Annotated in this window: 37 protein-coding genes and 1 pseudogene (1 of these 38 running past the window's edge); 30 read left to right on the top strand and 8 right to left on the bottom strand. The window is 38.8% G+C overall.

The window, feature by feature from the left end:
- Nucleotides 1-362, bottom strand: the 5' portion of a protein-coding gene (locus AAW12_RS02795; protein WP_046672093.1) for a sigma-70 family RNA polymerase sigma factor. It extends 169 nt beyond the left edge of the window; 362 of the gene's 531 nt are visible here — the first part of the coding sequence; its start codon is at nt 360-362; its stop codon lies beyond the left edge, outside the window.
- A 301-nt stretch (nt 363-663) separates the two neighbouring features.
- Between AAW12_RS02795 and AAW12_RS02790 the strand changes: the two genes are divergently transcribed.
- Nucleotides 664-1,059, top strand: a complete 396-nt coding sequence (locus tag AAW12_RS02790; protein ID WP_046672092.1) for a hypothetical protein — start codon at nt 664-666, stop codon at nt 1,057-1,059.
- Nucleotides 1,060-1,187: 128 nt separating this feature from the next.
- Nucleotides 1,188-1,373: a CsbD family protein gene (locus AAW12_RS02785; protein ID WP_046672091.1), complete on the top strand. Its 186-nt coding sequence runs from the start codon at nt 1,188-1,190 to the stop codon at nt 1,371-1,373.
- Nucleotides 1,374-1,512: 139 nt separating this feature from the next.
- On the opposite strand, the gene AAW12_RS02780 is transcribed toward AAW12_RS02785, so the two are convergent.
- Genes AAW12_RS02780 through AAW12_RS02765 form a run of 4 tightly spaced genes read right to left on the bottom strand, consistent with a single transcriptional unit; the run spans nt 1,513 to nt 4,308 of the window.
- A complete protein-coding gene (locus AAW12_RS02780) occupies nt 1,513-2,442 on the bottom strand; it encodes a DUF5777 family beta-barrel protein (RefSeq protein WP_046672090.1) in 930 nt (309 codons plus the stop codon).
- Between the two features lie 16 nt (nt 2,443-2,458).
- The gene (locus AAW12_RS02775; protein WP_046672089.1) at nt 2,459-3,010 is read right to left on the bottom strand and encodes a YceI family protein; all 552 of its coding nucleotides are present in this window, start codon (nt 3,008-3,010) and stop codon (nt 2,459-2,461) included.
- Nucleotides 3,011-3,020: 10 nt separating this feature from the next.
- Entirely contained in the window at nt 3,021-3,428 is a 408-nt protein-coding gene (locus tag AAW12_RS02770; RefSeq protein WP_046672088.1) for a c-type cytochrome, read from the bottom strand.
- A 22-nt stretch (nt 3,429-3,450) separates the two neighbouring features.
- Nucleotides 3,451-4,308 carry a hypothetical protein gene (locus tag AAW12_RS02765; RefSeq protein WP_046672087.1) on the bottom strand — a complete coding sequence of 286 codons (858 nt, stop codon included), beginning with the start codon at nt 4,306-4,308 and terminating at the stop codon, nt 3,451-3,453.
- A 162-nt stretch (nt 4,309-4,470) separates the two neighbouring features.
- Between AAW12_RS02765 and AAW12_RS02760 the strand changes: the two genes are divergently transcribed.
- The 8 genes and pseudogenes from AAW12_RS02760 (at nt 4,471) to AAW12_RS26585 (ending at nt 18,024) form a co-directional block, all read left to right on the top strand.
- Nucleotides 4,471-5,049, top strand: a complete 579-nt coding sequence (locus tag AAW12_RS02760; protein ID WP_053003506.1) for an RNA polymerase sigma factor — start codon at nt 4,471-4,473, stop codon at nt 5,047-5,049.
- Nucleotides 5,046-6,260, top strand: a complete 1,215-nt coding sequence (locus tag AAW12_RS02755; protein ID WP_046672086.1) for an outer membrane beta-barrel protein — start codon at nt 5,046-5,048, stop codon at nt 6,258-6,260. Before AAW12_RS02760 ends, AAW12_RS02755 begins: the two co-directional genes overlap by 4 nt.
- A gap of 500 nt (nt 6,261-6,760) precedes the next feature.
- A complete protein-coding gene (locus AAW12_RS02750) occupies nt 6,761-7,207 on the top strand; it encodes a nuclear transport factor 2 family protein (RefSeq protein ID WP_084823056.1) in 447 nt (148 codons plus the stop codon).
- Between the two features lie 427 nt (nt 7,208-7,634).
- Entirely contained in the window at nt 7,635-10,835 is a 3,201-nt protein-coding gene (locus tag AAW12_RS02745; protein WP_046672084.1) for a SusC/RagA family TonB-linked outer membrane protein, read from the top strand.
- 11 nt (nt 10,836-10,846) lie between these two features.
- Nucleotides 10,847-12,844: a RagB/SusD family nutrient uptake outer membrane protein gene (locus AAW12_RS02740; protein WP_046672083.1), complete on the top strand. Its 1,998-nt coding sequence runs from the start codon at nt 10,847-10,849 to the stop codon at nt 12,842-12,844.
- 156 nt (nt 12,845-13,000) lie between these two features.
- Nucleotides 13,001-14,755: a family 43 glycosylhydrolase gene (locus AAW12_RS02735; protein ID WP_046672082.1), complete on the top strand. Its 1,755-nt coding sequence runs from the start codon at nt 13,001-13,003 to the stop codon at nt 14,753-14,755.
- Between the two features lie 86 nt (nt 14,756-14,841).
- Nucleotides 14,842-16,809, top strand: a pseudogene (locus AAW12_RS26590) (glycoside hydrolase family 2 TIM barrel-domain containing protein); the annotation flags it as partial.
- Complete coding sequence (locus AAW12_RS26585; RefSeq protein ID WP_316933103.1) at nt 16,795-18,024, top strand: beta-galactosidase small subunit family protein; 1,230 nt, start codon at nt 16,795-16,797, stop codon at nt 18,022-18,024. The pseudogene AAW12_RS26590 and the gene AAW12_RS26585, both read left to right, overlap by 15 nt.
- A 72-nt stretch (nt 18,025-18,096) precedes the next feature.
- Here AAW12_RS26585 and AAW12_RS02725 read toward each other — a convergent pair whose 3' ends face one another.
- Nucleotides 18,097-22,149: a hybrid sensor histidine kinase/response regulator transcription factor gene (locus AAW12_RS02725; RefSeq protein ID WP_197083960.1), complete on the bottom strand. Its 4,053-nt coding sequence runs from the start codon at nt 22,147-22,149 to the stop codon at nt 18,097-18,099.
- A 994-nt stretch (nt 22,150-23,143) separates the two neighbouring features.
- Between AAW12_RS02725 and AAW12_RS02720 the strand changes: the two genes are divergently transcribed.
- Both AAW12_RS02720 and AAW12_RS02715 read left to right on the top strand, forming a co-directional pair.
- Nucleotides 23,144-25,672 (top strand): tetratricopeptide repeat protein, encoded by a 2,529-nt coding sequence (locus AAW12_RS02720; RefSeq protein WP_231585189.1) that lies wholly within the window; start codon nt 23,144-23,146, stop codon nt 25,670-25,672.
- A 533-nt stretch (nt 25,673-26,205) separates the two neighbouring features.
- Nucleotides 26,206-26,652, top strand: a complete 447-nt coding sequence (locus tag AAW12_RS02715; RefSeq protein WP_084823055.1) for a nuclear transport factor 2 family protein — start codon at nt 26,206-26,208, stop codon at nt 26,650-26,652.
- 223 nt (nt 26,653-26,875) lie between these two features.
- Here AAW12_RS02715 and AAW12_RS02710 read toward each other — a convergent pair whose 3' ends face one another.
- Nucleotides 26,876-27,193, bottom strand: a complete 318-nt coding sequence (locus AAW12_RS02710) for a hypothetical protein (protein WP_156167519.1) — start codon at nt 27,191-27,193, stop codon at nt 26,876-26,878.
- A 687-nt stretch (nt 27,194-27,880) separates the two neighbouring features.
- Between AAW12_RS02710 and AAW12_RS02705 the strand changes: the two genes are divergently transcribed.
- Complete coding sequence (locus AAW12_RS02705) at nt 27,881-29,479, top strand: hypothetical protein (protein ID WP_046672078.1); 1,599 nt, start codon at nt 27,881-27,883, stop codon at nt 29,477-29,479.
- A gap of 383 nt (nt 29,480-29,862) precedes the next feature.
- On the opposite strand, the gene AAW12_RS02700 is transcribed toward AAW12_RS02705, so the two are convergent.
- On the bottom strand, nt 29,863-30,621 hold the full coding sequence (locus AAW12_RS02700) for a type 1 glutamine amidotransferase domain-containing protein (protein ID WP_084823054.1): 759 nt from the start codon (nt 30,619-30,621) through the stop codon (nt 29,863-29,865).
- Nucleotides 30,622-30,839: 218 nt separating this feature from the next.
- Here AAW12_RS02700 and AAW12_RS02695 point away from each other — a divergent pair, with 218 nt between their 5' ends.
- The 17 genes from AAW12_RS02695 (at nt 30,840) to AAW12_RS02610 (ending at nt 57,328) form a co-directional block, all read left to right on the top strand.
- Nucleotides 30,840-31,286, top strand: coding sequence for a nuclear transport factor 2 family protein (locus AAW12_RS02695; RefSeq protein WP_046672077.1), 447 nt, complete (start codon nt 30,840-30,842; stop codon nt 31,284-31,286).
- A gap of 2,425 nt (nt 31,287-33,711) precedes the next feature.
- Nucleotides 33,712-35,349, top strand: a complete 1,638-nt coding sequence (locus AAW12_RS02685) for a vitamin K epoxide reductase family protein (protein ID WP_046672075.1) — start codon at nt 33,712-33,714, stop codon at nt 35,347-35,349.
- 121 nt (nt 35,350-35,470) lie between these two features.
- Entirely contained in the window at nt 35,471-35,728 is a 258-nt protein-coding gene (locus tag AAW12_RS02680) for a hypothetical protein (protein ID WP_046672074.1), read from the top strand.
- Between the two features lie 57 nt (nt 35,729-35,785).
- On the top strand, nt 35,786-36,601 hold the full coding sequence (locus tag AAW12_RS02675; RefSeq protein ID WP_046672073.1) for a GLPGLI family protein: 816 nt from the start codon (nt 35,786-35,788) through the stop codon (nt 36,599-36,601).
- Nucleotides 36,602-36,622: 21 nt separating this feature from the next.
- Nucleotides 36,623-39,271, top strand: a complete 2,649-nt coding sequence (locus AAW12_RS02670; protein ID WP_046672072.1) for a hypothetical protein — start codon at nt 36,623-36,625, stop codon at nt 39,269-39,271.
- Nucleotides 39,272-39,276: 5 nt separating this feature from the next.
- Entirely contained in the window at nt 39,277-40,767 is a 1,491-nt protein-coding gene (locus tag AAW12_RS02665) for a hypothetical protein (protein WP_046672071.1), read from the top strand.
- A gap of 13 nt (nt 40,768-40,780) precedes the next feature.
- A complete protein-coding gene (locus AAW12_RS02660; protein ID WP_046672070.1) occupies nt 40,781-41,644 on the top strand; it encodes a hypothetical protein in 864 nt (287 codons plus the stop codon).
- A complete protein-coding gene (locus tag AAW12_RS02655) occupies nt 41,641-42,849 on the top strand; it encodes a glycosyltransferase (protein WP_046672069.1) in 1,209 nt (402 codons plus the stop codon). Before AAW12_RS02660 ends, AAW12_RS02655 begins: the two co-directional genes overlap by 4 nt.
- A gap of 33 nt (nt 42,850-42,882) precedes the next feature.
- Nucleotides 42,883-45,069, top strand: a complete 2,187-nt coding sequence (locus AAW12_RS02650; protein ID WP_084823053.1) for a peptidase domain-containing ABC transporter — start codon at nt 42,883-42,885, stop codon at nt 45,067-45,069.
- 23 nt (nt 45,070-45,092) lie between these two features.
- Complete coding sequence (locus tag AAW12_RS02645; protein WP_197083959.1) at nt 45,093-46,352, top strand: HlyD family secretion protein; 1,260 nt, start codon at nt 45,093-45,095, stop codon at nt 46,350-46,352.
- 45 nt (nt 46,353-46,397) lie between these two features.
- Nucleotides 46,398-47,258 (top strand): alpha-1,2-fucosyltransferase, encoded by an 861-nt coding sequence (locus AAW12_RS25295; RefSeq protein ID WP_053003503.1) that lies wholly within the window; start codon nt 46,398-46,400, stop codon nt 47,256-47,258.
- A 278-nt stretch (nt 47,259-47,536) separates the two neighbouring features.
- Nucleotides 47,537-49,429: an RHS repeat domain-containing protein gene (locus AAW12_RS02635; RefSeq protein ID WP_046672066.1), complete on the top strand. Its 1,893-nt coding sequence runs from the start codon at nt 47,537-47,539 to the stop codon at nt 49,427-49,429.
- A 229-nt stretch (nt 49,430-49,658) separates the two neighbouring features.
- Nucleotides 49,659-51,848 (top strand): right-handed parallel beta-helix repeat-containing protein, encoded by a 2,190-nt coding sequence (locus AAW12_RS02630; protein ID WP_046672065.1) that lies wholly within the window; start codon nt 49,659-49,661, stop codon nt 51,846-51,848.
- Nucleotides 51,849-52,033: 185 nt separating this feature from the next.
- Nucleotides 52,034-52,480, top strand: a complete 447-nt coding sequence (locus AAW12_RS02625) for a nuclear transport factor 2 family protein (protein ID WP_156167517.1) — start codon at nt 52,034-52,036, stop codon at nt 52,478-52,480.
- A gap of 185 nt (nt 52,481-52,665) precedes the next feature.
- Entirely contained in the window at nt 52,666-54,666 is a 2,001-nt protein-coding gene (locus AAW12_RS02620; protein ID WP_046672063.1) for a hypothetical protein, read from the top strand.
- Between the two features lie 184 nt (nt 54,667-54,850).
- Nucleotides 54,851-55,297: a nuclear transport factor 2 family protein gene (locus AAW12_RS02615; protein ID WP_046672062.1), complete on the top strand. Its 447-nt coding sequence runs from the start codon at nt 54,851-54,853 to the stop codon at nt 55,295-55,297.
- Nucleotides 55,298-55,483: 186 nt separating this feature from the next.
- Nucleotides 55,484-57,328, top strand: coding sequence for a hypothetical protein (locus AAW12_RS02610; protein WP_046672061.1), 1,845 nt, complete (start codon nt 55,484-55,486; stop codon nt 57,326-57,328).
- Nucleotides 57,329-57,671 lie beyond the last annotated feature (343 nt).

Here is a 57,671-nt window from a genome sequence, read left to right as displayed (position 1 = left end):
TTTGGTAATTTATCGACAATTTCATGAAGTGTGGATGAAAGTTGTTTGGCATAAAAATCATCATGAGGACTATGCCGCAAGACAACTGTCTGATCGTGATCCAAAAGTTTCTTTCGATTATACTCTGCTTTGACCAAATCAATCACTACTGTTCGGGTGATACAGAAAATCTGGGATTCTATGCTGGAATCAATATTTTTGTCACGCATATTTTTCCAGAGTTTGATAAATACACGCTGCACAGTTTCTTCGGCTAGATAAGAAGATTTGGTTTTGTTGAGCGCATATTGGTATACTTTGGAACTCCATAGGTCAAAGTATTCCTCAAATCTTCGGACAATAAACGCATAATTGATTTCCATAGTGTAGGCTTGGAATAAATGAATTTAGCGATAATGCGCTTTCGCTCCAAGTTTTTTAAAAAATATTTTGCCTCCGTTCTTGATGAGTGAGATTTGTTCTCTGAATGATGCTCGATGTACGGTTATAGACTCTCAATTGGGCATTGCGTTTTGGTCGGATGTATTAATACCCTTAGACTGTATTTATACCTCTTCTTGGGCGTTTTGATACGTATGTTTCGAATCTTGTATTTGGACTGGCACAAAGTTTGAATTTTACCCTGCTGTAATACATAAATTATTCACATTAACACATCGACGTATGAAAAAATTAATTCAAACACTGGGACTAGGTATGCTTATTTTAACAGTATTAGTAGGCTTTACATCATGTAGCAAAGATGATGATCCAGCTGATAACGATCTTTTTGTTGGAAAATATGAAGGCACTATTGGCTTTGACGACATGAACAACAACGATAACGATGTTGCCTCGGCAGAAGGAACGGTTACTGTAACAAAAGTTGGCGATACCTATAATTTTGCTTTTGGAAATGGCATTCCTAATCTCAATGGAGTAGATTTTGAAAAAAAGGATAACGTCTTAGTTAATATCGGCTCAGCAGGGACGGGATTTATCCGTATTGATGCCGGTAAATTGACAATTGGTTATACAAAAGACGGCAAGGCATGGACGGCCAATTGTAACCGGAAATAGTCCTGCGAAAAATAGAAATCGCCTGTTTTCCAGGTGAATGTTGTGAATTTAACATTTTATAACATTATTTTCTAAACGATTTGCGGAGCGATACTGTTCTATTAACAAACAATAAAACGAAAATAATTATGAGCGAATTAACATGGAAAGGCCGTTGGAACGAAATCAAAGGTAAGGTAAAACAACAATATGCAGACCTTACCGACGATGATCTATTGTATGCTGAGGGCAAAGAAGACGAATTGGTAGGTAAACTTCAAAAGAAGACCGGTAAAACACAAGATGAGGTAAATAAGTGGTTGAACGATTTGTAGGTTTAGCATTGTGTGATAAAAAGCGGATAACAGTATTGTTATCCGCTTTTTTAATTTAATTTGTCCAATGATACCTGTTGAATCCCTATTGCCTTGGACGGATTATTTTCGTTACAAATCCCCAACAGCGCAATACCTTTTATTTTTTGTTAAAATTGAATCGTCGCGCGATGCTAAATCCCCAGCGAAATTGCCCTTTGCCCCATGAGCTATTTGTTTCGCTGATAAACTGAGATTCTTGTATTGCGGTCGCATTGGTAAAATTGAGATGGAAGATATGGCCTCCGGTATCCATTTCTAGACCGACACCCAAAGCATTATAGTAACGTTGACCACTCACTTCTTCACGGTACTTCTTGTTCGATGCTTTTCGGAAAGGCAATGTATAGTCTGCGACTAGCGCAATTCGATTACTAACCTTAGCCCGCCCACCGATACCGATAGCGAATACATCATTCTGATCATTAAAAGCCGTGTAATTTCGGTGAAGATAAGAAGGAACTACAACGAGCGAAAGATCTGAACTGAATTTTCGGGCGATGATGAGCTGCGTTACATAACCCAATCGGTCATTGAAGTTCTCAAAGCTTGCTGCTGAAGACTTATCCGTACTAGCTTCCATCGCGGATAGGGTAGTGCTTCCAAAAAAAGCTACGGAAACAGGTATGCTATTGTCGACGGTTTGTTCGATAAATCGGTATTTCACATTACCCTCAAATAGCTGCCGAACAGCCGTTGCGCCCTTCGCGCGGGCGATTCCAATGTTCAGGTTATCGAATAAACCATAATCAAAACCTATTCGGATGTCGGTCGAATTATCGAGGCCAAAGAAATTTTTACCTCCACCCGCGCTGCCCGCGATATTGCCAAAGCGGTGATCTACTCTAAAGTCCATTTCATTACGATGAATTGTTTCTGTGGTCTTGAGATTGATCAAATTGCCGGATTTAAAGGTCGCCGTGACTTTTTCATTTTTGGGTGCATCGATATGGATTAATTTATCGAGATCTTCCTGCGCAAATGACTTTGCGAAAGGAAAGCACAGGAGTATAAGTAGTATTTTTCTCATTTGTAATGAATTCGTATTATGGTTTGTAGGTCGCATCAACGGTGATTTTGACTACTTCAGCGATTTTTTTTCCAACGATGGAAGGAATAGAAATTTTATGATCCGCAAGTCTGACCTGAAAATTTGCTGCCGCCTTTATCGTGCCATCTGTAACAGTAAATGTTGCCTTTGTACTGTAAGGTTTAGCAACCCCATGGATCAGAAGTGTGCCTCTTACGTTCAGCGTATAGCTGCCATCTTTTGTTAATTTGTCCGCGTTGTCGACTTTGCCTTTAAATTCTGATAGGGGGTATTGATCACTTTCCATGTAATTTTCATTGAAATGCTCCTGCATGAGCTTTTTGTCAAATTGAAAAGATGTATTTTTTACCCGAAAGATGATATCTCCGGTTTGAAGGTTCATCGCTGAAGCGCCTAAGGTACTTTTGGCTTCGATGTCTTCCAATGGCGCATTACTAAAAAAGGTGATGCTGGTCTCTTTTGAAACAAAAGAAGCCTTTTGCTGCGCAAAGGTTGTCATAGCGATGAGCATCATGAAGAGCGCTATGTACATGTTGATTTTTTTCATATGCCTAACATTAGTTTTCAGGTGAATTCCTTTTGATCCATGCATCCAGCAGTTCTATTTCTTTTGCGGAGAGTGAGCTGCCTAGTGGCATGGATTTGGTCACCAGTACCGCATTATTAATCTTTGCAATATTGTCTTTGACGGAGATATAACCACTGAACGTCCATCGTCCACTTGCCGAACGTCCTGTCGCGTGGCACGAACTACATTTCGTTTCAAAGAGTGCTTTAGAAAAATTTGTGTAGGACACATTTTGGACCGTCACAGTTTCAGTGCCGTTATCCGGATTGTTCGTAAGTTCTTGCGCCTGCTTTTTGGTACAGGCGGAGAAGGAGAGAACCGTTAAGGTAAAGAATAAAATGACTAAGTAACGATCTGCTCTGAGGCAAGGATTTACCGTTTTTAGATTTTGTGCCATAAGTTTGAATAGTTAGTTTGGTTTAGTTAGCAGGGGCCACGGCAGAGTTGTCGTTTACGATTGGCCAAACGCCAACGCGTGGGAAACTTATCCCTTTATTATCTCCACGCTGTATATCCTGGCCGAAGTAATATAAGGGCCATCCTTTGAACGTTAATTGTTTCTTTCCATAGACGGTAATGACAGCGATGTCAGCCGTACGAACAAGCGAAGGCAGAGCTCCAGTCTCTTTTTGAAAGATAGGCCAGATCGCATCATTACTGAAATCTGCAGCAGTATAATTGTTTTTGTTGAATTTGTCGGGTTTAAAGGCATACAACGTTCTGCCCTTATCATCGGTTAGGTAAATTGTTTTTCCGGTTCCTTCGGTATAGTCGCCCAAATAGTTTTTAGTATCGTGTCCGATAAGTTGCGCATTGGCAACCATGAGTAAATAATCGGGTTTGGCCACGTACCATATTTTATTGACAGCATCTCCTTTCACCTGACCAGATTGACTATCGCCTGCATAGTAGTAAAGTGGCCAGCCTTTAAATGTACTTTGTTTGGAGCCATCTTCGCGTGTTATTTCACCGAGCAGGCTTTTGTCAATTTTCAGGTCTGTGCTTGTTTCGCTGCTATAATAAACTGGCCAGGTTGCTAAACAGTTGCCGCTGCAGGTCGAAGTTCCTTTTGTATCATTCGAAAAGAAATAGAGTGTTTTGCCGTCAGCATCGGTCAGAATGGTGCCGAATTGGGCATGGGCAGACAATTGCAAACCCTTGTTTTTATGTTCGACATTGCCAGGCTCACTATCGCTCTTTGAACATCCAGAAAACATCGCTAAGGTCAATAGGCCACCTATAAAAGTTAATTTGACTTGTTTTTGGTTTGATTTCATAATGGTATGTTTTAAAATAATGTATTGATATTACGGTCAGGCAGGAGAAAAGGTTGCTTTAAAATTGGCTTGAAAAAATATATTTTTTGGAGGCAACCTTTCGGATTATCCATTCGTATTAGACTTAATACTATATTTATCAAAAGAAAGAAGCAATATCGAGTGGCGATAACAGAAGTTGACGAAAAATCTATCCATATTATTAAAGGATGTATTGATGAGGACCGCAGGGCCCAGAAAGATCTTTACACCATCTACTACGCTATGTCTTTAGGGATATGTCTGCGCTACGCTAATAACAGGGAAGATGCTATCAGTATTTTAAATGAGGGCTTTTTCAAGGTTTTTAAAAATATCAACAAATATGATTTTCAGAAGCCTTTTTCCATATGGATCAAAAAAATCATGACAAATACTGCAATTGATTTTTATCGGGCAAAGATTAAACAGGGCGTCTTAGTAGATGTATCCATGTATGAGCATACCATTGTTGAAGATGATAGCATCAGTCAAAAGTTAAACTATGAAGATTTATTGGCGATGGTACAGCAGCTTCCACCTGCCTACAGGACAGTGTTCAATCTCTATGCCATCGATGGTTATGGACACGAAGAAATTAGTGGCATGCTGGGAATTGCCATTGGAACATCAAAATCTAATCTGCATAAAGCACGTGGTAGACTGGCTGAGATGGTGGAAGTACAAGGGGTAAAATTTGGTAAAACGGAAGAGAAAAGATGATGGAAAAGGATAAGAACAAGATTGATGAGCTATTTAAGGAAGGCTTAAGTAGTGCTAACTTTGACATTGATGAATCACATTGGCAAGATATAGAATCGCGATTGGACAATGAAAGGCGTGTAAAGAGACGAAAGATCGTCGTCTTAACGAGCTTGGCAGCTACACTTGCAGCAGTTTTAACGATCTTTTTTGTTTGGAATAGCGCGTTATTTAAAACCAATAATTTACCAGGTGAAATAAATACAGCCGGTATTTCGCCGGAAAAGGAGATTCCGGAGAACAAAACTGTTCAACCTAAGGACTATTCACCAGACGAAACCAAACGGGATCAAAGGTGGATTCCATTTCAACCAATCAAACGCACCAATAGTGTGCTACAGCTACCAAATGAAGCTATTATACTGCAGGATATGCTTTTGAGTAAGATAGCGGATAAAAATACAATAGGGATACAAGACGGAAGGCTGAATACCGCATTTACGATTCCACACATGGAATATAACACGCGGAGATTGCCTCGTTTCAACTTAAAAGAAGAACCCGTCGAAGGGCTAGGGGAACGTCTGGCTACAATCTATCAGCCTAAAGAAAGTCCAGCATCCATGGCACAGGAAAGAGAGCGGTCGGTTGTTAGTTTCTTGGCAGGGCCAGATCTAACAAGCGTGCGAGGGGCTGGCGAATCCTCCCTTAGTGAGAACATCGGTTTGGCCTATTCCTATCCTTTGACAAAAGGATTGCGTGTGTCTGTGGGAGCGACCTATGCTAAAAAGAATTATAAAGCAGCTTATAAATTTTATACGCCATCAAATCCGCCAGAGATGACCCAATTGCCGAGCAATGTGAGCGCTGTATGTGATGTTCTTGATGTACCACTCACAGCGAGTTATACGGTATTGAAAAGTAAAAAAGTGAAGTTTAATGTCAGTGCGGGACTTTCAAGCTATTTTATGCTAAAGGAAAAATACACGTTTGATTATGAGAGCGGAGGTAGCTACGGTGGATCTCAGAAAAGTGCCGTCTATGAAGTGAATGGAGAGAACCAGCATATCTTTGGTGTTGCCGATTTTTCGATCTCCATTGAGAAGAAAATCAACGATAAAATTAACATCGGTGTAAAACCTTTTGTAAAAATGCCATTGACAGGGATAGGCTACGGAAATGTGGATCTGGAATCTAAAGGCGTCGCGTTTACCTTGGGAATGAGTTTGTAGTTCGGATATATTCCATCAAAGATGACAAGTTAAACCTATGTTTAGCGAGCTTGTACGTTTTACTAGCCTGTTTGTCCCCCCCCCGAAAAAAATTGGTACCTGATCTTTCTGATCAGGCAAATAAGTATGTTTCTTTTTTACTGTATATCGTCATTCACTTCAAAATGCATCTAAAATTAAACTTCTATTACATCTTAAGGTGCTGTACGTATGTGAACAATTCGGTTAATAACTGTTCGCATACGTACATTTCATTTTTTGAAGCAGATCTTAAATCGGCCATATTGGGGCCGCAGGAGGCATAAATGAATTTTTGGCCCAACTGGTATACTATTTGGCACGGAGCTAATAAAATTGATCTTATGTTCTTATGCATTTTGAAGTTCAATTTTCATTTCAGTCATTCACGGATTGTTGATTTAAAGTCCGTGAGCAGCTGGAGCGGTATTTTTAAGTCAATAGATAAGTAAGAGAAAAAATAACACGATAAAAAAGATAGTATGAAAACTCTCGTAAAAACATTCACAGTAGCAGCTCTACTAGCAGTGTCAACATTTGCTATGGCAGCTGAAGGACCGGGTTCAAAATCGAGCCCAGTCAGCATTAACCTATCGACCGCAGACTTTGCTCTGGAGCACTATGTCGCCGTAATCACTGCAGGTGAATCAGCTGGAGTAGAACAGTTGTTTGCTGAAGACTTTAATCTAAAGGTCCAAACAGGTACTTTGAAGTCATATAGCCGCTATGAAGTGGTTAAATCCTTGAAAAAACAAAAGAATATCCAGCTGAATTGTACGGTTAGCACACATGTACTTGAACAGGCTACAGATTATATGGTGGCCAGGGTAACGATGAAATTTGAAAATTTTACCAAGACCGATCTTGTTACCCTGGTGCGTGAAGGTAAAGATTGGAAAGTCTCCAAATCCATCAATTCCTATAAATAGAAATCATTGTAACTAAATATATAGGTTGTTTAGCCGCGTCGGGAGATGCGGCTTTTTTTTGGCCAAAAAGCATGATTTGACGAATTTGCCCCTTAAAATAAGAAGATTTTACCCCCCTTCCGTTGTAACGTTTTTGATAATATTGCAAGTGTCAATACGACATTTTATAGTGTTGACAATGTTAAATAACCAAGAGTGTTTGCCTGATTAGATGAATACCCGCTCCAAATCATATAAAAAATAGGTGTAGGGAAAGTCAGCTGGCTAAAACTCAAAAACAGCTAAATAACCAAGTTTAATTATGATGAATTTATCAATCAAAAGTGGATTGTTTGATCCTTGACTTCCCAATGAAACGCAATAATGCTACTTCATATTGCCATACTACGCTTCCTCAAAATATTTTAATTACTAAACAGTTTTACTTATGAAAAGAAAAATAGTATTCACACCGTGCTGGCTTTGTTGTATCTGCTTTTTACTTTTAAGCTTACAGCAGACTTATGCGCAGTCAATAACTGTACGGGGCCAGGTTACCGAAAATAATAGGCCACTGGCTGGAGTGACCGTTAAAAATATCGGTTCCAAAATACAGGCCCAGACAGATACACAGGGGAAATATACGCTAAGTGCACCCTCAGTTACAGCAGTAGAATTTACCTTCCTAGGCTATGCGAAGCAGCGCTTTGAATTTAGCCAGCTCAAACAGATCGGCCAAGGAAACTACGAGCTTAACGTGCAACTTGATGCTTCCGAAGGAGATGTTTTGGATGAAGTTGTGGTGGTTGGTTTCGGTTCGCAGAAAAAAACAAACTTGACCGGTTCGGTTGCAGTGGTGGATGCCAAGCAACTAGAAAATAGGCCGGTAAGAAATGCTATCCAGGCACTGCAAGGACTGGCACCAGGCCTAAATATTTCCCAAAACTCGGGAACGATGGAAACCAATCCATCCATTAATATCCGGGGGACGGGCACCATCGGAACCTCTTCTTCGGCACCACTGATTTTAATCGATGGTTCTGAAGGATCTTTGGCGGCATTAAATCCACAGGATATCGAAAGTGTTTCCGTCTTGAAAGATGCTGGTGCTGCTTCGATCTATGGCTCTCGAGCGGCTTTTGGGGTTATCTTGGTCACCACAAAAGCTGGAAAAGCCGGAAGAACTTCGGTAAATTATAATAATAGCTTTCGTATGAATGCTCCAACATTAATGCCCAAGATGATGGATTCTTATACGTTTGCACAATACTTTAATCAGGCCGAAGTCAACGCAGGTGGTTCACCACATTTCTCCGCAGAGCATCTGCAGCGTATTTTGGATTATCAAAACGGAAGCCTGAAAAATTCGACTATAGTCGATCCAAACAATAAATTGTACTGGGCTGAAGGATATGCCTATGGTAACGACAACAACGATTGGTTCGATGTCATGTATCGGGATCAGGCTTTTGCTCACGAGCACAACCTAAGCCTCAATGGTGGAACCGAAAAAACAACTTATTACCTTTCAGGCAATATCATGAAACAACAAGGGTTGATGGCCTTCAATACGGACCATTACGACCGTTACGCTGTCGCTGCTAAAATCAATTCTAAAGTATCTGACATCTTTCAGGTAAATTACAATGCACGATTGGTGCGTGAAGACTACGACCGTCCTGCTGCATTGACCAATAGTTTTTATGACGATTTAGGCAGACAGGGTTGGCCAACGCTACCTCTGTATGATCCAAATGGCTACCTGTTCAGTTCGCCCTCACCTGCACTTGCCATGAAAGAAGGCGGACAGGATAAATCAAGTAAGGACTACATTTACCAACAGTTACAACTCATCCTCGAACCCATTAAAGGGTGGCGTACAACTGGTAATTTTAACTATAGGACCACAACTCAATTTCGTCATTGGGACTCGCAGCGCCTTTACAACCATGACGTGAATGGTGATCCGTATTTGTATAAAAACTCATCCAATGTCTACGAATTTGGTTTAAAGGAAAACTACTATAACATTAACATCTTTTCCGATTACGATAAGAGCTGGGGTGATCATCATGTTAAAGTTATGGTTGGTGGTCAGATTGAACATACGGCCTATCGCAATCTTGGTGTGCAACGCGACGGAATCATTATCCCGGATCAACCGGTATTAAATCTGACCTCCGGCACCGACATCAATGGAAAAGCAGTAGTGCCTTCTGTATCTGGTGAATATCAAAAATGGGCAACAGCGGGTTTCTTCGGCCGATTGAATTACAATTATGCAGAAAAATATCTATTGGAAGCTAATTTGCGTTATGACGGTTCATCACGCTTCCGCAGCGACAGCCGCTGGGGCTGGTTTCCTTCAGTTTCTGCAGGATGGAACATCGCCAAAGAAAACTTCCTTAAAGATTCGGCACCATTTATTAATATGCTGAAATTAAGAGCTTCCTACGGAGAGCTGGGCAATCAAAATACCGATGTCTGGTATCCGACTTATGTCACGCAACCAACGGGTACAGCCAATGGCGCTTGGCTAATTAATAATGCTCGACCAAATTCTGCTTCGGCTCCAGGCTTAGTAAGTGCCTTATTGACCTGGGAATCCATCAATACCAAAAACTTAGGCGTCGATTTTGCCTTTTTAAATAGCCGACTTTCTGGTTCTTTTGAGGTCTTCGAACGAAAGACATTTAATATGGTGGGGCCAGCGCCACAGTTGCCTAATACATTAGGGACGACAGTTCCTCAAACAAATAATACCGACTTAAAAACAAGAGGGTTTGAAGCTACACTGGGCTGGAATGACCGTACAGCCAATGGTTTTGCATATGGAGCAAAGTTTCTCCTGTCGGATTATACCACAACAGTAACACGCTATCCAAACGCAATAGGGTCATTATCAAACTATCGGGAAGGCCAAAAGTTGGGTGAAATATGGGGATATCAAACCCTTGGTATCGCAAAGACAGAGGAACAGATGAGTCAACATCTGGCGAGCTTGCCCAATGGTGGACAAAATGCATTGGGAACACAATGGGGGGCAGGCGATATCATGTATGCGGATTTGAATGGCGACGGAAAAATAGATGGAGGAAGCAATACGCAGGCCGATCCTGGTGATCGTCGTGTGATTGGAAACAGTACGCCGCGTTACTCCTTTGGATTGAATCTGAATGCGGATTACAAAAATTTTGACTTTAGTATTTTCATGCAAGGTGTCATGAAACGCGACTATTGGCAAGGTGGCTATTATTTTTGGGGAGCGACTTCAAAATGGTGGTCAACGGGCTTGGTCGATCATCTTGATTATTTCCGTACCGCAGACAATTCATTGGGCGAAAATCTGGAAGCATATTACGCACGTCCTGTTTTTGGTACTGCTAAAAATCAACAGACGCAGACGCGCTTTTTGCAAAATGCAGCCTATATCCGCATAAAAAATATTCAGCTAGGCTATACCTTACCGAAAGAAACAACCAAACGTTTTGGTGTGGAGCGTCTACGCGTATACGTTTCCGGAGAAAATATCTGGACCGGCTCAAGTGTAGCGGGAATGTTTGATCCCGAAACTATTGATGGCGGAAGCAATGGAACGGTTTATCCATTGACTAAAGTCTGGTCTGCAGGTTTAAGTGTTACATTTTAAGTCGATTCATTATGAAATTCAATACTACTATTTTTAGATTGATGCAATTGGGCCTTGTCGCTTTGGTAGGCCTAGCTTCCTGCAATAAATATTTGGATATTGCACCCCCTTCGTCCATCATACCTGAAGCTTATTTGGATGAGGAGTCACAACTTGCTGCTTATACCGTAAATCAATATGCGGGACTATTTCCTTCGCATGGCAATTGGTCCTTTGGCACGTTCGGCATCGACGGAAACACAGACAATATGGCTATTCCAACACTCGATAACAAGTTTATTCCAGGCCAATGGCGCGTTGGATCGAACGGCGGTGACTGGGATTTTTCAAGTATTTATCAGATGAATTATTTTATCAATACGGTGGTTCCCAAATGGAAGGAAAATCGTGTTCTCGGAAATACCAATAACATAGCACATTATATCGGTGAAGCCTATTTTTTACGGGCTTATGTTTACTTCGGGAAATTGCAGGCCTTGGGCGATTTTCCTATTATTCGCAATGTGATGTCGGATAAAGACAAGAATATTTTAGTGGAAGCGAGCAAGCGTTCACCAAGAAATGAAGTTGCTCGTTTTATACTTTCAGACTTGGATTCGGCCATTACCTTGCTGAACCAAAGTTCTCCCGACGGCAAGAAGCAGCGGATCTCAAAAAATGTCGCCCAGCTGTTCAAGTCCCGCGTGGCCTTGTACGAAGGCACCTGGCTCAAATACTTCAGTGGAACAGCATTCGTCCCTAAAGGACCAGGATGGCCTGGGGCGGCAAAATCATACAATAGCAATTATGCATTTCCGACGGGAAGTATTGCCGGAGAGATCGACTACTTTTTAACGCAGGCCATGGAATCGGCAGCTGCGGTTGCTGACAATGTGCCGCTGGTGAGCAATACCGGAATAATTGAATCTGCCAACAATGAGAATCCTTACTTTAGTATGTTTGGTGCCGTGGATATGTCCAGCTATGGCGAAGTGCTTTTGTGGCGACAATACAACCAGAGCTTGGTGACACACAATGTGCCGGTATATGCACAGCGTGGCAATTATGCTGTTGGATTGACGCGCAGTCTTGTGGAAAGTTTCCTGATGTCCAATGGACTGCCTATTTACGCTGCGGGCAGCGGTTATGCTGGTGATGATTACATCGCAGATGTCCGGAAAAATCGCGATGGTCGTTTACAATTGTTTTTAAAAGAACCCGGCCAAAAGAATGTATTGGTCAATATCGGACAAGGTACACACTATACCCTTATTGAGCCCACACCGACTGTTTACGATACCGATTGGGAAAGACGTTATACAACGGGGTATACCATACGTAAAGGTATTTCATACGACGGTTTACAAACGCTAAACGGACAGGGATTTACGGGCAGTATTACCTTCCGAGCTACCGAAGCTTACCTCAATTATATGGAAGCCTGTTACGAAAAGAATCAAAATTTAGATACGAAGGCACAGGCCTATTGGCGTGCATTGCGTGCGCGTGCTAAGGTCGATCAAGATTTCAATGCAACCATCGCTGCAACACAAATGGATAAAGAGAAGAAAGATTGGGGCGCGTATTCTGCAGGACAGTTTGTATCACCTACACTGTACAATATACGTCGCGAACGCAGAAGCGAACTCATGGCGGAAGGCCTGCGTTGGATGGATCTCAAGCGCTGGCGTGCAATGGACCAGCTGACTACAACAGCAGACCATTTTGAAGGTTTTAAACTCTGGGGGCCGATGAAAGATTGGTACAAACCCGAACAGCTGATTTATGGCGCTACCAATGATAAATCTGTCGTTTCAGATCCTGCACGGAGTGAATACCTCAGACCATTGGAGGTCCGAAGCAATGCCCTGTCTTATACTGGGGTGAAATTTGCCATGGCGCATTATCTTGCACCTATTGCCATCGAGCATTTCCAGTTGGCTTCGGATGATGGTACAGCAGAAAATTCTGTTATTTATCAGAATCCAGGATGGTCACTGATCAGTGGAACTGCCCCAACCGGTTTGTAGAAATATAAAAAGGGATATGTGTCATCTCATTATTACACAAATACGAATATATCCCTCTTTTTGACTCAATATCCCCCTTGACTACGTAGGAAAAGGGGGATATTTTTGTTTACTGATCATCACGAGCTGTTAGCTCAGAGAAACTTAAACTAAATCATGAAAAAACTTTTATCTGTCTGTCTTAGTTTGCTGTCAAGTTGTTTTATCGCCTATAGTCAACCGCCCATCCCACCGCAGTATAAATTGGTCTGGTCGGATGAATTTGATTATAATGGTGCGCCCGACACCACTAAATGGCGTTTCGAAGAAGGTTTCAAGCGTAACCGGGAGGAACAATGGTATCAAAAGGAAAATGCTTCCTGTCGTGACGGCATGTTGGTTATTGAAGCAAAAAAAGAACAACGTAATCATCCCGGTTTTATTCAGGGCAGCTCTGATTGGATTGCCAGCCGTAAAAAGATAACCTATACTTCTGCTTCGATAAATACTTTAGGAAAGCAGCACTGGAAATACGGGATTTTTGAAATCCGCGCGCGGATCCCTGTTGGAGAGGGCCTTTGGCCCGCATTCTGGACTTTAGGCACGAGCAAGGAATGGCCATCCAATGGTGAAATAGATATCATGGAATATTATCGCGGCAATATATTAGCCAATATCGCAACTGGCACTGACCAACGGTGGAAAGCACATTGGTTCGGTAAGACAAAAGCAGTCAAAGATCTTGGCGGAAAGGCTTGGGCAGATCAATTCCATATTTGGCGCATGGTTTGGGATGAAGATGCCATTACGCTTTATGTGGATGATATCGAAATGCTCCACGTCCCTATAGATCAATTGGTCAATCGGGACGGTACAGGATTCAATCCATTTACCCAACCACATTATCTCCTGTTAAATTTGGCCCTCGGTGGAACAAACGGTGGCACGATAGCTGATAAATTACTTCCCGCTAAATATGAAATTGATTATGTCCGGGTCTATCAAAAAATAGAACGTGCTGAAATGAATAGTTTTACGCCAGGGGAAATATGGAAAGACCAATCCGGTCATCTGGTCAATGCCCATGGCGGCGGCGTACTTCATCAAAATGGGAAATATTATTGGTACGGTGAGAAACGTGGCGGAACGGCATCACAGGGCGTCAATGTGTACTCATCCAATGATTTGTATAACTGGAAGTTTGAAGGGTTGGCCCTCACACCTAGCGCAGATTCTACAAGCGATATTGCCTGGGGCTGTATTATGGAACGGCCAAAGGTTATCTATCATGAGCAGCTGAAGAAATATGTCATGTGGTTCCACCTCGAGTTGAAGGGACAGGGTTATGCAGCAGCTAGGGCCGCCGTTGCTACCAGTGACTCTCCATTTGGGCCTTTTCAGTTTGTCCACAGCTTCCGGCCAAATAACAATATGTCACGCGATATGGGTTTATTTGTAGACACCGATGGCAAGGCTTACCAAATCTATTCATCGGACGAAAACTATGCCTTACGCCTGGTTCAATTAACCGATGATTACCTGCATGTAACAGCGAAAGATTCCTTACTCTTCCGGAATCATCGGGAAGCCCCAGCTTTATTCAAGCATAAAGATCAGTATTATCTGATCACTAGCGGATGCACCGGCTGGGCTCCAAATCGTGCAGAGCTCCATGTCGCTAAGAGTCTTTTTGGCCCCTGGAAATCCCTTGGTGATCCAATGCAAGGGCCAAATTCGGCTTTGACTTATGGCGGTCAATCCACATTTATTCTCCCTGTCGCAGGAAAAACAGATGCCTTTATCTTTATGGCCGACCGCTGGAACCCCAAAGATCTTATGGATAGCAGATATATCTGGCTACCGGTAGATCTCCAAAATGAAAAAGTACAGATAAATTGGAAGGATCAGTGGGATTTAAGTGTATTTTACTAGGGCGGCCGTATGGCCGTATTTAACCTAGATCTATGAAACAAATCACTCTTTTTTGAATTGATTTATTAATCGCTAAATAATAAAACATGCAGTTTGTGAATAAATTAGTGCTTATTCTACTCTATAGTTTGATATTCACTTTTGGACATGCGCAGTCCAGTGTTACCTTGACACATGGACCGCGTAAAATGCAACAGCTAGATACTCTTGTCCGAAAAGGAATCCCTTGGTTGGATGAAACGATAACCGAAGAAAACCGGCTGCCCATGCATACCGATTTTGTGACCTTTCCGAATACGTCTCAGATCGTCAATAGCGATTGGCGTGAATCTTCCGCTTATTTAAGTTTGAATGGTCCCTGGAGATTTAAATGGGCAGATAGTCCGTCAAAATTACCGGCCAATTTTGAATCGTTGACTTATGATGATCATCTTTGGGCTAATTTTCAGGTGCCTGCAAACTGGGAACTCCATGGATATGGTTTTCCGATGTATACGACCTCAGGATTTGAATTCACTTATTTGATCGGAAAACCGAATCCACCGATTGTACCGATGGAGTTCAACCCCACGGCGGTGTACCGCCGAGAGGTAGTCATTCCTGAGGATTGGCAGGGCAAACCTATTATCCTCCATATTGGGGCTGCCAAATCAAATCTATCTGTTTGGGTAAATGGTCAATATGTGGGGTATGGGGAGGATAGCAAATTACCTTCCGAGTTTGATGTAACAACATATTTGAGAAAAGGAAAAAATTTAATCGCAATGCGCGTCATGCGTTGGGGAGTCGCAAATTATTTGGAGGATCAGGACATGTGGCGCCTCAGTGGAATCACACGAGACTGTTATCTGCTGGTACGGCAACCGATATATCTACGTGATATTCAGTTGTCGCCCACCCTCAACGATTCTTTTGATGAAGGACAGTTAAATACTAAGCTGATTTTTAACCAGAGCAGCCAAGAGGAGTTAGAAGCAGAGGTTTCATTACATAGAAATGGTCGGCTTGTGTCAGTTAAAACTGTTAAAGTCTCGGGACAAGAGATGGATATTGCACAGACCATAGAGCGTCCTGCACTATGGTCGGCCGAAATGCCAAATTTATACCGGGTGACTGTTAAGCTAATAGACCGCGAGGGCAAACTCAGCGAGATCGTTCCCCAGCAAGTGGGCTTCCGTCGGGTTGAGATCAAAGAAGGTCAGTTGAACGTGAATGGACAGCCTATACTTATCAAGGGAATAAACAGGCACGAAACAGATCCTGTAACAGGGCATGTGATCTCCAAAGAAAATATGTTGCGTGATGTATAGCTCATGAAAAAATTCAATATCAATGCTGTCCGTACCAGCCACTATCCCAATGCCGAATATTGGTTGCAACTCTGTGATCAATATGGATTGTATGTGATTGATGAGGCTAATATCGAATCTCATGGCATGGGCTATGATCTGTCTTATACGATGGCCAATAGGCCGACCTGGGAAAAGGCACATGTTGCCCGTGTTGAACGTCTTATTCAGCGCGACCGAAATCATCCCAGTGTAATTATTTGGAGCATGGGCAACGAAGCCGGAAATGGCTACAATTTCTATCGGGCCTACCTCCGGATGAAAGAGCTCGATAAAAGTCGCCCTGTACAATACGAAAGGGCTGTGAATAATTATGGCGAATTACGATTTGACTGGAATACTGATCTCATTGTTCCCATGTATGCAAGTCCATCTGCGATGAAAAATTATGCAGCGCGCAACCCTAAGCCCGAAAGGCCCTTTATTCAATGTGAGTATGCCCATGCCATGGGAAATTCATTGGGAAACTTTAAGGATTATTGGGACATCATTCGGGCAAATAAAGGAATATTCCAAGGTGGATATATCTGGGATTTTGTGGACCAATGTTTTATTAAAATCAACGCTAAAGGCGATACGGTTTATACCTATGGTGGAGACTATGAGCCTAAGGAAGCCATAACGGACTGGAATTATGCTTCCAAAGGCATTTTTTATGCTAATAGGACACCCTATCCGCATGCCTGGGAAATGAAGAAAGTATATCAAGATATCCATAGCAGCCTAATGAACGAGAAAAAGATACAGGTTTACAATGAACGTTTTTTTACTGGACTTGACAATGTTGAACTTCAATGGGAGCTTATTGTTAACGGAAAGAAAGCCCAATCTGGTTTAATCAGTCACTTGAATGTGTTGCCGCAACAATCTGGTGTGCTGTCTATCCCTTATCAAACAGATGCACGTGGGGAGAAATTTCTGAATCTGACTTATCGATTAAAAAAAGCCGAACCCCTACTTCCTATGGGTCATATTATTGCAACCGAACAGTTGTCTTTAGGCGGTGTTTTTCAACCTAAGACAACCATTGTGGCGCAGGGGAAAATCAAGACTGAGCGAAAAGATGGAAATCTGATTATCTCGGCAAAGCAGCTGCAGATGGAGTTTGACCTTAAATCAGGATGGCTGACCAGATATCATTACAAAGGACGGGATTTAATGGATGAGCATGCTTTATTTAAGACTAATTATTGGCGTGCGCCGAATGATAACGATTTCGGTGCAAATACGCCTGAAAAACTGAAATCTTGGAAACAGGTTACGGATTCTATTGAATTACTTGAAATTAGATCCGAATTAATCGATAGCCTGGTCTATGTCTATGCGGCCTACAAAATGCCTCAGGTATATGGACAGTTAGCAATGGAATACTGCATTAATCAACGGGGTGAAATGCGCATTTCTCAATCATTCACGGCTGACACCACAAAAAAGGTTGCTGTTCTGCCACGTTTCGGCATGCAATGGATCATGCCTGCTGGCTTTGAGGCCATTAATTACTACGGTAGGGGACCACAGGAGAACTACATCGACCGTAATTTTGCATCGCATGTCGGAATTTATAAACAGACCGTCGATAAACAGTATTTTCCTTATGTAATGCCACAGGAGACAGGTAATAAGACCGATGTCAGGTGGATGGAAGTAAGAAATAAGCAAGGTCAGGGATTGTTTTTTACGGCAGATTCCACTTTCAGTATAAGTGCTTTGCATTATTTTGACAAGGATTTGGACGATGGTCCCAAGCGACAACAACGCCATGCAGCTGACCTTGTCAAAAGGAAACAAACGCAAGTTAATATTGACCTCAGACAAATGGGCGTAGGGGGAATCAATAGCTGGGGAGCATGGCCGCTTCACGAATATACATTGCCGTACAGAGATTATTCATTCTCTTTTGTCATAAAACCAGTCGAATAATTATAGCGTCCTGTACAGCGAAAGCGTTTGTAGTTGTTGTACAGGGCTTATTTTATTTGTTGGCAATGCAGCCTAGTGCCGATCGACATGGAATTCATTCTGAAATGCTTTTCGGTACTTTTTGACATAGTCGGATGGTGTATGGCCAAACAATTTGCTGAACTGCTGTCTAAAGTAGCGCTGATCGTAAAAACCTGTTAAGTTAGCTACTTCATTAATTTTCGAATCTGTCAATATAAGCATTTCTGCAGCCTTTTTGAGTCGTACCGACCTGATAAATTCATTGATCGATTTGCCTGAAATCGTTTTAATTTTTTTATAGAGTGAAGAATGACTCATTCCCGTTTTTTCGGCAAGGCTTATAACGGTCAATTCTTCCAGTAGGTTCTCTTCAATAATTTCAATGCACCGTTCTATGAATAGCTTGTCTGTGATTGGTATTTTTAGCTCATTGGACTGTAATGTAATCGCGTTAAGGAAAAAGTCCTGAAGGTTCTTTTTGTTTTGAAGTAATGTTTTGACCCGAAGCGACAATATCTCCGAATCAAATGGCTTGTGGATATAATCATCGGCACCATATTGAATTCCGGCTAACTTCGTACTGTCAGAGGTACTTGAGGTAAGCAGGATGATTTGAATATGGTTGAGCGTAGCATTAGATTTTACGGCTTTGCAGAGTGACAATCCATCCATCTCTTCCATAATAATATCACTTATGACCAGATCAGGTTGTTTTCCCTTAATCATAGCTAATGCCTGAACGCCATTATGGGCACTATAGATTGTATATTCTGCCTTAAAAATGTCGGCAAGATAGCTGCGGATCGCATCGTCGTCGTCAACCAATAAAATACTAAATTTTTTGCTTGATATAGCCGTTGGAAATGTGGGAGCGGTTTCCGTCACCACTTGTGCATCGTATAGCATTTGAATTCCCGACTCGTTGCGGGGCGCTACATCTGCCAATGGTTCTTCGGCCGGCATTCGTTGTGCCACGATAGGCAAAACGAGGTTGAATGTTGTTCCCGCTGTTGCTGAACTGGTATAACTTATTTTTCCGGTGTGCATTTCAACAAAAGTTTTGACCAGGTACATGCCGATCCCGAATCCCGTTTGTTTTTTGGGGCCATTCAATGGATCCGAAAAATATTTGTCGAATATTCTATCGCCAAGATGTTCGGGGATACCCTTTCCCGAGTCCTTGATCTGAATGGTTAATTCCTGACCCTGTTGCGATAGAGCAATATGAATAGCGCCATCGGAAGGCGTAAATTTAAAAGCATTTGATATGAGATTGCATAAGATGATCTCAATTTTTTCTTTGTCCGCATTGACAAAGACCGGACCGGAATCTTCCTGGAACTGATAATCTATCTTTTGTAATTTTGCCTGGGCCGCGAAATATAGAAATATTTCTTTCATAAAGCTTTGGCAGTCGAAAATGCTGGTTTTGAGCTGTTCGGCACCATCCTCTGTTTTTCTAAATACAAGCAGCTGGTCCACCAAGCTCAGCAGCCTTTTGGCGTTCCTGTGTACAACCTGAAGGGAAGCCCTGTCTTCAGACTCTTTATTGGTCTTCAGCAGATCTTTAATCGGATTTATAATTAAAGTCAACGGTGTTCTAAATTCATGCGATATATTGGTAAAAAATGCGTGCCTCTTTTCATTGAGTTCTCTTTCCTTTTGGATGGTGAATTTTGAAAGCTGTATTTCATAATTTAAAGCGATTTGCCTCCTTCGGTAGCGCAGATACCATAGCCCCATATAGATAATAGCCAGCGTGTAAAGCAAGTAGGCCCACCAGCTTCTATACCAAGGCGGGAGAATTTGAATATCGAGCTTAATCTGCTTATTCGTCCATTTGCCTTCCGAGTCGGTCGATTGAATAAGCAGGGTATAATTTCCTTCATGTAGACCATTGTAATTTATCGATCGGGTAGAACCGGCATCGTTCCATTGCTTGTCTAAACCTTCCAAGCGGTATCTATATTTTATCTTTTGTGGCGAATCAAACTCCAAAGCGGCAAACTCCAGCGAAAACGTGGATTGATTGTAGGGGAGGGTCAGTTTGTGTATCGCATTATCTTTTCCAATATCGACCCGGTCGTTCTGTTCTGCCATCTTTTTATTGTTAATTTTAAGGCTGGTGATTGCTAATGCAGGGTCATAAATTTTCAGTTTGATACTATCTGCATCAAAGATGTTAAAACCGTTGTTTCCTCCGAAAAGAAGATGGCCATCTTTGAGCTTAAGCGCTGCCCCATAGGAAAACTCGTTACTTTGAAGCCCATCCGTTTCCTCGTATCGTACAATTTTTCTAGTGGAAGGATCGAACTTCGAAAGGCCATTAAAGGTGCTTAACCATAGTTTTCCGGTTTTATCTTCCAAAATATTAAGTACGGCATTGTTACTCAAACCTTCATTTGTGGAATAATTTTCGACAATCTTTTTTGATTTGCTATCAAATGCCAAGAGCCCTTTACCTTCTGTTCCTAACCAAAGTCTGTTATTTTTTCCGAGCTGAATGGCACGAACAGGTTTTCCGATTAAATATCTGGCGCTTTTTCGTGTCTTCTTGTTTAGCTGTATGATCTCATTGTAATTCCCCATCCAGATATTACCTTGTTTATCATCAATCATGCAATTGATATCATAGATGTCTTCGCTGAAGACTTCAAATTGGTCGCTTGTCGGATTATATGTATATACTCTTCCTTCAGAAAATGTCGCTGCCCAGATTTTCTCATCCTGATCCTTATAAAGCAGCTGTACACTGTTATTTACGACCCCATTTGGCGTCCTGCAAATATAATATTTAAAACCCGAGCCTTTTGCGTAACGCGCTATGCCTCTTTCGGTTGCGATCCATAGGTCTCCGTTAGTTCCGGTCAAAAGATGGTTTACCGTATTGTCTGGCAATTGCTGTGGTTCTTTTTGAAAAGACTGAACCTGATTGGTCTTGTTATCCCATACATAAAGGCCATCACCTTCGGTACCAATCCAGATCTTGTTATCATACTCAACGAAAGAACGTACAAATTTGTGCGCTAAGTTAAATCCTGCATAATGTTTCTGCTGTAAATAGTTAAATTTATAGCTATTGTTATCAATGGTCTCAATGCCGCCCTTTCCGGTGCCGATCCATATTTTACGTTGGGAGTCTATGTAAATCGTATAAATGGTTTTGATATTCAGTGAAAATTGTACGGGCTGTAGATCATTTTTGTTTGCTGCTTTTCCATGAGATAGGTTAAGTATAAAAATCCCATTGTTTTGGGTGGCTAACCAAAGTTTGTTTTGCCCCTCCAGCGTCAGCATGTTGATCTGGCTCGATTTAAGCTCCTGCGGATACAAAGCCGAAAACATATGGTCTTTGATTTTCCAAACAAATAGCCCCTCGTAATTACCAATAAAGAGTTCACCGCTGTTTGTGCTAGCCATACAGGTTGCACTCGTAATAGCCTTCGATACAAGATTCAACTGCTGAGTTTTTTTGTCGAACACATATAAGCCATTTCCCTCTATAAAGACCCATATTCGGCCGGTCGCGTCAATATGTGTGGCCGATACATGGTAGTATAAGGTGGATAGGTTTGATTTATAATCTTTAAAAGCAATTTGAATGGCATGTGCTTCTTGATGACTTTTGTAAAATAGCCCCCAGCCGTTTGTGCCGATATAAATATTATTGTCACTGTCGATTTGAATGGATTTCGTGTCGGCATTGAGATGGTATGACCGTTTTGTTTTTTGGTCTATATAATTTAAACGGGTGAAGGTATCAAAATTTCGGTCGTATATTCCAATTCCTTGACCAGTTCCTATCCATAATTTTTTATTATGGTCTTCTGCTATGCAATAGATATAATTATGTGGAATGCTGTTTTCGTTATTTAGCTGATTTCTATAGGTTTTTATATCATAGCCGTCGAACCTGTTTAGTCCGTCGTAGGTGCCAAACCACATAAAGCCCTGACTATCCTGAAATATAGATTTTACTGAACTATTCGATAAACCTTTATTCATTTCCTTGGGGAATTGCGCGTCGGTCAACGTGCTTGTGTGAACAAGGATGAGAATGAATATCAGGATCAAGGCCTGACGAGAAGATAGGAGTCTGTTCAAACTAGGCATGTTAGCAGCTATGTTAGTATGGTATTTCCGATATCAGATAACTTATCGATTTTTCTTTAGCATAGGTAATTATCTTGCAAAGGACTTTTACGATCGGAAAAAGTCAATTTGAAGATAATAAAGTTAAAGATACGATTGTTTTTTAAATAAGTGTGTATTTTACGTTTATTTAAAAAGAGCTGTTTTACGACCAATTTTTGCTTTCACAAAGCAAAAAGAGAGCGGCACCAAAGTAAGTGTCTCTATTGAAATAGTGTACAACCAATTTAAAATATGGTGATGCCGGTGGCGAGCAAAATGTACAAATTGATAGTAAATTCACCGTATCAGGATAAGATGTATACTCATTTGTAGTATACGTTTCCTCAAAGCGCAGGAGCCAGCATTTAATATAGTGTACGCATGTGAACGCTATTGTTATAAATTGTTAGCATCCGTACATCTACGCAAAGGCGTCGTTTTTTTGAAGCTTATGCCAATAATAATGTCGGAGATCTTAGTGAGGTGTTTCATCGTGATGTAAAATGGATATCCCAGGTGCAAACCCTTGAAGTTTCTTTTCTTCGTGCATCTACCTCATCAATGTTCTCAATTTTTTTCCTGCCTCAGATCTTTATTCCGATCGAAGAACCAGCTTTTAAAAGTAGAAAAAATGTATATCTAGGCCCAGTGTGGGCGGTATTGGCCGTTGAGGGCCCATGCGATTATCTCTTGGATTTATAGAAAGTGGCTTCATTATTGTAATCAACTCGGTTGTCGAGAAAGCATTGGAATAGCTTATGTTATTCTAAATCGTAAAAATCAAACAGAGGTATGGGTAAAATTACATATTACATCTGTTTTCAGGCTGATGATTTACCGAATGTGGCTGGAATTCTTTAGTTTTGGCTATTTGTTTAGGTTAAGATTACACCACGGCCTCCTTGGCATAAGAACGTTTGGAAAAACGCAGAAATACGGACGAAAAATGATATTGAAAAAAAGAATGAGCTACAACTATCTTAAATACCTTTTTACAGGAACACTTTCGGCTTTGCTGGTTACAGGCTATGCGCAGGAAGTGGGTAAACAGCAGAAAGATAAGAAAGAGAAACCACAGCAGCAAAGTGTGCAAAGTGGCGCTGGTGAAGTTCAAACCATGGATTCCATTGATGTCGTACGTGATTACCGGCCCATGCTGGCTGATGCCGTTAAGGTACGCCGCAGCCCGGATATGACGCTTATCAACCGTGATGCTATTGAGACCGAACTGCGCCAGATTGCCACTGCCACCTATTTAGCACAGCAAAAATATAAACAGGCCTATTACCACGAATTGATGCAACGGCATTCGGACGCGTCACAAAGCAATATCGATAATTATCGCATCAGCTACCTAGCTTACGGGGCCGGCGAATACAAAAGAGCGAGCGGTATGTTGGAGGCCATAAAACCTTCGGATGCCTTTTATCAGGGGGCCATCATGACCTTAGGTCATATCGCACTGGAGACGGGCGACAAGCAAGCTGCACGTAATGCTTTTGTCAAAGCAACAAAGCTGGATTTGGACCGGCAAGTGAAGGCCGATGCGCTGTTTAACTATGCTAAAATCTTGTTTGCAATGGACTCCACCCAAGCTGCGCAAAAAGTCCTCGAGAAATATATCGCCCAGGAAGTGAAACCTATCGATCCGGGTTCAAAAAGAAAGGAAAGTGCGGAAACATTATCCGCTGAAATTCTTCGGGGGACGACCAATTTCCACGCTGGTGTCAGTATGCTGGAATCGTTAAAAGAGCGCGGTCGGGAAGTCAATGCGATCTATCAAAAGGTAACCTACTACCGAGGATTGGAGTTTTATAATGAGCGTGCTTTCGAAAATAGCATATCCATGTTTATGCGATCTGAAAAGTTTCCGGTCAATGCTGAAATGGCAGCTCTTGCGACCTATTGGAAAGCAGAAGCCATGTATGAAGTGCGCAAATTTGGTGAAGCCGTAGAAAACTTCTCCGAGTTTCTAAGCCTGCCCGTCGCTCCGAATACTGATGTCTATAATTATGCCAACTATGGGCTCGCGTATGCGGCATACCGAAACAACCGTTTTGAGTTGGCAGCCAAATATTTTGAACGCTTTCTGGCTGCTGGAGGAAATACGGTGGATCAAAATATACGCTATGATGTTATTGCACGTCTAGGTGATTCGTATTTGTGTCTGCGCGACTACGGTCGGGCAAACAAGTACTACGACCAGCTGATTAATAGCAAAGCGCCAAACCAGGATTATGCCTTCTTCCAGCGTGGTATTTTATTTGGTCTACAAGGCGACAATGAAACCAAGCTCAGTACGCTGCGGTCAGTGCTGAAACAATTTCCATCTTCGAACTATGCAGATGATGCGGCCTTTGAAATTCCCTACACTTATTTCACGATGGGTGATTATGGCCGCGCTATCGAAGGGCTGCAAGCAATGGTCGAAAAGTACCCCCGTAGCAGTTATATTCCCCGCGCCTTAATGACCATAGGGCTCGTGCAGTACAATAACGATGAGCCCGAAGCGGCGAAAGCGACTTTCGAGAAGGTGGTGGAGAAATATACCCGAACTGCTGAGGCAGAGCAGGCCATGCGTTTCATTGAAAACATCTACCTCGATCAGGGGGATGCTTCAAGCTATATCCGTTATGCCGTGGGTACCAATGTCAGCAATCTGAGTCCTGCGGAATTGGATAATATGGCTTTTCAGGCCGCACAGTCTCTATTCGCCAGGGGAGAATACGGAGCCGCTGTAGAAGCCATCAATGCGTATTTCGATAAATTTCCAAAACCCAAACAAGAAAAATTCGCCCGTTACATCCGTGGGGTGAGTTCGTACCGTACTGGGCATCCACAGGAAGCACTGCATGATCTGAATATCATCCTGAACGACTGGACGAGCAAGTATTCAGAAAATACCTTGCTGACGGTGGCTGCGCTGTACCTGGACCTCAAGGAATACAACGAGGCCATTGTGCACCTCAAAAAATTGGAGCTCAACGAAGAATATAAAAAGAACTATGGCTACGCAGTAACGAACCTGATGGTGTGTTACTTCGAACTCGGCGATATGGAGCAAATGGCCAAGTACGTAAGTCTGATTAAGAATTACAACGGCGCAACCGAGGAGGAAATTGCGAAAGCGCATCTGTACAGTGGGAAAGCCTTGCTAAAAGATAAGAATGTAGCGGCTGCCATGAAAGAATTTAACCTGGCCGCGCTGAAGAGCCAGTCGGCAGTCGGCGCAGAGGCGCGCTATCGCGTGGCACTAATGCAGTATGATAACAAAGAATATGATAAAGCGCTGGAAACAGCCTTTGATGTGATCAACAATCGGGAAGCACAGGAATACTGGGTGGCCAAGAGCTTCCTATTGCTTGCTGATGCCTATGCGCGTAAGGGCAATACCTTCCAAGCGAAGAGTACCTTGAAAAGTGTGATTGACAATTATGATAAAAACGATGATATCGTGCCCGCGGCGAAAGAGCGCTTACAGAAACTGAAGTAAAACGTTGTAGAATTTGTCCGTAAGACAGATTTGAGGATGTTTGTCCATTTATACCGAATAACAATGGCATTGTAGTACATGCCGTTTGGAAAAGCCCGATTGTTATCGGGCTTTTTTATTTTCGCTATCCTTTTCGTCTCATTTTTTTTGCTTCTGTAAATACCGTGTGCGCATAATTGATACGGTCTCTATTTAACGCTTTATCCATTGTACGGATGCGGACAATACGTTTCTAAACTGTTCGCAAGCACACATTTACTTTTTAAAAGAAGATTAATAAAAGGCCATTTTAAGGCCCAGAAAGCACAAATATACGCCTTGGGCCGACTGGTATAGTGTTTGGCATGTGGTTGTCGAAATGTGTCCGAAATTTCTTCGGCATGCTTCCGCATCGAAATCTCTTGTAGGTAAATGACAATTCACCGAGTTTCTTCGATCACTGGTCTAAAGACCATGGGGTAAATGCATATTAAACAAAAGTTTTGGACCCACAAGTAGAAACACGATAACTAACACAATAAAATTAAGATATCATGAAATCATTCGTAAGAAATTGCACTGCAGTAGCTTTAATCGCCTTGTCCACATTCACCATGGCAGCTGAAAGAGGGGGAGACAAATCAGAAAAGACAAACATTAATCTTTCCACGGCAGCCTTAGCATTGGATCACTATCTTGCAGTCACCACCAAGGGGGAATCGGCTGGAGTGGAGCAGTTGTTTACGGATGATTTCAATCAAAAGATACAGGCTAACAGCAAATTGACGTATAGTCGCAGTGCTGTGATTAAATCGTTGAAAAATCAAAACGGAGAAAAGCTGAATTGCAAGGTGAATATCAAGATCGTAGAAAAATCAGGAGATTATATGATTGCAAAAATTGCACTGAAATTTGACAGCTTTAGCATGACAGACCTCGTGACATTGGTTTACGAGAATGGCAATTGGAAGGTGTCCAGGTCAATTCATTCCTACCAATAAGAGTCATTGCTTATGAATACATATGTTGTGAAGCCAGGTCGAGCGATGTGGCTTTTTCGGATTTATGTCCTTTTGTTTCGCTATTTGAAATTTCGATAAGGTTCCAATTTGTATAGTAGGAATAGCAACCTATGTGAATAGTTTTATTGGACTACAAACATAAGCGAGGCTAAGCCTCGCTTATGTTTGCATATTTAAATCTAAGAAAACGGTGATCCCCAAATTACAGATCGCCATTGGCAAGCATATGCCTATACATAATTTTGCAGCTTCCGAAGAATCCTGAGCAGGAGTTTTGTACATAGGTTTCCGACGTGTGGGTAGCTACCACTTCGCCGCTACTGTTGTAAACATTCAATACGTAAACACATCTAATCAATTTCGCATTTGTTGCCTTTGTCTCTCCGGTAGCCTTAGCCTCGGCGATAGTTTTGGTCGGGATGTTGGCGGTTGTTTTTACATCTACATTTTCTTTGGCGGCTTTTGCTCCAGTGCCGGCGAAGGCCACGCTTGATAGCGCAGCTAGGGCTACCAAACTCATCAATAACTTTTTCATTGTTTTTAAGTTTTATTTGTTAAATAATGTATGCCTTTTTGGGCATATTTTAATTATCTAATACTAAAAGTAATCACAAGAAATTTGACTGGGCTGATCAATTCGTATCCGTTAGAGTTGATCTAATATTCGCTCTTATTTAGTTGATATTTAGTTTACTCAGTAAACTGAAAGCTGCTCAAAAATTAGACTTAGTATTCCTACATATTTTCGACTCCCAATTCCGGCCATTCACCGAGTTTTCCTGAGCGTTGGTCTAAAGTTTGTAGGCTGTAGGTGTAAGAGCCATCCTTTACAAATATATAAGTTGTGAAGAGACGTCTAGCGATGTGGCTTTTTGAGTTGTTTTGAAGCGATCGGAACTTCACTTTTCGGTAGTTGTATTCTACCGCTTAACTTGTGTACTTTTCACGCAGATAATACCGGAGGGAAGTCTAAGTTTGTTTGTATAAGAATTTAAAACAACAATATAATGACAAAACGATTTCTAATCAAAAAGACACTGCTAGATCTGTGTAGGGAAATTTATTGGTTTAATTTCCTGGGTATGACTTACTTATTTATTAATGTATCAAAATGATTACAAATTAATTTGATTATTTAATGGTTTAAAAATATTAGTATTATTATATTTATTTTTAATTAAAACACCAAATTTACAAAAGTATTATTATGAAAAGCAAAAGCTCTCTAGCTCTTTTAATTTCCTTACTGTGTCTTTCCAGTTGCAAAAAGGACACTATTCTAGTTCCATCGGAAAATACTAAATTATCAAAAAAAGCAACTCAAACTGGTGTGAACAATGTAGTTACTCCATATTTTGACTGGGAGACGAATACAAATATCGCTTTGCCTGGCGGAGGTACCAGAATTTTGCCTTGGTATAGTAGTGCAATTACCGCGATTCCTAGCTATATTTTGAACGACTATAAAAAGGCTGACGGTTGGGAGCTAGTCTATAACCTATGCCAAACACCTGGACAAGTGGGACAAAATTATTTTATCTTGTACAACAAATTCACTGGTATTTTGCGTACGTTCTATTTTTTGAATGATAATGTTACTTCAGGATCAAATGGTATGTGGGGAATATCTTTGACAGGAAATAATGCACTGTTGAACAATGCTGGATATTTTGCTTCAGCTATGGATGAAAAAAACTCGAACCCCACCTTCATTTCTTCCAATATTACAAACGAGAGCATTGCCAAAACTATAAATCGGGGATGGAATGCTTTCGACACAGAGTTTACTTATGATAGTGGTGTCACTCAACCTGTTTATTTCTTCATATCCACGTATAATAAAAATATTCAGGATGTAGCATTGACTGGAGACTTGGATCTAAATTCAAATGGAACTATAGTTACATCTTCATCCAAAAATTCATGGGCTGATGCACGTAGTTCCGCAGCTAAATCAGCTGGATCAGCCGCTAAAAAGTATGTTAACGATAAACTTTCAACATCAGCATCTTCGATTATTAAACTTGCGGCCTCCGCGATAAGTGGCGTTGTTTCCGGAGGAGTAAGCGAATTGGTAGGAGCTGGTATTAACTTACTATTTGGATCTTTTATAGGCAAAAAGTCAGCTGATACTTCGACGACCCAAAAGCTTGAATTTAAGACTCAAGGAACAGTAAGTTTAAATGGTACAATTACTGGAAGCGAGGCAACTAACGTTTCCCCGGTAGCAAATCTGTTATTACCAGGGACCGATTTTACAAGCGTTAATAATACCTTGTATCCGTATTTTAACAAGCGATTCGGAGTTTGGAATTTAAAGAAAACACCTAAGGTATTAATGCCTAAGACAGCTCAGTTTTTAGAAGGTACCAATGACCAATATATTAGATCAGTAGACATCGATCCATCATCAATCCAAGTCGAAATAAATCCAGATCTTTTATCTGAAATAAGTAATTATACTATTTCTAGTGATTTGTTTTACTATGAAAAATTCAATAATAGTCTTCAATGGAATGGACCTTCTGGTCCAGGTATAATTTATAATTTTAATCAGAATTTAGCCTATGATGATGGTAAGAATGTAATTCTTAAAAACGCTTATGCTCAAGTTTTTTCAGGACCAACTCCACCGGCACAGACAGATCCAACTCAGGATTACGAAACTCCTTTAATGAATACAAACTTCACCTCGAATAAGTTTGTCGTGAAGGTTACGGTAACCCTTTATCCAAAGAGTGGCTACAATCAAGATCCTATCGTTATTACTAGATCATATTTGCCGACATACGAGCTTTACGATTAATAATAGTTACTTCTCACTTATAAACCACATCCTCGGATGTGGTTTTTTTATAGTATAGGTAGTATCCATTTTCGCTATAGCAGCTGAAGGGCCAGGCTCAAAATTAGCGAAAACTAACGTTAACCTTTCCACAGCATACTTGGCTCTGAGTCGATATGTTGCCGTAACCGCTGAAGAAGAATCGGCAGTGGTAGTGTAAATGCGGGAGCCGACAAACCACTAGTGAATCATATATTCATTAAAGCCACATCGGGAAATGTGGCTTTTACGTCAAAAGGGCCTGATTCTCATCAGCCCCTTTCACTTAGTATTTTCTTGTTTAGCAATTATTAAACAGACCCATGGTTTTCAAAAAGCCAATGTTGTTATCTTGGGAGAATACCTTACTTACCTAATGCCTTGACGATAGCCATGCCTACAGCCTTGGCTGATTGTGGATTTTGGCCAGTGATCAATCCGCCGTCAACGGTAACATGGGACTGCCAAGGTTCGGATTTTTCATAAATCCCACCTATTGCCTTTAGCCTATCCTCTAGTAAAAAGGGGACTACATTGCTAAGCTTGACAAGCTCTTCCTCTTCGTTGCTAAAGCCATTGACTTTTTTCCCTTTTATCAAATATTCGCCGGTGCTCAGTTTGATGTTGGTTAAGCCTGCAGGTCCATGACATACAGCTGCAACAAGACCATTTGCCTCGTATATCTTGCTGGCAATCCTTGCGATTGATGAATTGAAAGGAAGATCCCACATCGCACCATGTCCTCCGGCATAAAAGATAGCTTTATATTCTTCAGGTTTTACCTGAGAAGGTTTGAGTGAATGGGTGATTTTACTATGGTAGTATTTATTCTCCCAGAATTTTTTGTTAACGGGATCATTTAGGTCAAATCCATCCACAGGTGGATTTCCGCCCTGTGGGCTAACGAAATCAATCTCATATCCAGCAGCTGTTAAAACCTCCCATGGATGCGAAACTTCGCCGAGATAATAACCTGTTTTTTCGCCTGTATTGCCTTTTGTATCGTGACTAGTGACTACGAATAGAATTTTTGGTTTTCGGTTTGTTGCATAGCAATGCGTTACTATTAGGATTAATAAAGCCGAAAATATTCCTATTTGCCTAAAGAGTTGTTTTGCTTTCATATCGATTTGATTTTCTTCTTGTTGGAACAAATTTCTTGATTTTGTATGGTAATTTACCGTGACCTACATCACAAAATTAAAATTCACCTCCCCATTCCGGCCATTCACCGAGTTTTCCCGATCGTTGGTCTAAAGCCCGTAGGCTAGGGACCTATTGTGTTGTAGTTTTGAGTCAACAAATAAGAACAACAGAACTAACACAATAAAATAAAGAAATTATGAAAACGCTAGTAAAAACATTCGCAGCAGCAGCCCTAATCGCCGTATCAACTTTCGCAATGGCAGCTGAAGGACCGGGAACGAAATCGGCAAAAGCAAACGTTAACCTTTCCACAGCAGACTTGGCACTCGATCACTACGTTGCGGTAACTACAGAGGGAGAATCAGCAGGGGTAGAGCAGTTATTCGCCGACGATTTCAGCCAAAAGATCCAAGCTACCAATGCACAGTCTAACAGCCGTAGTGCCGTAGTTAAACTATTGAAAAAGCAAAAAGGCGAAAAGCTGAACTGTACAGTAAGCACTGATATCATCGAGGAATCGGCAGACTATATGGTTGCTAAAGTAACCTTGAAATTTGAAAACTTCACCAAGACTGACCTGGTTACTTTGGAGCGTGTGGGCAATGACTGGAAAGTTTCCAAATCAATTAACTCGTATAAGTAGAAGCCATCTCAAATAAATATATATATGTTGTAGAGCCATATCGGAAGATGTGGCTTTTTTATTTTGGCCTGTAAAAACTAGGAATGATAAAAAGATAGGTCTTCTTTTTTGCCTTTTATCAAATTTTTGAACCTAGAAGAAGGGTAGCTTTGGGATAATAAATAATCAATTATGAAAAAGCACAGTTTCTTAATGGAAAAACTAGTAAAATATAGAGCGTTTATTAATATCATAACAATACTGCTTTTGCTGCTTTTACCTCTAACTGGTGAAAAGCTTACGCTCCTTTTTTTTATGGTGCTATTTCTTGCTCTATTTCAATTTTTTACTTGCCTGAATTATGTTGATTTCATCAACATGTGGGACTTAGTTGTTCAAGCTCTACTGGCGGTTATTTATATTCTAATCTGTACAACAGTTTTACTGCGTTCGTTATATATCATAAAAAGAAGACTGGGAACTACATTAGATAGGATATTTTCGATAGTTATAGGGATGGCAGGTCTTTATAGCCTACATGCTGTCCTACAATACCCGGATATGTTTTCTTTTGCTTGGCTTGCATTATTTTTCATTTTCAATATAATGAGGTGGATGCTTATAACAAAGGCTGATTATTAGCGGATGATAGGTTTATTGTTGCAAATAAAGGATCCCGAAAACTAGGGGCAGTACGTTTCAGTTTAGTTTAGAAGCCAGGTCGAGAGATCTAGCTTTTCTTACGTCAAAAGGGCCTGATTCTCATCAGACCCTTTCTCTTAGCGTTTAGTTGTACAGTAATTTTTATGTTTCCTATCGTTTCCTCTTTTTTGTTTCGTCATCCAATGTTTTTAAAGACTCTTGGATTTTCACTGTACGACGCCAATTTTTATGTCGAACCTTTCTTTCGAAAGGTAGCTTGTAGCCGCTTTGTATGGTAAGAACAGCTGTCGAGTTGAAATAGTTTTATTGGAGTAAATTATTTTTGATAACTTGATGTGAGGGCAACTGTTTCAATAAAGTATTTTAGAAGTACGCAGCGTTGTAAGTTTTGTTTTTCAGTTCGTTGTCTATATTTTCACGTTAATTGTTTTGTATAACTATAAATATTAAAGGTTTTTTTTGAATTAACTTATGGGAATTAGTTTTTTAGTATATGTGTTAATTTACTTTTTTAAAGGAAGTTTAACTTGTTGTTCTGTTAACTGTGTTTATCGAAAAAAAATATAATTTTGGATTTTTTTTCATTCGAAAAAATGTAATTTTTGGGAATTAAATTAAATTTATCACGAAAAAATTTAATCGATCTTCCACAGCATGCTTCGCTTTAGAGCACTATGTTGCGGTCACTACGGAGGGAGAATCAGCAGGAGTAGAGCAGTTAGTCGCTGAAGATTTTAATCAAAAGATCCAAGTTTCCAATGCACAGTCTAACGCCGCAACGAAGTGGTTAAATCCTTGAAAAAGCAAAAAGGAGGAAGCTGAATTGTACAGTAAGCACCGACATCTTAGAAGAATCGGCAGACTATATGGTCGCTAAAGTGGCTTTGAAATTTGAGAATTTCACTAAAACAGATTTAGTTAATTTGGAGCGTGTGGGCAATGACTGGAAAGTATCCAAATCGATCAATTCGTATAAATAGTATCTAAAATAATTAGTGTTCTGCAAAGCTATAGGTAGAGTACTAGCGAATCATATGTTTAAGTTTGGTTTGGAAGCTAGTTCGAGAGATATGGTTTTAGCCATGAAGAATTAAATTGCAGAGTAAAGATTCTCTTTTACGAGAGCTTTTTTGCTGATTATCTAGTTTCAAGATCAGGATCACATTTCCATCTGTATCTTTTTGGAAAAAATAAATGATAATTTTCGTTAATTTCTTTGTTATAAGTGCCTTTTGTTTGCGTTGTTGATTTTTTTCTTATTCCGCCTTACCATTATCTGGTAAATGCAAGTAGTTGTTGTATGAGGTGTTAATTGGTCGAGTGTCGCATGATTTGGTAGGGTTAATTTCCAATCTGATCCGAAAGTTACCATCATACAATACAATTTAATTTCCAAAAGCAGGAAAACCTCTTGGAAAATGCGTCATCTATTTCAAAATTTGAAATGAGCTAAAGCAAAATGCTATTATTCTCCTGCTTTTAAATTATAGTGATTCGGGTATTAGCAAAAGTTATATCGGTTTTTATTTTAAAAGAAAAAAAATATGAAAATAAGAAGTTTCAATCTATTTGATTGCTTTTAAAGGTTTTCTTGCATTAAAATAGTTAGCTGGGAATGTGAGTGTTGTGCAATTTATTTTCTGTTTAAAATTTACGCAATCGATTGATTTAATTTAATATTTTAATATTTGATAACATATATATAATTTAGAGTATAAGTTTAAATTGTAGTAACGCTAGTTATTACTTTTTATACTTTTTAACCAAAATAAATGCTTGATTTATGAATAAAAATACTTTTTTTAAAGGTAAAAATAGTGATCTAAATTATACTTGTGCATTTGTGTTAGACAGCATTAAGATTAAGTATTCTAAATTAAACCTTCTAAATCTCTTCGAGGCTCATATTGAGTATCCATCATTACTTTCTTTAAAAGATGTTTTAGCGGAGTATGGTATAGCAAGTATGGCAGTTCGTAAAGGAAGTCATGAATATGATGAATTCGAAACTCCATTTGTTTGCTCTATACAAAAAGAAGGTTGGTCAAGTCCGAGCTTTACTGTTGTGACGAAGGTAGATGAATTAGGGGTGGCTTATTTAGATCCAGTGACTCAGCAGGTAGTTAATACAGCTGTTACAGATTTTGAAAAAATTGACAAAGAAATCATCTTATTGCTAGATGGAGAAAGAGCCAAGGATGAAGTTAATTATTTAGAAAATAAACGATTAGAAAAAACAGGTCAGATTATCAAACTTCTGCCGATCTTTTTGTTAGCTGCTATTTTTGCATTGTCGATTTGTACCGTATTGATACGGGGATTTTCTTTGTCAACTTTTGTTGGTTCTGCATTTCTGATCACTAGTTTTATTGGTATGTTGGTGTCCTCTTTATTGATTAGATACGATATTAATTCACACGATTCATTTGTGAGAGAGGTATGTGGTTCATTTGGCAAAAAATCAAATTGTAGCTCTGTGCTTTCTTCTAAGCAATCGTCATTCTTAGGTATTTCCTGGTCTCTTTGGGGCTTTTCGTTCTTTTTGAGTTTTTTTGTTAGCCAGGTAATTTATATTGGACAAACTAGTAATCTTATTATATGGACAGTATTATCTATTTTGGTGAGTCCATATATTGTATTTTCTTTATATTATCAGTGGCGTATTGTGAAACAATGGTGTCCATTATGCCTTCTAATCCAAGGGTTAATAATTATTAATTTATTCATCTCAATTCTTTATTTTCAATATCATTCAATTGATTTTTCACAAATAAACTCACACCACGTACTTGTAGTTTTATTCTTAGGACTCACCTTAATGTTGCTAGGTTACTTTGCAATTCCAATTATTAAAAGAGCAAATGATAGTAAGGAATATAGAAGTAAATGGATGAAATTACGTTACAATCCATCCATTTTTAATTCTTTGCTCCAAAATAGTAATGCAGTTACCGTTACTAGTGATGATTTAGGGATATTGATTGGAGATGAGCATGCTAGTACAGAAATTATTAAAGTTTGTAATCCATATTGCGGTCCTTGTTCCAAAGCTCATCCTGAATTAGAGGATATCATCAGAAATAATAAAGATGTGCGGATTCGAATTATATTCATGGCTTCTGGAGGTGATGAGGATATAAAAACTGCTCCCGTAGCGCATTTATTAGCTATTCAAGAAAAGTATGGAAAATCTAAAGTATACGAAGCATTAGATGCCTGGTATATGTCTCCAGTTAAAGATTATGGAGTATTTGCGTCAAAATATCCTATGAATGGTGAGTTGAAACTTCAAAGAGATAAAATACTTGCTATGCGTAAGTGGTGTGAAGATATGAAGATTAGAGTTACTCCAACTTTATTTATCAATGGAAAAGAACTTCCTGATCACTATAGTATTAAGGATTTAAAAAACTTCTTCTAGAGAAAGAAAGCCCGAGCCAGTTGCAAATGATCTCGGGCAACAGAAGACGCTCTGTAAAAGGTCTTCCTATGCTATTCGGGAATAAGTGAATAGCAAGTTTCGAAAAATTATAAATAAAATTATGAAAAAAATTTCATTGAAAAATTTAAACTTAAATGAGGTAGATCAATTATCTCGTGAACAATTGAAAAATGTATTGGGAGGATATACAGTTGGAACCAGCAGCGGCATTACTACGGAGAAGGTAACCACAAATCATAATTGTAACTGTTCGAGTGGTAAGTACTGTTTTGTATCTGTAACAAATAATCCTACAGCTGAACAAATCAAACAAGCATGTGAAAGTTGCTGTAATCCTCCTGCAGTGGATCTGGTTTAATTAATAAGAAGAGTCAAGGTTAGCTTGACTCTTCTATAATGTCTAACGCAACGTATTATGAAAATACTATTTTACTCACTATTTTTTTTATTTTTTCAATTTACCGTTCAGGCTCAGGTCAAACCAGCGGCATTCGATATGAAGATCATGTATAAGTTTACTTATCAGAACGATAGTACATCCAATGCTTCACGAAAAAGTATTTTTACACAATTGACTATCGGCGAGCAAGAAAGTCATTTTCAGACCCTATCAAAATTTAAAGCTGATTCAGCGTTAGCACTGGCACATGGCAGTAATATGCTTTTCTACAGTTATGGTCGTATAGAACCCAATAACTTTTTAATTATAAAACGCGGGGATATCATTTCCACTTACGATCCCATTAACGGGGTGAGGTTTAATGGAAATAATGAGCTGTCCTATTACGAGGAAAATAAGGCAGACATGCAATGGGAAATACATCCAGACACTGCGCATATGCATCATTTTGTTTGTCAAAAAGCGACGACGGTGTGGAGCGGGCGAAAATGGGTCGCGTGGTTCACTATGGATATACCGATTTCAGATGGTCCGTATAAGTTTTGTGGACTACCCGGATTAGTGTTATCCATATCAGATCAGGATAAATATTTCACATTCGATATGGCCTCCATAAGCAAAGTAAACAGTATATCGGCCACTTTCGATCAATTACGCCCAGACCTTATTATCCAAAAGACAACAAAAGCTAATTTTTATAAGGAAAGGCAAAAATTAAGAGATAATATGATTGAATATGCGCTGTTGACCGGAGCTATATTATCTGACGAAAGTAAAATAAATATCCGTGCAGAAATGAAAACAGATAATAATCATATCGAGCGGCATTAATGAGACGTGCAAATAGACGCTATGCTAGCTAAACTCTTTTTCACCATCATATTTATCTGGATAGGTGGCCATTCCCTTGCGCAAACCATTATTACAGGCAAATTACTCGACGAAAATCAGAAACCGATCGCCAATGTCACTGTGTCTTATAAGAAGATCGGTTCTGCAGCCTTATTGAACTTTTCAAAAAGTGACGCAAGTGGAGCCTTCAAACTTACTGTTAAAGTTAGCGACGTAGATTCACTACAGTTGGATTTTAATCATCTCAGTTATGCCAAACATAGCGTACATGTTGCCAATGCGACTGCAAACTATGCTTATATTTTGAAAAGTGAGGTGCGGAAAATACAAGAGGTAAAGGTGTCGGATGTGCCAGTGTACAACCGAAAAGATACGATCAATTACAATGTAGCTTCTTTTACGGGAGCGCAAGATCGTGTAATAGGTGATATCATCAAGAAGCTTCCGGGCGTAGAGATGCGTAACGGTCAGATCTTTTACCAAGGCGAACCTATTCAACAGTATCGGGTCAATGGTTTGGACATGATGAGCGGACGTTACGGCCTTATCAATCAAAATCTTCCAGCAGATGCGGTTATGAAAGTCCAGATCCTTGAAAATCATCAACCTATCAAAATGTTGGATAAGTTGGTCCTTTCCAATCGAGCCACCCTTAATTTGCAGCTTAAGAAATTTACCACAACAGGTATCGGTAAACTAGGTCTTGGGGCAGCCCCCGGACTTTGGGATGCTAATATTACGCCAATGACATTTGCCAAGACCTTTCAGATGCTCAATTCATTTCAGACGAACAATGTTGGTGATGATGTGTCACAGCAGCTAAAACCATTCTATTCAGGTACTGGATATTTTACTGCCCGATCTCGTTTTTCAGAAGGACCGTCCTATCTCTCCATTCGGGAGGTAGCCACTCCTGGTTTCGATGAGAAAAAATGGTTGAAAAACCAGATCTTTCTAATGAGCAGCAATGTGATTCAAAAGTTAAAGAATGGTTTCGAAGTCAAAGGTAATTTTTCTTATTTCCATGATAATCGAAAACTGCAAGGAACAACGTCAACACAATATTTTACAAATAACGAAGTGATCCACAATCAGGAGGTCGTTGACAATCGCTATGGTATCGATGAGTTGAATATTGGTATGCTGGTCGAAAAGAACGAGTCAAACGTTTTTTTTAGCAACAGTGCCAATTATCGTAAACATTGGAACAACAGTGCCGGCAATATTCTTTTTAATGAAGATATCCCGATACAGCAGGACAAAAAATTCTCAGACGAAGCCTTTCTCAATTCTTTTTCACTCGGCCGTTTTATAGGCAAACAGTTGGTCAATATCACGTCTACTTTAGAGTGGCACAGTACACCCCAACGTCTTTCGGTCAATCCCGGTCAATTTGAATCGTTGCTCAATGGCGGGATGCCCTATGATCAGATTGGACAGATCGTTCGATTTAAGAGCTTTAATTTTGAAAATGGCCTGAGTTTATCACGCAAGATCAAAACTTGGACTTTCTCCCCTAGCATCAACCTGAATTACAACAACAGTACGTTAAACAGCTATATCGAGCTGCATGATCAAGATGACATTCGCGTCCTGGATAGCGGTTATTTCAATGCTATGAATAGCGCGCAGGTGCAGCTGCGGGTGGCGCTCCAAATTGGAAAAGAAGTGCGGAAGTTTAAATACAGTTTCAATCTGCCATTCAGTCAATATCACTATAACGTCAAACAACAGGGTGTACAGCGTCTGAAAAATGAATTGCGGAGCAGTTGGAACCCGTCTGCTTCGGTGTCTTATCTGTTTAACGGAAAAAATACGATCAGTACAAACCTGAGTGGAGGTCGAAATTTTGGTGGACTCGACAATTTCTACAATGGGTACATCATTAGTCAGTATCGCAGTATCCAAAAGTATGATGCACGCCTACTCAAGAATGAAGAGCTGAGTACTGGAATGCATTATGCGTATAAAAATACCTTGAAGGCAAGCTTTGCCAATCTGGGGTATAATTTCAGAAAAAGTTGGCGTGACTATATGTTTAGTACGGTATTGGACAGTATAGGACGCAGCGCGACCAATATTATTAATCAAGATGCACAGAGCCTGTCGCATGGGATCAGTGGTGGATTTTCCAAACTATTTGTTCGTATCAAAACCGTAGCAAAGTTAAACGGAAATTTCAGTTGGAGTACCTCAGATTATTTGCTCAATGAGCAGTTGGTCAAACAACATGTAAGCAGTCAGTCGTTCACACTTGAGTTGGTCAATTCGTCTTCATCGTTAATTTCTGGAGATTACCGAGTTGCCATGGGGCGGACCCACAATAGATTGGCCGCTGGACAGCGCAATAAGTTGTTGTATAACAATCATTTTTTTAATCTGGTAATAGCCCCCCATGATCGACATTTGATCACCTTGTCCAATTCATTATATGCAAATAATGTCAAGGCACAAAAGAGTCAGTATTTTGTGGACGCAACTTATCGGTTCAGGCTAAGCCATTGGCGTACCGATTTAGAGCTGACAGCAACTAATATCTTGAATAATAAAAACTATCTGCAGCAATTTTCCTCAGACTATGAGCTTATACAGAGTTATTTCGAACTCAGACCAAGACAGTTTCTGATAGCAATGCGATTTAAAATTTAGTGTTTATGTTATATATATCAGCTCAACCAGACAGTATTTATTTTAGGTGGCAATTGGAGATACAATTGCGTAATTTTCATTCTTTAGGGATTAAGAAAAAGGATGTACAGGTGCTGATCGCGTATAGTCCAAAAGTAGGACTAAATCCTAAATGTGAGGAATTTATGGCGTCTAATAGTGATTTAGCAAATTTTTATCCATATCCAGATTTACGTATAAAACCTAAATATAGTTCATCTGTGCGGCCAAATGTTTTAAAACAACATTTTTTAAAACACCCTGAATTAGCATCAGAAACGTTTATGTATCATGATTCAGATATTTTATTTTCGAGAATACCTCAGATAAAGGATATAAATGAAAATGATATTTGCTATGTATCGGATACACGAGATTATCTAGATATGAATTATGTCCGATCAGTCGGTTCTGAAAAACTTCTTGAAGATATGTTGAGTGTTGTAGGATTAAGTAAAGAAAAATTGCATAGAGAAGATGGAAATACGGGGGGGGCACAATATATTTTAAAAGGTATCACTGCTAATTTTTGGAAGAAAGTTGAGGAAGATTCTGAGAACTTATTCATTTTGATGAATTCTTACAATACCAAATTGTGGGAAGATCAATATGCTGAAAAAAAAGGATATCGAAGTAGGCAGAAAGGAATCCAAGCTTGGTGTTCGGATATGTGGGCAGTTCTATGGAACTTATGGTTACAAGGTAAAAAAGTTGAAATACATCCAGAGATGGGTTTCTCGTGGCCTTATAATGCAATATCAGATTGGAATAAATTTGCTATCCAGCACTATTCTGGTAAAATAGAAGATAAAAATAGACATTTTAGAAAAGTAGAGTATACTAACTATGATCCTTGGTATGATTTTACATTAGATAATATTCCAGATACCTCATGCAGTTACGAGATTGTGAAACGAATAAAATCCAGAAGGAAAGAATTGGATGATCAAAGAATATCTTTCCCTGAAAAAGTAATCTTTCTAGAAACGGAAGAAGCAAATTCTGAAATGATATGCATATTTAATAATCACAGAAATTATATCCAAAAATTCTTTAATATAGATGTTCGGCTATTATCAAAAAGCATAAATGAAAAGTTAACTATAAATACCAGCATAACTTTAAGAAACACATTACTAAATGAAATGACTAATAGCAATCACAAGTCATTTATATTAATTCCGCTAACGCAGTTAATCAATAGTAATGAGTTACTTGGGATACTATCAAGTAGTAAAATCAATCATGTTTTTTTATTCTCGAAAAATTACAAAATTGATCTATTGTTTTATGAAGCTTTTTCAAAAATGTTAGAAATTCAGTTGTTGGAAGATAACATCGGTAAGTTTAGTAGTGTAAGAGATGAGTGTTCAATTTTATTACTCGACGCTGAATTTCTAGCACATTATCTAAATAATGAGTATCACAAATTAGCTTTAACAAAAGAAGCTGTTGGAGTGACCTTTCTTTTACCCTAAATGTATATCAGAAATGAATCATGTTAAAAATAGAAAAATTACTACTTATCAATTGTTATCACAATTTTTGGTTTCGTCAAATAAAGAAACTAATGAGATGTTGTTAGATTCTTTTGTAGAAGAGGCTATGCTAATTGATAATTATTCTTTTTCAGATGGATTATTAGGCGCAGGTTGGTTGATATCATATTTGATTAAACACAAAATCTTAGTTTTTGACGTTGATGAAATCCTTTACGACGTGGATGATCTCATTTATAAATTAACCATTAAAGCAGTAATAAATAGTGAAACCACTATAGAAGAGCTCTTGCAATTAATTTCATATTATCAACAACGTTTATTAAATAAATCAAAGACATATAATATTTATAGACATTTTGCTTTGATTGAATGCTTAAAACTCTTAGTCGATAAAACATTAAGTACATTATCTGAGAATTCTTTAATCTTGACGCCTTTAGCAAAGTCCAGGGTACTGTTGAAATTTAGCTATTTAGTAACGACTTGTTTTAATGAAAAGGAAATTGAAATTCCTTTTTATAATCATATGGAAGATTTAATTTTTTTTTATCAAAAAATGGAACCAGATGATTTTAACGCTGAAGATGAAATAACTTTATGTTATTTACAGTTAATTTCAAAGCAATATGCAAATCCATATTGGGTTAATTGTGTAACGGAAATTATAAAATCAATCGAAATTCAGAATCAAGTAACGAGCAGTTTAATAAAAGTTGCTGACTTATATAATCCTAATGAAGACAATTATGTTTCGATAGAATTATTTGATTTTATTCAGAAATATGATGTTATATTTCTTTTAGCTAACAATTTGAAATCTTTGACATTTAAACAAACCGAATTATTGATATGAAAATTTTAACAGCCATTTTGGATCCTACAGGTCATTCAGAAGCAATTCCTGATATATACGAAATTATACCAAATACTTGGGATAACATAAACGATTATTTTGAGCAAGCCCTTTGTTATGCAGATGGAAAGAATGAAGATGTTGTTTTTTTTGTGAAAAACTCTTCATTCCTTCAGGCGATGGATCTTCATAAATTGGAAAAGATAATACTAGATATCGCACAGGAATCTATTAATTTTTTGTATAAGGATGTTGAATTCTTTGAAAAATGTGAAGGGTATGTGGTGAATGATGATATTATTTATATTGATTCTTTTTCGGCGGTAAATTCATTTTTCATTTTTCGCCCATTATTCCATTTTGTTATTTCCTTAATAAATAATTCTAAAGAAATAGCTTTCAAAAAATTGATAGATGTTACTAAGATATTTTCAAAGCATAATTTTATGTTATCATTGAACACCTCTGAAAGTATCAAACATCAAATCCATGTCATCTCACCGTTTAGAAATGTAAGCGCTTTTATAAGAGAAAATGCTAATTCTATACTTAGGCAAGAGCATAAGCAATTTAAAATTCACTATATCGATGATTGTTCTGATGATAATAGTGCTGATCTAATTCCAAAAAGTCGTCATATTTTTAAAATAAGTAATAGTACTAGACAATATGCCTTGCAAAATATAGTAGAATTACTGTTAACGGAGAAATTTGATGACGAAGATATTATATGTCTTGTTGATGCAGATGATATTTTACCTCACAAGTATGTATTAAATATTTTGAATAATGCATATAATAAGAAAAATGTAAGTTTTATATATGGAGCTATGACGTATATAAATGAATTTGAAAAAGTTGGTTTTTCGTATACGGCAGACGAATTTGCCGATGTTAGAAATAGTAATTGGAAGTTGTCACATGTAAGATCATTTAAATATAAATTATTTAGAGAGCTTGTTAATCAGGATCCAGAGTTGGAAACTTTGAAAGATAGTTTTGGAAATTATTTTAAAATGCCTTATGACATGGCGTTATATTTTCCACTGTTGGAAATTGCAGGATATGAGAATGTTAGTTTTATTAATACTCCATTGTATGCATATCGTAGGCATGCAAATAATGATCATGTTGTAAATAGGGATTTACAATATATGGGAGAAGTGGAAGTTCGTAAAAAGAAGCCCTTGAATAGAGCTTTTTAAATCATATAAATTTCAATTATAAACTTAGTTTTTGTGTTTAAAAAATTTCCACATTATAAACAAATGGATCAAATGGACTGTGGCGCCACTTGCCTTCGAATTATTTTTAAATATTTCGGAAAGTTAGTTTCTATTCATAAAATTCGAAAGCTTTGTCAAACCACTAAGAACGGTGTTAATCTGTTAGGCATAAGTGAGGCTGCGGAAAAGTTAGGTTTCCGTACATATGGTGTACGTTTATCGTTAGAGCAGTTGAAAGAAGTTGAACTTCCATGTATTCTGCATTGGAATCAAAATCACTTTGTCGTGCTATATAAAATCAAAAACGGGAGATATTACGTTTCTGATCCTTCAGCAGGACTAATGGTATATTTAGAAAAGGAATTTTCTAGAAATTGGTTTTCTACGAGAGAACTTCATGCAGGATTATCAATGTTGTTGAGTCCTGGACCGAATTTTTATCAGATCGATGAAGAGGAACTGGAGCCGAACCTGGAATGGGGGAAGATTTTTACCTATTTCTTTAAATATAAAAAGTTATTTTTTCAGCTTATCCTAGGTATGGTACTAGGAACCGTATTATCTTTGGTCGCACCGTTTTTGACTCAGTCTGTAGTTGATATTGGTATCAACACTAAAAACATCAGTTTTATTAATCTGATCTTGATTGCCCAACTGATGATTTTTGTAGGGAGTACTGCAGTAGCCTTTATCCGTTCCTGGATTATGCTCCATATTAGTACGAGGGTCAATATATCCATATTGACTGATCTATTGATTAAGATCATGAAACTGCCGATGGGCTTCTTTGATCTAAAGACTCATGGTGATATCATGCAACGGATGTCAGATCAACAGCGTATTGAATCCTTTCTTACCGGAAGTACGCTTAATACCTTATTTTCAATCGTTAATATGTTGATATTCGGTACTTTATTGGTGATCTATAATAAAACGATCTTTTTAGTTTTTTTTGTTGCTACAGTGTTTTATACCCTATGGATAATAGCTTTCATGAAGTACCGCCGACAATTGGATGAAAGGAGATTTAAGATCGCTTCCGAAAATCAGACTTATATGGTTGAAATGATTCAGAGTATTAAGGATATCAAGCTTAATAATGCGCAGAAGCAAAAGAGATGGGGATGGGAGGGGCTACAAGCTAAACTGTTCAAATTTAAAGTTGAGAGTCTAGCGCTGTCTCAGTATCAGTCGATCGGCTCCATGGCTATCAATCAAGCAAAAGGCATCCTCATAACGTTTATCAGTGCTAAAGCAGTTATTGACGGTGAGATTACGCTTGGAGGCATGATGGCTATCCAGTATATTGTTGGGATGGTCAGTAATCCGGTTGAATCCCTGTTAGGCTTCATGCAGTCTTATCAGGATGCCAAGATTAGTTTAGAGCGACTAAATGAGATCTATGGAGCTGAAGAAGAAGAAAATATTCAGAAAGACTTTCTCACCCAGTTACCCAATAGCAAAACGATTGAAATCAAAAATCTTACCTTTCGATACTTTGGAGCAGGAAATGATCCTATCTTCACCAAGCTCAATCTGGTTTTTCCTGAGGGGAAAACGACAGCGATTGTTGGCACAAGTGGTAGTGGGAAGACCACCATCATTAAGCTTCTTTTACGTTATTACCTTCCAGAGGAAGGAGAAATATTGGTAGGTGGGAAGAAACTTGATCAGATCGATTTTGGACTCTGGAGAGATAGCTGTGGATTTGTACTTCAGGAAAATTATGTATACGCCGACACTATTGAGCGCAATATTGCTGTTAATGATGAATTTGCAGATAAAGAGCTTCTTGCTAATGCGATTAACGTAGCCAATATGGAGGAGTTTATTTCCAATGAACCTTTTGGTCTAGCGACCAAAATCGGGACAGCAGGAAAGGGTATAAGTCAGGGGCAGCAGCAACGGTTGATGATCGCTAGGGCGGTTTATAAAAATCCAAGCTACATATTTTTGGATGAAGCTACAAACTCCTTGGATGCCAATAATGAAAAAGAAATCGTACAGAAGTTAGATCAGTATTTTACTAATCGCACCGTCATTGTTGTAGCTCATAGACTGAGTACCGTAAGAAATGCAGATAATATTATTGTACTTGAAAAAGGAGCTGTAGTAGAACAGGGAACACATCATGAATTGACCGTATTGCGTGGTAGTTACTACGAATTGGTCAAAAATCAACTCGAATTAGGTAGTTAATAACTATGATAAAGACGAATTTTATGGCAGAAAATATTCACTCTGAAGATCTGCAGGAAATTATCTCCAAACCACCATCCTGGCTGATGCAAAGAGGAATTACCTTTATTGTGCTGACGATTTTTATGCTGTTTGGGCTGTCATTTTTTATCCCTTACCCGGAAGTCGTTGTTGTATCGATGAAATTTAATACAAGCAATGCCCCCAAAGTACTAACGAGTAAAATGGATGGAAATTTGATTAAACTTCTTTTTAAAGACGGTACCATAGTTGAGAAGAATATGGATATAGCATACCTAGAAAGTGTAGCTAACCATGCTCAAGTATTGAGTTTACTTGAAAAGATGAAAAGAGTGAGAATGGGAGATCTGAACTTGGCAGATTTAAAAGATATCATAATTCCTACCGAACTGGAGTTAGGTGAACTTCAGAATAGCTATCAAAATTTTTATCTCGCCTATCTAAGTTATGTGGCCATCAACAAAGAAGGTATCTATCAAAAAAGAAAAAGTTTTATCCAGAATGAAGTACAGTATATCAATGAGCAGAATCAAAGAATTCGGGAGAGTTTTGATCTGCAGAAAAGAGAATTGGCACTGGCTGAAGCAGAATATGCCAAATACAAGATTTTAGCTGATAAAAAAGTGATTAGTCAGCATGAATTGCAACAGAAGGAAGCTCTTTTGCTATCCAAGCGGCAATCCATTCCACAGATTGAAAACACGATTATCAGTAACCAGAGTAGCCGTTTATCCAAAGATAAAGAAATGTCTGAGATCAATAATCAGATCATTGAAGAGGAAAAAAAAATTTATCAGTCATTAAATACTTTCATAAGTGAAGCAGAAAACTGGAAAAAGCAATATGTGATTAGTAGCACTTCAAAAGGTAGATTGATTTACGGAGATTTTTTACAGGAAAATCAATTGGTCAAAATGGGGGATGAGTTGTTTTACGTCAATGATAATAAAGATGATTATTATGGTGAAATACTAATTCCACAGGCGAAATCATCAAAGGTAAAAGTAGGACAGGATGTATTGATTAAAGTGCAGAGTTACCCTTATCAGGAGTATGGTTATTTGAGGGGGAAAATAGATTATATATCCGATATTCCGATTAAAGATAGTGTTTTCTTTGCTAAGGTTGTTTTAACAAGAAATAAGGAAGATTCTGATATAAAACTGAAACCCGGAATTTTGGCTGATGCAGAAATTACAACTGAAAATCAATCTATTTTTAAAAGAATCTGGAACAACCTTACAAAATCGTTGAAATTTTAAAAATGTCATTCAGCTTTTTTATCGATATAAAAAATAGTTTAAAAGATGATTATAGTGAATTTAATGGGAGGCGTTGGAAATCAGATGTTTCAATATGCTCTAGGGAGATATCTATCAGTGTTAAGCGATCAAGACCTTTTTCTAAATACCAATATATATGATACCGGACAGAGTAATAGAAATTTCGATCTAGATATCTTTAAACTTTCTAAGCAAGTGCAAGGTGATATCGAAAAAGCATTAGATATTCTAAGCGTAAATAGTCCCGTAGTACAATTAAATGAGCGCTTCTTTCATTATGATTTAATGCAGATTAATCAGGTGAAAAAACTGTTTTTATCAAAGTCTGAAAAATTTAAGCCACATGTAATACTTACTGGTTATTGGCAATCAGATAAGTATTTTAATGAAATTGAATATATTCTCAGAGAAGATTTCCATTTTAATAATCCGCTCTATGGTAAATGGAGCGCTCTGAATGAAGAAATTTTGGCGACTAATTCTATCATGATAAATATCAGACGTGGAGATTATTTAAAAAAATTGAATTACCATGGCGTTGTTGATTTATATTATATAAACGCCGCCATTAAATTGATTAAGGAAAGAGTTGATAATCCTAAATTTTATGTGTTTTCCGATGATATGGATTGGTGCCAGAGTAATATTGTCAATAATGAGAATATGGTTTTTGTTGGTGAAGAATATTATGATTCAAAATATCAATTCTATTTACAACTAATGAAAAATTGTAAGCACTTTGTCATCTCAAACAGCTCATTTTCTTGGTGGTCTGCATGGTTGTCCTCAAGTAAAAATAAAATTGTGATTGCACCAAAAAAATGGTTCGTTGTTGATCATCTTGATACTATAGATTTAATACCCTCAGATTGGATAACGATATAATTTTATGAAATAATTTAAAATCAATCGTGCATATTGGCAACGGCCTGGTTTAACGATTTCATCGGAAATTGTTTCCGAGCTTTTAAAATATAACCAAATAGATTCTAGGTATATCAGTGATTGGGTATAACCCCGATGTTGACCCCTCGGCTGGACTTACTGACCTCTCTATCAAGGCTTTCTTCAGTCCAACTGATGACCTGAAAACATTACTTTTTTTTTCTTAGAGTGAAGCCAGTGTTATCCGATTACACAAGACTGTTAATGCAAGTACCTTAATGATTCAAAATCGATACGAATATGATCATCAGGGACGTCTTGCGAAACAATGGAATAAAATTGGCGATCAACCTGAAATATTATTGACTGAAAATGAATTTAATATTCTAGAACAAGTGACGCGCAAGAAAATTGGTAAACAATCTGGAGGAGTATTTGCAACGACTATTGATCAACAATTTACGGAGACGGGTTGGTTGAAAAAGATATCCTCACCTCAGTTTACTCAGGAGATGAAGCATGAAACACCGAGCGATTTGGCGTTGGCTCAATACAATGGAAATATAAGCGAGCAAAATTGGCAACATGGAGTAGGCATAAGCAACAAATTTCAATATAAATATGATTATTTGGGCAGAATGATTGAAGGTTTATCGACTGGGACAGTTATGAAGGAAATTCTTTCTTATGATAAAATGGGTAATATTAACTCTTTGGCGAGAGATAATAGTACCACCAATTATCAATATGTAGGTAATCAATTGATGTCTTTGAGCGGTGGATTATCGGCAAGCTATACCTATGATAAAAATGGCAATGCAACTAAAGATAGGAGTGGTATGACATTTACATATAATGAATTGGATTTAATCTCGGCGGTCACTAAAACGGGTACTACGATCTCTTATATTTACGACGCAGATGGGTTAAGGTTACGAAAAGAATCGGTCATCAATGGCATATCTTCTCAGCGAGATTATATTCAAGGAATCCAATATAACAAAGCAGGATCAGCTTCGAGCGTGATTGACTTAATTGAAATAGAAAATGGATATATTCAAAATAATAGTGGGGTTTATAGTTATTTTTTTAATATAGCCGATAATTTAGGGAACATAAGGTCTACAATAAATAGTGCTGGTGTAGTTGTTCAGAAAGACGATTATTATCCTTTCGGAAAACGGAAAAGTGCAGGTCTTACCAACGGAATTAATAAGTACCTTTATAATGGGAAAGAAATTCAAGAAGAAATTGGAGGGCAATATGATTACGGGGCAAGATTTTACGATCCTGAAATCGGAAGATGGAATGTGGTGGACCCGCTGGCGGAAGCAGCACATAACTGGAGCCCGTATAGATACGCATATGATAATCCGATTAACTTTATCGATCCTAATGGGATGATCGAGTATTCGGATGATTATAAGGGACGTCTCGGTAAAGGAGACTGGAGAACCTCTGATAGGCTGAATAATACTAGGGTATGGTCTTCTGCTAATGAATATAATACTAGAAATGGTAGAAAAAACCAGTATGCAGCATTTGCACAGGTAAGAGATTATTACTCTTGGGTTAAAGAGCAATCTGAGGCTAGAGGGCATGAAGTAAAATGGATGAAAGGAGCGCTTGGTTTGGTTGACGCTCTGGCTTATTATTTGGAAGGAGGAAACTGGCTGGTTGGAGATGATGTGGAACAGTTGCTCGCAAAATTAAATGTTGGAATTCAAAATGGTACAATGAACGCGTTTAATGAGCTATTATATGGTAAATATTCTTCGAGCCCCTTGAAAGGACATGCTGCTCAAGCGTGGGATGAAGCTTTGGTAAATTACGAACAAGGGCAGATAGCACCACCGATTTATTATGTTGCGGTCACTACGGAGGGAGAATCAGCAGGGGTAGACCAGTTATTCGCAACTGATTTCAATCAAAAGATCCAATCTTCCAATGCACAATCTAACAGCCGTAGTGCGGTAGTTAAATTATTGAAAAAGCAAAAAGGAGAAAAACTGAACTGTACAGTAAGCACTGATATCATCGAGGAATCAGCAGACTATATGTTGGCTAAAGTCACTTTGAAATTTGAAAACTTCACCAAAACAGATCTAGTTACTTTGGAGCGCGAAGGCAATGATTGGAAAGTATCTAAATCAATTAATTCGTATAAGTAGTATCCAATAACTGGTGGTTTGCCAGAAATAAAAGACAAACCACTAGTGAATCATATGTTTAAGTTTAGTTTAGAAGCCATGTCGAAAGATATGGCTTTTTTGCGTTTTATGGTTGCGCATCGGCTCAACTTTTCGGTAGATGTATTCTACCGATTACATTGGATGCTTTTCACTAAAATAACCCTTGAATGAAGCCTAAGTTTGTGTAAGAATTTAAAACAAAAACATTATGGCAAATCAACTTCTTATCAAAAACACCATGGCAGATATGCGGGCATTATCTGCAGCCGAAATTACAGCATTAACAAATGGAACTTATTCAGGTGTACAACTCCTAGGGTATTATCAGGCAGGGGACACTCCCGGTCCGATCGATTATTATATCTCGTTCACAACAGATCCCGATGATGGAGGGAGTGTGATCGAGTTAAGCACTATAAAGCTTCAACATGATTTTGTTGGAGAGGTGAATGTTCAATATTTTGGCGCAAGAGGTAATTTTATTCTAGACGATACTCAGGCAATACAGAAGGCGTTAACTTATGCCAATAAAGCTCATGTATCATCCGTTTATTTTCCTACAGGTCACTACGTCATCACTGATACTTTAATTCCGCCAACAGCATGTTTGATATATGGTGATGGAAATGGAAGTCATCTTGAATTTAAGCATGAGCGATTTTCAATTTCGAAGACCGTAAAATGGATGTTTAAACTATCCGATCACAAGAACATCTCATTTCATAATTTACAATTGGACGGAGGTGCTACAACGAACCGGTTTCCCATTTTACCTGAAAATCCTATCGGAGAGTGGGATGTAGACGGCGCAGAGTTTTTAATTTATTTCAAACCCATTTATGACGGCGCGGTGGATAATATCAACATTACCAATTGTTGTATTAAACGTTCATGGAGCTCCGGTATCCAAAGTTATGGTAGAGCGGCAGAACCTTACCCGCATCCATTGACTACAAATGTTCGTATTACAGATTGCTATTTTACCGAAACAGGTAATCACGGAGTTGGGTTTAATGAAGTAGCGAACGCTACGGTATCCAACAATAATTTTGTGAATGTAGGCCGAGTGATTCCCGAACCGACAAATCAGTACGGTAGTGGGCTGGCTGTTGACTGTTCGGGGGGATGTATAGATATCGTTGTGTCTAATAATACGGTTGACGGAGCTGGAGGGGGATTCAAATGTGAGAGCCATGTTGTTCCTGTAAGCCCTACTTTTCCAGATGGAATAAATTATTCACGCCGTATTATTTTCTCGAACAATACCATCAAGAATCTCTATTTAGATACTGCGATGAATACCACTAATTTTTTCATTATTTTCTATGGCATTAGATTGGCCGGCGATAATTGTATTGCATCCGATAATATCATTGTAAAACCACAGGGTCATGGTATTTTGATCTCAAGCAACGGTTCAAATTGTACGGTATCAAATAATAAGATCATTGAACCACAACGGACTGGTATTGAGTTGGGATCCAATTTGGGGTTTAATACGATTTTGGATAACCGAATTATAAAGTCAGTATTACAAGGTATTACGGTGAATGGAAGCAACACCTTGGTTAAAAATAATATGATCAATAATGCTGGCAATACTGGGATCAGGCTTTTGAATGGTAATAATTGTCAATTTATAGGTAATACAATTGTTGACTCAGTCGGTGACGGAATTAGCGTGATCCCTACTGGAACGTTTACGAGTGACAATATCGATGTTGTTGATAACATCTGTTATGATAGCCGTATTGGTGGAGATCGAACACAGACTAACGGGATTATTGCCAATGCTCCCTCGGTAACGAATGTCAAATCGATGAACAATAGATGCTTTAATAATATCAATACTCAAATCTCTGTAGCGAACAGTGCAAGGCGTAATCAGGAAATAGGTTCAAACGCATGGCAAACCCAAACAATTAATGGACTGGCAACAGTTTCAGGGACATGGCAAGTGGGCGATGTTCTCAAAAATGTTAATGCTGTGGTACAGCACTCGGATCCCCAGCTCAAATATACCTACGGCTGGTACAATAATGCTCCCGATGGGCGTAATTTTATACCATTTGGATTTTTGGGTGAATATGCTGGCGTTGGTAGCCCAGAGGGGGTAGTTGTAGCGAGGCAGGGGTCCAGATACAATGAAATTAATGAGGCTGGCGTATCATCCATTTGGATAAAGAGAACAGGGGGCGGAAATACAGGTTGGATAAGTATTTTTCAAAACGCTACAACAGCAGCGAAGGGCTTGGTTTCTCAGTCAACTTCCGTTACAAATAGTCTACTACCCAATGCTACAGACCTCAATTCTGTGATTGCTTTGACGAATGATTTAAAAACAATATTAAATGCTAAGTTGCAAGCAGATCGAAATAGCGGTCAACAAGCTAGTTAGCCTGAAGGGAAGAAGGCCGTATCGCAATTATGGCCTTATTACTTTTATTTTAACCTCCCTATTCCCGCTATTCACCGAGTTTTCCCGAACGTTGGTCTAAAGTCAATAGGCTAGGGGCCTATTGTGTTGTAGTTTTGAGTCAACAAATAAGAACAACAGAACTAACACAATAAAATAAAGACATTATGAAAATGCTAGTAAAAACATTCGCAGCAGCAGCTTTAATCGCAGTATCTACATTTGCTATGGCAGCTGAAGGACCTGGAGCAAAATCGTCAAAAGCAAACGTTAGCCTTTCCACAGCAGATTTCGCTTTAGAACACTATGTTGCGGTAACTACGGAGGGAGAATCAGCAGGCGTAGAGCAGTTATTTGCAGCTGATTTTAATCAAAAGATCCAAGCTACCAATGCGCAGTCTAACCCCCGTAGCGAAGTGATTAAATCCTTGAAAAAACAAAAAGGAGAGAAGTTGAACTGTAGAGTGAGCACCGATGTCCTTGAAGAGTCAGCAGACTATATGGTGGCTAAAGTCACTTTGAAATTTGAAAACTTCACCAAAACAGATTTAGTTACTTTGGAGCGTGTAGGCAATGACTGGAAAGTATCCAAATCGATCAATCTGTATAAATAAGAGCCATCCCTAACAAATATATAAGTTGTGAAGCCACGTCGGAAGATGTGGCTTTTTTACGCTTTATGGTTGTCCATCGGCTCACTTTTCGGTAGTTGTATTCTACCGCTTACATTGGATGCTTTTCACTCAAATAGCCCTTGAATGAAGCCTAAGTTTGTGTAGGAATTAAAAACAACAACATTATGGCAAAACAATTTCTAATCAAAAAGACAATGGCAGATTTGCGCAACTTATGTGCATGTGAAATTGCCGAATTACAGGATGGTACTTATCTAGGCGTACAGCTTCTGGGTTATTATCAAGCAGGTGATACACCTGGTCCTATTGTTTACAGTTTATCAGAGACAACGGGTTCAGACGACGGCGGGAGTGTTGTCGCTACTGGAAGTATTAAGCTTGAACATAAATTTACTGGACCTTTAGACGTGCGATACTTTGGGGCACAAGTTGCAGCTAATATTAACGCTGTATTTGACAAAGCAAAATTGGTAACAAATCACTTGGTCATTGACGATCAATATAGCTTTACAACTGCATTAGTAATCAATAAAAGCGATTTTAAGCTAGAACTAACTTCAAGGTGTGTTTTACAAAAAACGAGTTTGGCTAATGGAAATGGAATTGAAGTGGCCAATGCAACAACAGGTGTTGTAATTGTGGGACAAGGTACTATTTTTGGTAATATGAATTCGACGAGGGTTGGTTATGCCATTGCCATAGGAGATGTTGCGTCTAACGGAAGGGTAGAGGGGATTCGAATGGATGGATGGACAGGTGGGATATTGCTAAATTATAAAAATAGACGTTGGACGTTTACACTCAATTCCTTTTATAATATGATTTATGTACCAACAGTCAATGCTGGAGGTTATGGTATTGTTTTTCAGGAAAGCTATGAGACTTTAACAACAGAAAATTATTTTGATGAGACAGTAGAACGTCATCATATTTACTACGCCATTAATACGGGACTTTCGGCTAAGGGTGGAGAAAACCATGTGCTATCAAATAATGTATTCCGTATGCAAAACAAAACCGAATATTCTACGGGATTTGAGTATAGTGTTAAAATAATGGCTGCCAAAAATGTTACCTGTACAGGAAATGTTCTTGAAGGTGGAGTGGGAGGCTTTTGGATTACTTCTTTTTCGCCTAATGATGGAACAGACACCTTAGTAATAGATTGTGATACGATAAATATTACAGGAAACACTATAAGAGGTTTAAGAAAAGGAAATGCAGGCTACGGTGCTGCTATTGGCTCTCATGGTCCTTTTACCAAAACCCGGAATTTGGATATTATAACAAATACGATATCAGATTGTGAATGTGGAAGAGCAGATATCGATCTTGGCCGAGTTATTAATTGCAATATTGCTAATAACGTTATAGATGCTAAAGAGGGAACGAGTTTTGGTATATACTCAGATATTGTAATGCAAAACGTAAATATCGCAGACAATATTATCAGCAATCATCTAAGAGGTATTTATCTGCTTAAAAACTCGATGAATCAAGAGCTTCCATGCAAAAATATAAAGATTTCAAATAACCAAATCACCTCCGTTAACTTTTGTATTTTTCAACAAAATGGAAATTTTGAAAGCAATTTTGATATTCAGGGTAATAGTCTGGAAACGAGTTTAGGGGCGCCAATATATATCTTTAAGAATACGAAGGATCTGAAGATTAATGATAATATAATCAAGAATAAAAGCACGTCAAGCAACATTACTTTAGGTGCTGAACAGCTAGCTGATAGCTATATTTATGATAATGTTTTTATCGATAAACGTGAAATTGCAATTAACAATCAGGGCTCTGGTCTAGTACTCTATCCGATTAACATAAACAATATTGCTTGTAGATTAGCAGATGTGCCAACTACTTCATCCCGATCCTGGCTAATTGGAGATAAAGTTATAGCTATTAATCCGGTGAATAGCGATTGGGTAAGAATAACTAATGGCACTTCAAATGTTAAAGGAACCGATTGGATTATGGAACGGCCGAAAGCAGAGACGTCAATTTACGGCTCTGTGAAAGAGTCTTCTGCTGTACCAAATAGTATATTATCGGCTGCTACAGACCTCAATTCTGTGATTGCTTTGGCTAACGATTTAAAAACAATATTAAATGCTAAGTTGCAAGCAGATCGAAATAGCGGTCAACAAGCTAGTTAGCCTGAAGGGAATAAGGTCGTATCGCAATTATGGCCTTATTACTTTTATTTTCACCTCGCCATTCCCGCCATTCACCGAGTTTTCCCGATCGTTGGTCTAAAGCGGATAGGCTAGGAGCTTATTGTGTTGTAGTTTTGAGTCAACAAATAAGCACTAAAAACTAACACTATAAAATAAAGACATTATGAAAACGCTAGTAAAAACATTCGCAGCAGCAGCTTTAATCGCCGCATCTACTTTCGCTATGGCAGCAGAAGGACCTGGCGCAAAAGCAACAAAAACAAACGTTAACCTTTCTACAGCAGACTTGACACTCAATCACTATGTTGCGGTAACCACGGAGGGTGAATCAGTAGGAGTAGAGCAGTTATTCGCTGATGATTTCAATCAAAAGATCCAAGCTACCGATGCACAAAGTAACAGCCGTAGCGAAGTTGTTAAATCCTTGAAAAAGCAAAAAGGAGAAAAGCTGAACTGTAAAGTAAGCACAGACATCTTAGAAGAATCAGCAGATTATATGGTGGCTAAAGTCACTTTGAAATTTGAAAACTTCAACAAAACAGATCTAGTTACTTTGGAGCGTGTAGGCAATGACTGGAAAGTATCAAAATCGATCAATTCATATAAATAAGAGCGATTTCAAATAAATATATATATGTTGTAAAGCCATATCGGGAGACGTGGCTTTTTTGTGTTTTATGGTCGCCCATCCGCACAACTTTTCGGTAGTTGTATTCTACCGCTTACATTGGATACTTTTCACTCAAATAGCACTTGAATGAGGTCTAAGTTTGTAAGAATTAAAAACAACAACATTATGGCAAATCAATTTCTTATCAAAAACACGATGGCAGATATGCGAGCATTATCTGCAGCCGAAATTACAGCATTAACAAATGGAACCTATTCAGGTGTAGAACTTCTGGGCTATTATCAAGCAGGTGATACGCCTGGTCCTATTGTATACAGTTTGTCAGATACAACGGGTTCAGACGACGGCGGAAGCATCATTGCTACTGCAGGAATTAAGTTAGAACATAGATTTCTAGAAGCAGTTAACCCGCTTTACTTTGGTGCAAAAGCCGGATTAGATACCGATGCCACCCCTTTTATACAGCAAATTTTTAATTCAGGTTTTAGGAGTGTAGAAATTACTTGCCAATTACTCGCAGATTCCTATTTGGGGCTGCCAGATGCAACATTACAAAGATATCCTTCGCATCGGATTAGTGGCAAAGGCGGATCGGTGCATTTAACGAATAATGTCAATGACGGCTGGATAACATCACAGTCTTCGTTATTAAATCCCGGTTCAACAGGGAATTTGTACACAGGAAAGGTTTTTATCGATAATTTGGTTGTAAGAAATGCTGGCGCGGATATCGGAAACATAATAGATGGGACACCTTTATCCGGTACATTTGTAGATGGGGATCGGATTTATAATGTATTTATAACCAAGTGTTCTTTTTTTAGGGTTAAACATGTTATCAAATCTTATAAAGAAAAGAGACCCAATGACACAGACGCTTATAAAAACGGGTATTTACAATCTGTTACGATTACGGGTAATATATTTGAACAGGTTGAACGGATAGTTGATGCTGATCGATGCTTTAACTTTACTTTTAAAGATAATATGTGTGAAGGCTGTATATCCGGAATCTGGTTTAAAAATATCGACGGAAAACCTACAGTAAATGTTGCTAGGATTGTAGATAACGTATTTGAAAGTGGTGGAGTTTTTTTGTATTCTGGACCAATAGCTGGCGGAAAAATTTCTGGAAATTATTTCGAGGGTAATAATCAACCTGAGATTAAAACCTACAAAGCCCATTTGTACTTTAAATTCGGAGCGGCAACAAATTACATGGGGTTGGCTATTGATAGTAACAACTTCCAAGCGCACGAAGATCAGAAGATAGATGTGGAGTTTTCCGATATCAAGTTTGACGGAAATTTTACCACAGATGCTGAATATTTAGGGAATGTAAGTATCCGTAACAACAACTCTAATTCCTATTCTCTGGTCGAGCCCCAATCGCGGATTAAATTTTATGAAGGGAATTCAATTACTGCTGATATGTATGCAAGAGCTCGAACGGTGGTGAGTTCTACTCAAAGTCGCATTTCATTTCAACGGAAAAGACAGGAGTTATTGAGCTCAAGCTATCTATCGTCAGATGGCCACGTGATAGCCCGCATAAATATTGCCCGAATCAAAAGTTTGATGGCTAAACAGGAAGAGAGGACTTCGAACGGAATAATTCATATCATGTTATTAGCTAAAACATCAGGAATGATCACAATTGGCGCGACATTAGCGATTGTTGATTTTATAATTATGCCTGCATCAGAAGGAATGGGTTCGGGAGCAATTGATGATGTATACTATAAGTTTAAATTGCGAAGTGTATTTAACATCGATGCAGGAAAGCCGATCAATTCGAATTTTACTGGTGCAACAACTAGGGCTCATTTCAATGAAGATACGGCAGTGCTTACAGCTGTTCCGGACGGCGATTTTGTAAAACTAATACTATCTACATTTGTAGCACCATCGATCGACAACTTTGGTAAGGCTGACCGGCTTCTGTCATTTCAGACAATTCAAATTAATGCCAACAACAATTCGTATAACGTAGGTTATCCGGTAATTTAAAGAAATAGGGCAGGTAGATCTACCGGCCCTATGTCTTTAAATTATTACAAGTCATGCGGATTTATTTTTACCTCCCCATTCCTGCCACTCACCGAGTTTTCTTGATCGTTGGTCTAAAGCCTCTAGGCTAGGGGCCTATTGTGTTTTAGTTTTGAATCAACAAATGAGAACAAGAATACTAACACTATAAAAAAGACATTATGAAAACTTTAGTAAAAACATTCGCAGCAGCAGCTTTAATCGCAGTATCCACATTTGCTATGGCAGCTGAAGGACCAGGTTCGAAATCAGAGAAAGCAAACGTTAGCCTTTCAACCGCAGACTTGGCATTGGATCACTATGT

Source organism: Sphingobacterium sp. Ag1, assembly GCF_000988325.1.
GTDB lineage: Bacteria > Bacteroidota > Bacteroidia > Sphingobacteriales > Sphingobacteriaceae > Sphingobacterium.
Note: the sequence above shows the minus strand (reverse complement) of the source record. Positions and strands in the feature narration are given on the sequence as shown.

What these genes read in the sequence shown, in the direction of transcription:
- AAW12_RS26585 (WP_316933103.1), top strand. Translation starts at nt 16,795, where the DNA reads ATGAAGAAAGTATATCAAGATATCCATAGCAGCCTAATGAACGAGAAA.
- AAW12_RS02790 (WP_046672092.1), top strand. Translation starts at nt 664, where the DNA reads ATGAAAAAATTAATTCAAACACTGGGACTAGGTATGCTTATTTTAACA.
- AAW12_RS02670 (WP_046672072.1), top strand. Translation starts at nt 36,623, where the DNA reads ATGCTAGCTAAACTCTTTTTCACCATCATATTTATCTGGATAGGTGGC.
- AAW12_RS02660 (WP_046672070.1), top strand. Translation starts at nt 40,781, where the DNA reads ATGAATCATGTTAAAAATAGAAAAATTACTACTTATCAATTGTTATCA.
- AAW12_RS02785 (WP_046672091.1), top strand. Translation starts at nt 1,188, where the DNA reads ATGAGCGAATTAACATGGAAAGGCCGTTGGAACGAAATCAAAGGTAAG.
- AAW12_RS02715 (WP_084823055.1), top strand. Translation starts at nt 26,206, where the DNA reads ATGAAATCATTCGTAAGAAATTGCACTGCAGTAGCTTTAATCGCCTTG.
- AAW12_RS02720 (WP_231585189.1), top strand. Translation starts at nt 23,144, where the DNA reads ATGAGCTACAACTATCTTAAATACCTTTTTACAGGAACACTTTCGGCT.
- AAW12_RS02635 (WP_046672066.1), top strand. Translation starts at nt 47,537, where the DNA reads ATGATTCAAAATCGATACGAATATGATCATCAGGGACGTCTTGCGAAA.
- AAW12_RS02645 (WP_197083959.1), top strand. Translation starts at nt 45,093, where the DNA reads ATGGCAGAAAATATTCACTCTGAAGATCTGCAGGAAATTATCTCCAAA.
- AAW12_RS02620 (WP_046672063.1), top strand. Translation starts at nt 52,666, where the DNA reads ATGGCAAAACAATTTCTAATCAAAAAGACAATGGCAGATTTGCGCAAC.
- AAW12_RS02740 (WP_046672083.1), top strand. Translation starts at nt 10,847, where the DNA reads ATGAAATTCAATACTACTATTTTTAGATTGATGCAATTGGGCCTTGTC.
- AAW12_RS02745 (WP_046672084.1), top strand. Translation starts at nt 7,635, where the DNA reads ATGAAAAGAAAAATAGTATTCACACCGTGCTGGCTTTGTTGTATCTGC.
- AAW12_RS02655 (WP_046672069.1), top strand. Translation starts at nt 41,641, where the DNA reads ATGAAAATTTTAACAGCCATTTTGGATCCTACAGGTCATTCAGAAGCA.
- AAW12_RS02780 (WP_046672090.1), bottom strand. Translation starts at nt 2,442, where the DNA reads ATGAGAAAAATACTACTTATACTCCTGTGCTTTCCTTTCGCAAAGTCA.
- AAW12_RS02755 (WP_046672086.1), top strand. Translation starts at nt 5,046, where the DNA reads ATGATGGAAAAGGATAAGAACAAGATTGATGAGCTATTTAAGGAAGGC.
- AAW12_RS02665 (WP_046672071.1), top strand. Translation starts at nt 39,277, where the DNA reads ATGTTATATATATCAGCTCAACCAGACAGTATTTATTTTAGGTGGCAA.
- AAW12_RS02610 (WP_046672061.1), top strand. Translation starts at nt 55,484, where the DNA reads ATGGCAAATCAATTTCTTATCAAAAACACGATGGCAGATATGCGAGCA.
- AAW12_RS02630 (WP_046672065.1), top strand. Translation starts at nt 49,659, where the DNA reads ATGGCAAATCAACTTCTTATCAAAAACACCATGGCAGATATGCGGGCA.
- AAW12_RS02735 (WP_046672082.1), top strand. Translation starts at nt 13,001, where the DNA reads ATGAAAAAACTTTTATCTGTCTGTCTTAGTTTGCTGTCAAGTTGTTTT.
- AAW12_RS02685 (WP_046672075.1), top strand. Translation starts at nt 33,712, where the DNA reads ATGAATAAAAATACTTTTTTTAAAGGTAAAAATAGTGATCTAAATTAT.
- AAW12_RS02705 (WP_046672078.1), top strand. Translation starts at nt 27,881, where the DNA reads ATGAAAAGCAAAAGCTCTCTAGCTCTTTTAATTTCCTTACTGTGTCTT.
- AAW12_RS02770 (WP_046672088.1), bottom strand. Translation starts at nt 3,428, where the DNA reads ATGGCACAAAATCTAAAAACGGTAAATCCTTGCCTCAGAGCAGATCGT.
- AAW12_RS02765 (WP_046672087.1), bottom strand. Translation starts at nt 4,308, where the DNA reads ATGAAATCAAACCAAAAACAAGTCAAATTAACTTTTATAGGTGGCCTA.
- AAW12_RS02680 (WP_046672074.1), top strand. Translation starts at nt 35,471, where the DNA reads ATGAAAAAAATTTCATTGAAAAATTTAAACTTAAATGAGGTAGATCAA.
- AAW12_RS02775 (WP_046672089.1), bottom strand. Translation starts at nt 3,010, where the DNA reads ATGAAAAAAATCAACATGTACATAGCGCTCTTCATGATGCTCATCGCT.
- AAW12_RS25295 (WP_053003503.1), top strand. Translation starts at nt 46,398, where the DNA reads ATGATTATAGTGAATTTAATGGGAGGCGTTGGAAATCAGATGTTTCAA.
- AAW12_RS02625 (WP_156167517.1), top strand. Translation starts at nt 52,034, where the DNA reads ATGAAAATGCTAGTAAAAACATTCGCAGCAGCAGCTTTAATCGCAGTA.
- AAW12_RS02710 (WP_156167519.1), bottom strand. Translation starts at nt 27,193, where the DNA reads ATGAGTTTGGTAGCCCTAGCTGCGCTATCAAGCGTGGCCTTCGCCGGC.
- AAW12_RS02700 (WP_084823054.1), bottom strand. Translation starts at nt 30,621, where the DNA reads ATGAAAGCAAAACAACTCTTTAGGCAAATAGGAATATTTTCGGCTTTA.
- AAW12_RS02695 (WP_046672077.1), top strand. Translation starts at nt 30,840, where the DNA reads ATGAAAACGCTAGTAAAAACATTCGCAGCAGCAGCCCTAATCGCCGTA.
- AAW12_RS02675 (WP_046672073.1), top strand. Translation starts at nt 35,786, where the DNA reads ATGAAAATACTATTTTACTCACTATTTTTTTTATTTTTTCAATTTACC.
- AAW12_RS02750 (WP_084823056.1), top strand. Translation starts at nt 6,761, where the DNA reads ATGAAAACTCTCGTAAAAACATTCACAGTAGCAGCTCTACTAGCAGTG.
- AAW12_RS02615 (WP_046672062.1), top strand. Translation starts at nt 54,851, where the DNA reads ATGAAAACGCTAGTAAAAACATTCGCAGCAGCAGCTTTAATCGCCGCA.